At 60.2% G+C, this 48,675-nt stretch carries 29 protein-coding genes; 5 read left to right on the forward strand and 24 right to left on the reverse strand.

Translation table 11 applies throughout. The features are described from left to right. Window positions 1-116: 116 nt before the first annotated feature. The gene (locus EXY20_RS24340; RefSeq protein WP_135554717.1) at window positions 117-1,109 is read left to right on the forward strand and encodes a fatty acid desaturase; all 993 of its coding nucleotides are present in this window, start codon (window positions 117-119) and stop codon (window positions 1,107-1,109) included. Window positions 1,110-1,176: 67 nt separating this feature from the next. Here the strand turns inward: EXY20_RS24340 and EXY20_RS24345 are convergent, their stop codons facing one another. Together EXY20_RS24345 and EXY20_RS24350 are read right to left on the reverse strand one after the other, a co-directional pair. Then, the gene (locus tag EXY20_RS24345) at window positions 1,177-8,322 is read right to left on the reverse strand and encodes an S-layer homology domain-containing protein (protein ID WP_135554718.1); all 7,146 of its coding nucleotides are present in this window, start codon (window positions 8,320-8,322) and stop codon (window positions 1,177-1,179) included. Between the two features lie 18 nt (window positions 8,323-8,340). Next, window positions 8,341-11,667 carry an immunoglobulin-like domain-containing protein gene (locus EXY20_RS24350; RefSeq protein ID WP_167859483.1) on the reverse strand — a complete coding sequence of 1,109 codons (3,327 nt, stop codon included), beginning with the start codon at window positions 11,665-11,667 and terminating at the stop codon, window positions 8,341-8,343. 162 nt (window positions 11,668-11,829) lie between these two features. On the opposite strand from EXY20_RS24350, the gene EXY20_RS24355 reads away from it, so the two are divergent. Both EXY20_RS24355 and EXY20_RS24360 read left to right on the forward strand, forming a co-directional pair. Then, the gene (locus EXY20_RS24355) at window positions 11,830-12,516 is read left to right on the forward strand and encodes a response regulator transcription factor (protein ID WP_135554720.1); all 687 of its coding nucleotides are present in this window, start codon (window positions 11,830-11,832) and stop codon (window positions 12,514-12,516) included. Between the two features lie 97 nt (window positions 12,517-12,613). Beyond that, complete coding sequence (locus EXY20_RS24360) at window positions 12,614-15,757, forward strand: ATP-binding protein (protein WP_135554721.1); 3,144 nt, start codon at window positions 12,614-12,616, stop codon at window positions 15,755-15,757. Between the two features lie 332 nt (window positions 15,758-16,089). Here EXY20_RS24360 and EXY20_RS24365 read toward each other — a convergent pair whose 3' ends face one another. The 5 genes from EXY20_RS24365 to EXY20_RS24385 all read right to left on the reverse strand — a co-directional run bounded on the left by EXY20_RS24365 (window position 16,090) and on the right by EXY20_RS24385 (window position 22,878). After that, on the reverse strand, window positions 16,090-18,078 hold the full coding sequence (locus EXY20_RS24365; protein WP_135554722.1) for an alpha/beta hydrolase family protein: 1,989 nt from the start codon (window positions 18,076-18,078) through the stop codon (window positions 16,090-16,092). Continuing rightward, window positions 18,075-19,346 (reverse strand): Gfo/Idh/MocA family protein, encoded by a 1,272-nt coding sequence (locus EXY20_RS24370; protein WP_135554723.1) that lies wholly within the window; start codon window positions 19,344-19,346, stop codon window positions 18,075-18,077. The genes EXY20_RS24365 and EXY20_RS24370 overlap by 4 nt, the downstream gene beginning before the upstream one ends. A 39-nt stretch (window positions 19,347-19,385) precedes the next feature. After that, window positions 19,386-20,258 (reverse strand): carbohydrate ABC transporter permease, encoded by an 873-nt coding sequence (locus EXY20_RS24375; protein ID WP_135554724.1) that lies wholly within the window; start codon window positions 20,256-20,258, stop codon window positions 19,386-19,388. 61 nt (window positions 20,259-20,319) lie between these two features. Then, window positions 20,320-21,240 carry an ABC transporter permease gene (locus EXY20_RS24380; RefSeq protein ID WP_207671332.1) on the reverse strand — a complete coding sequence of 307 codons (921 nt, stop codon included), beginning with the start codon at window positions 21,238-21,240 and terminating at the stop codon, window positions 20,320-20,322. Between the two features lie 105 nt (window positions 21,241-21,345). Then, window positions 21,346-22,878, reverse strand: a complete 1,533-nt coding sequence (locus EXY20_RS24385) for an extracellular solute-binding protein (protein WP_167859484.1) — start codon at window positions 22,876-22,878, stop codon at window positions 21,346-21,348. Between the two features lie 299 nt (window positions 22,879-23,177). Here EXY20_RS24385 and EXY20_RS24390 point away from each other — a divergent pair, with 299 nt between their 5' ends. Both EXY20_RS24390 and EXY20_RS24395 read left to right on the forward strand, forming a co-directional pair. Continuing rightward, on the forward strand, window positions 23,178-24,959 hold the full coding sequence (locus EXY20_RS24390) for a sensor histidine kinase (RefSeq protein ID WP_135554726.1): 1,782 nt from the start codon (window positions 23,178-23,180) through the stop codon (window positions 24,957-24,959). Between the two features lie 8 nt (window positions 24,960-24,967). After that, window positions 24,968-26,632, forward strand: coding sequence for a response regulator (locus EXY20_RS24395; protein ID WP_135554727.1), 1,665 nt, complete (start codon window positions 24,968-24,970; stop codon window positions 26,630-26,632). Here EXY20_RS24395 and EXY20_RS24400 read toward each other — a convergent pair. The 17 genes from EXY20_RS24400 to EXY20_RS24480 all read right to left on the reverse strand — a co-directional run bounded on the left by EXY20_RS24400 (window position 26,629) and on the right by EXY20_RS24480 (window position 48,237). Beyond that, window positions 26,629-27,798 carry an acyltransferase domain-containing protein gene (locus tag EXY20_RS24400; RefSeq protein ID WP_135554728.1) on the reverse strand — a complete coding sequence of 390 codons (1,170 nt, stop codon included), beginning with the start codon at window positions 27,796-27,798 and terminating at the stop codon, window positions 26,629-26,631. The two genes, EXY20_RS24395 and EXY20_RS24400, sit on opposite strands and share 4 nt — an antisense overlap. A gap of 34 nt (window positions 27,799-27,832) precedes the next feature. Next, window positions 27,833-29,203 carry a polysaccharide deacetylase family protein gene (locus EXY20_RS24405; protein ID WP_135554729.1) on the reverse strand — a complete coding sequence of 457 codons (1,371 nt, stop codon included), beginning with the start codon at window positions 29,201-29,203 and terminating at the stop codon, window positions 27,833-27,835. A 32-nt stretch (window positions 29,204-29,235) separates the two neighbouring features. Next, complete coding sequence (locus EXY20_RS24410) at window positions 29,236-32,160, reverse strand: beta-galactosidase (protein WP_135554730.1); 2,925 nt, start codon at window positions 32,158-32,160, stop codon at window positions 29,236-29,238. Window positions 32,161-32,265: 105 nt separating this feature from the next. Further along, a complete protein-coding gene (locus tag EXY20_RS24415) occupies window positions 32,266-33,477 on the reverse strand; it encodes an MFS transporter (RefSeq protein WP_135554731.1) in 1,212 nt (403 codons plus the stop codon). Between the two features lie 61 nt (window positions 33,478-33,538). Beyond that, entirely contained in the window at window positions 33,539-34,144 is a 606-nt protein-coding gene (locus tag EXY20_RS24420) for a TetR/AcrR family transcriptional regulator (RefSeq protein WP_135554757.1), read from the reverse strand. Between the two features lie 361 nt (window positions 34,145-34,505). Next, window positions 34,506-35,375 carry a phytanoyl-CoA dioxygenase family protein gene (locus EXY20_RS24425; RefSeq protein WP_135554732.1) on the reverse strand — a complete coding sequence of 290 codons (870 nt, stop codon included), beginning with the start codon at window positions 35,373-35,375 and terminating at the stop codon, window positions 34,506-34,508. Between the two features lie 126 nt (window positions 35,376-35,501). Continuing rightward, entirely contained in the window at window positions 35,502-36,413 is a 912-nt protein-coding gene (locus EXY20_RS24430; RefSeq protein WP_135554733.1) for a helix-turn-helix domain-containing protein, read from the reverse strand. 48 nt (window positions 36,414-36,461) lie between these two features. Next, window positions 36,462-38,627, reverse strand: coding sequence for a DUF4838 domain-containing protein (locus EXY20_RS24435; RefSeq protein ID WP_135554734.1), 2,166 nt, complete (start codon window positions 38,625-38,627; stop codon window positions 36,462-36,464). A 35-nt stretch (window positions 38,628-38,662) separates the two neighbouring features. Then, entirely contained in the window at window positions 38,663-39,523 is an 861-nt protein-coding gene (locus EXY20_RS24440) for a carbohydrate ABC transporter permease (protein ID WP_235886177.1), read from the reverse strand. Window positions 39,524-39,535: 12 nt separating this feature from the next. Beyond that, the gene (locus tag EXY20_RS24445) at window positions 39,536-40,462 is read right to left on the reverse strand and encodes an ABC transporter permease (RefSeq protein WP_135554735.1); all 927 of its coding nucleotides are present in this window, start codon (window positions 40,460-40,462) and stop codon (window positions 39,536-39,538) included. A gap of 77 nt (window positions 40,463-40,539) precedes the next feature. Continuing rightward, window positions 40,540-42,096 (reverse strand): extracellular solute-binding protein, encoded by a 1,557-nt coding sequence (locus EXY20_RS24450; protein WP_135554736.1) that lies wholly within the window; start codon window positions 42,094-42,096, stop codon window positions 40,540-40,542. 226 nt (window positions 42,097-42,322) lie between these two features. Next, window positions 42,323-43,096 carry an SDR family NAD(P)-dependent oxidoreductase gene (locus tag EXY20_RS24455; RefSeq protein ID WP_167859485.1) on the reverse strand — a complete coding sequence of 258 codons (774 nt, stop codon included), beginning with the start codon at window positions 43,094-43,096 and terminating at the stop codon, window positions 42,323-42,325. Then, the gene (locus EXY20_RS24460; protein WP_135554738.1) at window positions 43,080-43,778 is read right to left on the reverse strand and encodes a GntR family transcriptional regulator; all 699 of its coding nucleotides are present in this window, start codon (window positions 43,776-43,778) and stop codon (window positions 43,080-43,082) included. Before EXY20_RS24460 ends, EXY20_RS24455 begins: the two co-directional genes overlap by 17 nt. Before the next feature lie 2 nt (window positions 43,779-43,780). Continuing rightward, window positions 43,781-44,710, reverse strand: a complete 930-nt coding sequence (locus EXY20_RS24465; RefSeq protein ID WP_135554739.1) for a dihydrodipicolinate synthase family protein — start codon at window positions 44,708-44,710, stop codon at window positions 43,781-43,783. Between the two features lie 50 nt (window positions 44,711-44,760). Next, window positions 44,761-46,287 (reverse strand): aldehyde dehydrogenase family protein, encoded by a 1,527-nt coding sequence (locus tag EXY20_RS24470; RefSeq protein ID WP_235886178.1) that lies wholly within the window; start codon window positions 46,285-46,287, stop codon window positions 44,761-44,763. A 30-nt stretch (window positions 46,288-46,317) separates the two neighbouring features. Further along, a complete protein-coding gene (locus tag EXY20_RS24475; protein ID WP_135554740.1) occupies window positions 46,318-47,457 on the reverse strand; it encodes a mandelate racemase/muconate lactonizing enzyme family protein in 1,140 nt (379 codons plus the stop codon). 12 nt (window positions 47,458-47,469) lie between these two features. Beyond that, a complete protein-coding gene (locus EXY20_RS24480) occupies window positions 47,470-48,237 on the reverse strand; it encodes a creatininase family protein (protein WP_135554741.1) in 768 nt (255 codons plus the stop codon). Window positions 48,238-48,675: the final 438 nt, after the last annotated feature.

Genomic DNA, 48,675 nt, shown 5'->3' on the forward strand with positions numbered 1-48,675 from the left:
TGCCTTCTGTTGGGCTGCCTCCTTTACATGGCCTTTTCGAATCGGAAAGACAGAAATTTCTTGGCAAGCTCCGGAAATTCATTGCTGCGAGCGTTTTCCAATAAAAGGGGATTGCGATGAAATCACTTCAAGAATACACCCGCTGGAAAAAAGACATGGCTCCTCACGGCAAATCGGATTGGAGGAAGAGCGTCTGGCAGTTGTTCAACAGCATCGTTCCTTTCCTCTTGCTGTGGGGTCTTGCCTATGTAACGTTGTCTGTCTCCATCTGGATCACACTGGCGCTTGCCATTCCGGCAGCCGGATTCATGATCCGAATCTTCATTATATTCCATGATTGCTGCCATCAATCGTTCTTCGCCGGGAGAAGAGCGAATACGGTCATCGGGACGATGACGGGAATCCTCACTTTCTTCCCTTATGAGCAATGGAAAAATGAGCACTCCATTCACCATGCGACAAGCGGCAATTTAGGCCGTAGAGGCACAGGCGATATTTGGACGCTGACTACGAAGGAATACGCGGCGCTCTCCCCATGGAAGCGTCTGGGATACCGCTTATACCGCAACCCCTTCGTCATGTTCGGGCTTGGACCGGTATTTATATTCTTGTATGAATACCGGTTGAACCGAAAGAGTGCCAAACGCAAAGAGCGCATGAACACGTACCTGACGAACGCAGCGTTAGCAGGCTTGATGGGACTGCTCTGTTGGTTGTTGGGCTGGAAGGAGGTCCTGCTTGTAGAGGGAACGATCCTCTACTTGTCCGGCGTTGCCGGCATATGGCTCTTCTACGTGCAGCATCAATTTGAGGACAGCTATTATGAGCGTACGGACAAGTGGGATTTCTTCAGCGCGGCTATTAACGGCAGCTCCTATTATAAGCTGCCCAAAATCCTGCAATGGATGACGGGGAATATCGGATTCCACCATATTCATCATCTCGATCCTCAGGTGACGAATTATAATTTGCAGTATATACACGAGAGCAACGCCGCCATGCATGACGTTCCTGCCATCGGCATTCGTTCGAGCCTGCAGGCGCTTCGATACCGACTATGGGACGAGAGCAGCAAACGATTTGTGGGGTTTCGAGGCCTGAAAGGATAAACAATAGGCAGATCGCAGTTTCTTGCGATCTGCCTATTTCATTGCCTGTTCCAGTAAGGCTCGCTCGTCAAGGCGTGACGGAACGGGTAAACAAGGCGATCGCCCGTGTCAGCACTTCGACGGTTTCCGCTCGGGTTGCTCGGGCGAGCGGACGGATCGTGCCGTCCTCGTAGCCGACGAACAACCCGCGCTCTGCCGCGGCCGTCATGGCGGGAAGCGCCCAGGCGGCGATGTCCCCGCTGTCGGCGAACGCGGCGCCGGACCGGGCGGCGGGAAGCTTCAGCGCCCGTACGAGCATCGCCGCCATCTGCTGGCGCGTAATCGGATCGTCCGGCCCGAATGTCCCATCGTCGTAGCCGTCGACGATGCCGCTTGCGGCGGCCGCGGCGATGGCGTCATGCGCCCAATGGTTCGCCGTATCGGCGAACGTGCGGCCTGTTCCGCTCTTGCCGGCGATGCCGACGGTACGCATGAGCAATTGCACAAACTCCGCTCGCGTCACTTCCCGATCCGGCCGGAACGTGCCGTCGGGATACCCGTCGATGCCGCCGCGTCCGGCCATGGCCCGGATGCCCGTTTCCGCCCAGTGCCCGGCGATGTCGGCAAAGTCCGGCAGCGGCTTTCCGTTGCCGGAAGGCGCCTTGCCCGGCGGCGTCAGGACGGCAAACTTCGTAAAGTGGATCGTCTGCCCGCTGACCGTGCCGCTCTCCCAATCGACCGTTGCTCCGTCCAGCGGCACCCACTCGCCGGTTACCTCGTTGTACCAATAAACGGCTACGGTGTCCGCAGCGGGATCGAGCTTGGAGCGGTCGAACGGCAGCGTGAGCGTCACCGGCTTGAGGAAAATGCCGGCGGTCGACTTCGCGATCTCGTATACTTGGCTGACGCGGCGTTCGCCGGCCGGCAGCCGCTTGACGTCGTCCTCCGACATCGTCCCGATGGACACGCGGAACGCGCCCGGGAAGGAGCCCGCCGGGAAACGGATGGCAACGCCATCCCCGGCCACCGTGCCGCCGGAAGCAGGGTCGATGCGCCATCCGGCATCGGTTGGCGGCTGCGTCGACCCGCTGTTGCCGCCACCGTCGGCTGTGCCGCTTCCTCCGCCGTAACCGCCATCGCCGCCGGTATTGCCTCCCCCGGTGTTCCCGCCGGGTCCCTCCCCATCGTCTCCACCGTTTCCGCCGCCGCTGCCATTGCCGCCCGGATGGCCGCCGCCGTTCGTCTGCTCCAACTGCTTCACATTCAGTTGGAATGCCTTCGTTTGGCGCGTATCCCCTTTAACGACGGTCGCCGTCAGCGTCGCCGCGATGTCGCCTTCGCCAAACGCTGGCCGGGTCACCTGCCCCGTCGCCGCGTCGATGACGGTCGGACGGCTCGACGACCATTCGATTGCCGACCCGTTTGCGCCTTCGACCGGCAAATAAACGGTTTTCGTCACGCTGGTCGGGTCGTCCCCTTCGGTATACCGGATGGCAAGCGCCGCCAGATCCGTCGTCACCGCTTCGAGATCGGTCATCGAAACGGTGCTGATCTGATCGATGTCGAACACCCCGTAATCGGTCCAAGCGTATTGTTCATTGGCGCGGAAGCTGGCCTCCACTACCGCCTGCCCTTGCCGCAGCCCTTTCAACTCGCCGCCGGTCAGCTCGGCGTACGTTTGGCCGGACAGGACGGTCCACTCCACCGCTTCGTTCGGGATTTCCACCGCAGCGCCATCCCTGTCGTAAGCGTACAGCCGCAGCGGCTGCTTGTCGCCCGACTTCATTTCCCGCTGCATGCCGATCACGACTTTGTCGATTTCCAGCACGGCGGGATTGACCGCCTGCTGCGTGTAAACGTTTTTGCCGCCATAGGCATCGGCCGCCACAATCTGCAGGTCGAACACTTGCCGGTCCGGAAGCGGGAACCGGTACGTAAACCGGCCATCCTCCTCAACCTCGGCCGGGTAGCCGTTTACGGTCACTGTCGCGCCGACGTCGGTTTGCCCCGTCAGCTCGGCGTTCCCGTCCGCAAAGGCGACGTCGTCGACCGCGAGCAGCGGCGCATTCGTTTTGACCGCGATGCGGTACGTCTTTACGTCGGTGTCGCCGTCTTCACCTGCTGCGGCGATTTCGATTTCGTTGGCGCCTTCCTTGAGCGCAACACCGACGCTCCACCCGGCGCCCGCCATCGTCATCGGTTCGGCGCCCGGATCGTACATCGACGGATTGACGCGGACTTCCGTCCGCACCGCCGTGTCGCTGGCGAACTGGAGCGTCACGTTGGTCGTGTTGGTGCGGAAATACGGCATACCTTCGTCATCCCGCTCGACACGCACTTCCTTTCCTCCGGTCGAATCGACCGGCTGGACGTTCATGTCGAATACGGGCGGGGTAGGCGCGTCGAGCGTCATTTCCACAGGTGTCGACCACAAGCCGAAATACTGCTCCGGCTGCTCGCTTGCCACATTGGCGTACACGTCGATGTCGTAGGCCGTCCCGTCGGCGAACCCGCCGACCTCGATGTCGGCATACCGGCCCGGCTGGCCGGACGGCGGCACCGGGTATTCGAACAGGACCGGCTGTCCTCCCCCTTCCCCTTGCGGTTTGCCATAAATCGTATAGGAGCGGACGTCGGCAAGATCGGACTTGTTCCAACTGATTCGTTTCAAACCGGAACCGATGTCGACCGCCGTCACTCCGCCGGCGCGGTAGTCGGGAGCCACGACGCCTTTGACAACGATATCGAACGTTTTGCCGGGCGGCAGCCCATATAGCTTCGTATCGTAATAGTCGTCATCTGCGCTCTCGCCGTGGTTGTACAGTTCGCTCGAATAAGGGATCGTATACGTCCGGCCCGCTTCGTCTTCCAATTGAATCACATAATCCGCGATCCCTTCGATGCGCGACCAACTCGCCTCGTATTGCCCGGTCGAAAGCGGATCGTCAATGTAGGCCGCGTCAGCCTGCGGATAATCGGCGTACGGATCGTCGACTGCGCCGCCAGGCTTCTGGCTCACCGCCTGCACGACGATCCGGTACGTCGCGCCGGTCGGCCAACCGCGGATGTCCGCGGCATAACGCGTCACGCCGTCCGCGTAAGGGACGAACGTCCAATTCGACCCGTCCGCCGGCTTGCCTAGCTCGTCGACAGTGAAGACGTAATACCCGGCGATGTCGTTCCCGACCGCCGCGTCCCATTCGACTTTGACGCCGCCGCTGCCGATCGCCGTTGCCGTCACATGGCCCGGCGCAGCCGGCACCTTCGGATTGACGACGGCGAACGGCGCCGACTCGCGGAAGCTGTTTTGCAGCAGCCCGCCGGATGCATCGAACTGTTTCAGCACGGCAACGATCTTGTACGAGCCGCTGCCGATGCTGTCCGGCAAGGCGGCTTGCAGCAACGCCGCATTCCCTGTCAGCGGAACGTCGGCGAGCAACCGCGTCAGGATCGGCTGGCTGGTTTCGACGCTTTCCAAATACAGATCGGCCTTCGTCCTTCCGTCCGCAGCCGCCGGCGAAAGCGCGAGTTCGATTCCCGCCTGCTCGCCGTTCTGGGATGCCGCGATCGTCTTGATTTCCGGCAGCGGCGCCGCGCCGAACGCTTCGAACTCGGCGGGGACGCTGCTCCTGATCGTCCATGTGCCCGGCTTGTTCCGCTCGGCAGGCACCGAAACGGCGATGTAGTCCTGCACGCTTCCGGTATCGGGATCCGTGTATTCGCTGCGAATCACATTTTGCCCGTCGCCCGTTTCAACCAGCGGAATTTCGGCGCCGTCCGGATCGGTAAGCTTCAGGCCGATGTCGCTGCCGCGTTCGTATTTGGCCTGCACGAGCAGCGCTTCGCCGCCGCCGGAAACAAACGATTGCAGCGTCGTTGCGTCCAGCGCCGTCACTACGCCCGACAGCGTCTTGACCGGAATCGGCGTCAAATTCGTGCCGACCGCAAGCCGGGTCGATCCCTCCGCCCCCGGTTCGGACAGGGCGAACGTTTTCGTATCCGGATTGATAAACTGCACTTGCTGCGTGCTCCACGTATACCGGACGCCGACCGGAATCGTTCCGAGCGCCTTGGCGTACGCCTGCACGAAATTCGTATTGAGCGCCGCCGAGGCGTCCGCCAGCTTGACGCCAGGCAGAATCGGCGAAAACGTCGGAATTTGCACATAGCCCCGCACATAACCGCCGAAGTAAAACTGCGACGAGTCGTTATTGTAGCTGAGCTCGACGGACGCCTGGCCGACGATGACGTCCAGCAGCGAAATGCGCCCGCCCACCAGCGCGCCGGTGACCGGATAAAACATGATTTTGCCCGTCAGATCGGCAATCGGCACCACATAGATGTTGCCCGTGCCGCTGAGCGACGCTTCCTTGCTGCCGATCGACAGCTTGACATTCGACGCGCTGAACGCTCGCCGCCCGAGCAGCACGGGCGTCACCGTATCGGTGATGCCGAACCAGAAGCTGCCGCTGAAGTCGGGATAAATCCCTTTGGCGATGCTGTCGCGCAGCGTGTGCAGCCCCTTGATTTCACCGCCCAGCTGGTTGATCGTCAGCGGCACGTTCGGGATGCTGATGAAGCCGACGTTGTCGGCATATTCGGCCATAAACTCGTCGGGAAAGACGATCATCCCGTCCGGCGTCGGCACCGTAAAGACCCCGAATTTGCCTTGGATCCGCGAGTTGCGGGCAAACGATCCGCCGCTTCCGGTAGGAACCGTCTCCAGATTCGGCAAGCTCAGCTTCGTGTAAATGCTGTACAAGTTTTGAATCGTATCGATGCGCAGCCGGCCTTCCACACCGCCCGTCTGGTTCGGTCTGACGTCGCCGGCCAGGAACGGCCCGATCTTCATTTGCGGCAGCCCGATGCCCGCCTCCAGCGCGAACTTGATTTTGCCGTCCTCGTAAACCCGGAACTTGTCCACCGCTATTTCGGCATAAAGCAGCTTGCCGAGCACCGCGTTGTCGCTGGCGCCGAAATATTTGTACAACGTCTTGAGAATGGATAGGATGTCGAGCGACCCTTTGAACTCGGCCGCGTATTTCTTTTCGTCCGGGTCGTACACGACGCTCATCTGCTTGATGCCAAGCACATACGGCCCGACGATCGCATTGACGTCGTCGCTGAAGCCGAACACGTTCGGATTGCGAATTTTCATGTCGTTGACGTTGAACGTAAACGCCGACTTCCAGATGAGCGGGGATTGCGGCATATTCGTCAGCTGCTTCAAATAGATCCGGCTTTGGTCGTTGCCGGCAATGACCGCCTGCGTCGCCGTGTCGTAGACGTAACTGTCGCTGTATTCGACCGTTGTCGGTTTGACCACGATTTCGCCCGGCATGTCGGCGTCGTACGCGGAAACCGTCAGCTTCAGCACATTGCCGATTGTCACCGCTTGCGACGGATGCGGCACAACGGAGTAGGTGCCGTCGTTCATGTCCTGGATGTTGCCCTGGATGCGCAGCACTTCCTGTTCGCCCGCGGGAACGGTCGGCACGTTGTCGCCCTTGCCGTAATAAATGCGATTGCTCGTATGCGTATACTGCCCGCCGATGTCCGGGCGAGTCTTCAGCACGTCTTTTTTCGTAATCAGCAAAGTGCCGTAACCGCGTGTCATGACCGCAATGTCGTTCGTGATCGTGATGGCGTCCGGCCGGTACATCCCTTTGCTCAGCTCATGTTCGATCCCGATGCCGTAAATCCCGAGCGGCAGCTCCGGCAGCATGACGGAAAGCTGGTTGTTGCTGTCGACCGCAACATATCGCGGCTCGATCGTCGTTCGTGTGCCGCGGGCGTCCTGCACGTATACGCGCCACCGATCCGGGTCGTCCTTCAGAAAATTCAGGCTGCTGCCGCGAATGACTACCTTGCGGAACGCTTCCTTCACGTACATCTTGTTCGGCGCCACGGCGGTGAACTGGATGTCCGGAGGCTGGCGGAAATTCGGCAGCACGACGACGTGCGCCGTCTCTTCCCGCCGCTTCACTCCCGGAGACTGCGGATCGCCGACCGTAACGCGCACTTTAAAGGCGTATACGTTCACCGTATCGGCGCCCGTTGCGGCGAACCGCCAGCGCAGCGACATCCGCTCCCCCTTGGACAACGAAGGGATGTAGGCGATGTTCGGATCTCCGCCGGTCAACTGGACGCCGGTCGGGTAGCTGATCTCGACGCGCACGTCGCCCTGATCGGCAGACGAAACAAGATCGTTGGCGATGATCGCCGACAGCTCGAACGTCGACGAGCCGTTCGTCTCGGCCGCCACCTTCTGCGGTGCCGCCACGGAAACCGTCATGTTGTCCAGCACCGTCTGCCGCTGCTCCATTTCGCCCATGCCGACAAGTGTCGAGAACGAAGCCGAATCGCCGCCGGCAATCGCCGCCTCATCCCAATAAATCGCCACGGCGCTGTCCGCAACCCCGTACAAGTTGTCCGCCGCCGCGTAATCGGTCCACGGATTGGGCGAATACAGCCATTTGCCCGCCGACAATCCGTTCCAATGGCCGAAGACGACGCGCGACGGTTTTTTCTCCCCGAAGCCGTACAACGTGCCGAAAGCGATCACCGACGGATCGTCGACGTTATCCATCGCCTGCCAGTAGAGCGGCACGTCGTTCGCGCCGAACTCGCGTTCGCCTCTGACCGGCGACAGTTCGCCCGGCGCCATCAGGAGCGGTCCGTCATTGTCGCCTGCGGTCACGTCGAGCAATATACGCGTGCCCAGCTTGACGCTGCGGCCCGACTTGTTGTCCACTCGGTAGGAAAGCTTGGCGTTGCCGACCGGCAGCGATTCGCCCTGCTGCACGAGATCGACGGTTTGGCGGATGTCGACATCCTTGTACCGCCAGGTGGACACGATCTGCTGCCCCACCAACTGCGGCGCTTCGAGGAAATAGCCGAACGGCGTCGCCTCCGGTCCGTATGTATGGCCGTAGATCACTTCTTCGCCGTCGATGCGGAAGCTTGTGTACGACGTGTCCGGCACTTCCTGCTCGTACACGAGCGGCTTGTCGCCGTCGCCCGCGTTCGCCGGATCGCCTCCTGTCGTTCGTGCGGCGAACCGCCCGTTGGCCGCATTGACACTGACGCTCAGCACATCGTCGCCGAGCGTCAGCCGGCCCCCGCCTGCCGCCAGCACCTGCGCCCTGCCGGGCAGGAAGCCGGCCACGCTGCTGATCGTAATCGCTACCGCGGTTGCGGCGGCCACGCGTTTCATCCATCGATTGATGTTCACTTGCCCGTCTCCCCTTCGTTACTGCACGTTGATCTGCCCGACGAATGTCCGCCGTTCCCGGTCCTGGACGAATATCGTATACCAGCCCGCTTCGTTCAACACAACCGTTCGTCCGGCGATCGGGAGCCCGCCGCCCTTGAAGGCGCCGGCCGTCAGCCGGCCGGGGAGATAGCGGAAAACAAGATCGTTGCTCTCCTGCCCGATAATGTCGAACTGCAGCGTCCCTCGCGGCACGACGACATCTCCCCGCAGCCGGATCTGATTGACAAACACATTGATGCCGTTCAAATCCATCACGGATACGCCGCGCACTTGCCGGGCCGTATTGCCCGCGCTGTCGGAAACGGTATACACGATTTCGTAGTAGCCGCCCTTGTACACGTCGACGTTGTTCGATACATGGACCGACGCGGTCAATACGCCGTCGCGGTTGTCGGTCGCCGCAAAGCCCGGTTCGACAAAAGCGAACGGCAGTCCCTGATAGACGGGATACGTCAGCGAACCTTGCAGCGTGATGACCGGCGGCTCCTTGTCGATGTTGGCGACGGTGGCGGTATATTCGCGAATGACGCCGCCCGTGTCCTTGACAATAAACGTAAACTCGCCGTTCGCCGCAAAAGAGTACGTCGTTTTGCCCCCGTTGTTGACCACGGTCAGCCCGCCCGGCAGCTGCAGCGTCGCGGTTACCGGCTGATTGGTCAACGCCGCCATGCTGTACGCGATCGACACGTTCGGCGCGGAGGAGTCGATCCAGGCGACGTCCGCGCGCCGGCTCGTTTCGTTGAGGTACACCCTTAACGGATTGCCGGCCAAATCTTCCGCTTCAAAAACGTGACTGCCGTTGGTTGCAAACGGATACGATAACCAGCCGTTCCGATACGTGATGCCGTCGCCGCTGCCCGGTTTGACGCGTTTGCCGACGTACAGGTGGGCGGTCACTTCTCCGGTCGTCGCCTGGCTCGGCGTGTAGACGATCGTGCCCGCGCCTTGCAGATAGGCGAAGCCGGTTTTGTCGATGTGGCCGACTTTGACATGCAGCGTTTCGGCCGGTCCTCCCTCCTGCTGATACGTAAACGTCGTTTGTGCATTGTCGGCAAAAGATAACATATGGGCCGTCACGTACGTATCGTCGACGCCGGCGATTTTGACCGGTACGCTGCTCGTCAATGCAAGCGTCACATCCTGATTGGTCAGCGCCGTCGTGCTAAACGTTGCTGCCGTGAACAAGGACGGGGCCGCCGTGCCGATCACATACGGCTGCACCAGCTCCGCGCTGCGCCCGCTTCCCTCCAGCTCCGCGGCATACGCGCGCAGCTTGTATTCGCCGTTCGCCCCGGCCAGCACGATTTCGTCGCCGCTCTGCACGGTCGTCCAGTCTTGCACAACCGCGCCGCCGGCCGTTTCGAGCCGGTAGCGAATGTCGCCTTCGGCGGCGAGCAGCCCGGCCGCATGCGCATACAGGCGAATGCGGTGCTGCGGAGCCGCCGCCAGTCGATTCGTTTCGTCCAACCGGCCGACATAACTCATCTTGAGCTCAAGCTTGTTTTCCCCGCGCACGATGTAGTACCCGCGAGATGCGGCGACGATATTGGCGCTGTTGCCGGCCGCGAACGGATTCGATTCGTACGAGGTGCCGGCCGTATGCCGGTATTCGACTGCCCTGACGTAGACGTAAACCGGAATGACGTTTGTCTGGTCTGTCTTGAGCGTTGCCGTGTTCAAGGCAATCGTCGCGGTTTTGCCGTCGGCGGCAAGCGGCGCGTCCGTCCACTGATCGCCGAGCGCGGCGCACAAACCGGGCGACGAAAGGCAGCGATCCGAGCCGCTGACCATGTACTGTGCCGCGCCAAGCCGGAAATTGTCGCTGACCGTCGCATTAATGGTATACTCGCCCCGGCCGAACGGCTGATCGGCATAATGGATCGCCAGCGGCGTTATATCCTTGACCAGCTTGACCGGCGCAAAATTGGTCGCGTTCTTGTCGGCCAGGAACCGGTCGGCGTCATAATACACTTGCTGCCATGTATAACCGCCCGTTACGGCGTCGACAGCTTTAACGTACAAATAATACGTCCCTTCGCCGAGCGCCGCCGTTTCGTCCGAACCGATGACGCTCCAGTGCCCCTCGAGGACGCGGCCGGAGAGCGGATTCGTCTCTTTGGCCGGAATTGTTTGTTTGAACGGCGAGACAGGCAAGTCGTCTTCGGGCAATTTCGGGCTCGTGCTCCATAAATAGCCGCTGCGCTCCAGATTTACATCGGCGAACCCTGTGTATCCGGCCGATTGCTTCTGCATGCTGCCGAACACGAATACCGCCAGCCATGTATACTTGTTCTGCGGCGCTTCGTACCGCTGCCGCAAATATTTGAATTCCGACTTGGCCATTTGCAGCATATTGGCCCGCTCCCACGAATCGTACTCCCTTCCCCCGGACCCTATGTTCAAATACCGGTTCGCGTTGTCGCCGACGTCGCCGCCGAATACGTTGAACGGATCGACGGCCGCCCAGGACTGCACGGGCCCTCCCGGACCGGGGTAGAAGTACGTGTAGGGCCGCCAGTTTCCGCCCTTGTCGCGCACCTCGATCGTCAGATGCGCCCCCTTGTTGCGCGCTTCCGGCGGCACGTCGATCGTATTGCGCTCCGCCATGACCGTCCAATCGATCTTCTTGCGATACGTGCCGGCGGTGAAATCGTATTTGAATTGAAAATCCTGCGGATCGAGCACCGGGTCGTTGACGGATACGATGATCCGGTCCACGGACAAGCCGTTCGCCGGCTGATTGTTTTTGCGCAGGTCGTCCGGGTTCGGGGTGATCGCCAGCGTCGGGTATTCCCGCTTGAACAGGGTGACGGCCATGCCGCCGACGCCGCCCATGTCGATGACGCTCGCCGTTCGGATCGTTGTCTGGCCGTCGCCCGGGTTCGTCGCATAATAACGAATGCCGCCGTCCAGCGCGAGCTGGCGGTCCAGCGTCAACGGACCGCTCGGGCTCGAAGGGCCGGGCTCGAAGCGGAAGACGAGCGTGTGATCGCCCTCCTGCCGTTTGACGACCGCCCGCTTGCGCTCCCAATACGAAACGCTGTCTTTGTCAAAATCGTACGAGCTCCCTTGCGCGAATCCGGCGATCTTCTCCTTCACGGTAATTTTCCATTCGAGCCAGCCGTTCGGCCCGACGACATAACGATTGGCGTACGCTTGGTAAGCGACGCCGGTGTCGCTCGCCGTCACCTGCACGGCGGTAGCCGTCAGCCGCGGTTGTTCGTCCGCTTGCGCCGCCGACGCCATAACGGCCATCGCCATCACCGCCACGACGGCGAACCACATTTTCCACTTGCGTTTCATGACCAGATCCCTCCAGGTTGCAGCATAACCATCCTTCATTGTAACGATCGCCCGCGGAATGACCAGTGACCGGCGTCAATCGTTTGGTCATCGTTTGGTTCTATCGCCGCTGCGTCAGGTGCTGTATAATGGGACAATCGTAATAGATGCGGAGGGTAACGAATGATTCGTGTTGTCATTGCCGACGACCAAACGTTGATGCGGGACGGCTTGCAAACCATCATCGACTTGCAGCAGGATATGGAAGTCGTCGGGGCGGCGGAAGACGGCGAGCAGGCTTGCGAGCTCGTCCGTACGCTTCGTCCCGATCTCGTGCTGATGGATATCCGGATGCCGAAGCTGAGCGGGATCGAAAGCGCCAAACGAATCCGCAAAGAATGCCCCGAAACCGCCGTGCTGATTTTGACCACGTTCGCCGAGGACGAGTATATTATCGAAGCGCTGGCAGGCGGCGCTGTCGGGTACTTGTTGAAGGATTTGCCCGCCCAGAAGATCGTCGAATCGATCCGCGACGCGGTGAAAGGCCAGTTGATGATGCCCGCTTCCATCGCCGCGAAGCTGGCCGCGAGGCTTGCTTTCCTCACCGGCGCTCCGGCGGAGGTGCTCGACCCGGGAAGGCTGCGCCACGAAGGCATTCGATTCACCGATCGGGAGAAAAAAGTGATCCTGCTCCTGCTCGAAGGACTAAGCAACCGCGAAATCGCCGGCACCCTGTTCATGAGCGAAGGCACCGTCAAAAATTACATCAGCGTCATCTACCAAAAAATCGGCACGAACGACCGCGCCAAAGCGCTGCTTCTGCTGCAGGGCATGATGAAAGACGCGCAAGCCGCGGACGCGGACGGATAATCCGTGACCGAAGCGATGACCGGCGTCACTGGTCACGCGGGACGAAAGCGGCGAACATAAAACTGTCGGCCATTTACCCTCAGGGACGGAGAACGTCATGCTTGCAAAAACGAAGCCCCTTACCATTGTGCTGATCGTCCTGGCGATCGCGATACTGCCGCTTGTTCCGTTTGCCTTGATCGGCCAGCATGTCGATCCGCGGTATGAGAACCTTTATTCCATTACGGCGCAAAAAAATTTGCGGATTCATGCGGGGGATTTGTCGCCCGAGCAGCTGCAGACGGCGTCGTGGCGCAGCGCCGATGAAGTGCGGAAGGAATACGGACGCCGCCCGGTGACGGGCTACTTTTGGCTTGCGCTCGAGCTGCCGGCCAATCGCTGGCGGGACCCGAATGTGTTCGTCGAAGGACTTCTTCACTATGAGGCTTATCTGGACGGGGACAAACTGCTGGAGCGCAACATGAAACCGCTCGATCGCAAAGTCGTTTCCCACTCCAATCTTGGGCGCGCTCCGCTGCCGATGGACATGGACGGACATACGCTGTATATCCGGATGTACAAGGACAATGAGCTGTTGTCCATCGGCTGGGTGTATATCCAGCAGTACCAGGATGTGTTCGGCACGCTGTTCTGGCAATCCGCCTACGAGATGGCGCTCGGGTTCACCACGCTGCTGATCGGCGCGGGCGCGCTGCTGTTTTTTTTCTCCAAACGGGAGCGGAACTACCTGATCTTCGCCATGTTCGCCTTGTATATCGCTTATGTTTGCCTCGGGCGCATGTTCCCGTTCGTGCAGCTTTATTTCAACGCGTATGCTTACGTGTACTACGTCAATGCGATGATGCCGCTCGGCGTCATGTGGTTTCTGCTGTTCTACGAGTCCGTCTTCGGACCGGGCTACCGCAACATCATTCGCCGCCTGTGGCAAGGCATGCTTGCCGCATTCGTCCTGGAGTTTGCGGCCGCCTGGTTCGATCCCGGCTTGTACCGTAACGCGGATATCGTCCTGAACTACTTGATGCTGCCAATCATCCTGTTCGTGCTGCTGCAGGCCGTCGTTCATTACCTGCGGCGCAAAACGACGGAATCGCTCTGGTACTTGGCCGGCTTCGCCGTGCTCGGACCGATGGTGGCGATTTACAGCCTCGCTTCCGTGTCCGACCGATGGCCGATGTTGTACCGCCTCGTCATGGATCAAAGCCGGTTCATGCACGCCTTCTTCGTGCTCATCTTCTGCATGGGCATGGTGCTGCGCGAACGTGTGAAGACGGTTTACCGCCAAGTGGGCGAACATGCCGCCGAACTCGAACGGAAAAGCGTGCGTCTGGCCGAGCTCGACAGGCTGAAGGACGACTTTCTCGCCAACACTTCCCATGAGCTGCGCACCCCGCTGAACGGGATTATCGGCATCGCCGATACGCTGGCCCGCGGCGCGGCCGGGCCGGTGGGCGAACGAATCGCCGACCAGCTGCAGATGATTGCGGTCAGCGGCAAACGTCTGGCGCATATGGTGGACGACATTCTCGACATTTCCAAAATCAAACACGGCGACTTGCGGCTAAGCCGGGCGCCGCTGGCGCTCGCCCCGCTGGCGCATGTCGTCGCCACGATCGTCGAGCCGCTTGCCCGCGGGAAACGGCTGCGTCTCGTCATCGATATCCCGGACGACGCGCCGCTGGTTTTCGCCGACGAAAATCGCATCCAGCAGGTGCTGTTCAACCTGCTCGGCAACGCCGTCAAACATACCGAAGCCGGCGACATCCGCCTGTTCGCGAAGTCGACCGACCGGCACTTGTACGTCTCGGTAGCCGACACGGGCCCTGGCATCGATCCGGCTGACATGCCGCGTTTGTTCGAGTCTTTCGAGCAGGGCGAACCCAGCCAAGGCGGCGCCGGACTTGGGCTGCCGATCGCAAAGAAGCTCGTCGAGCTGCACGGCGGCACGCTCACCTGCTCGTCCGCTCCCGGATCGGGCAGCGTCTTCACCTTTTCGCTGCCGATTGCCGACGCTTCCCTTGCGGCAGCCGCAGCCGAACCGGCGCCGCAGCAGACGGCGGCGATTCGCGAGCCTGCTGCGGCAAGCGCGCTCGAGCCGTCCGCTGCGCTCGTTTCGCCGCCGGTGAAGCCGGATGAGCCGAATGCCGGATTGGCGGGCGAGCCGCCGACGATCCTGATCGTCGACGACGACGCAATCAACCGCCAGGTGCTTGCCAACCTGCTGTCCATGCACGGGCTTGCCGCTTCCCCTGCCGAAGACGGCAGGCAGGCGCTGGCGTGGATCGACCGGCACGGCAAGCCGGAAATGGTCATCGCCGACATCATGATGCCGGCCGTAAACGGCTACGAGCTGTGCCGGGAACTGCGCCGGTCGTATTCCGCCAGCGCGCTGCCGGTGCTGCTGCTGACCGCCAAGAGCGGCCCCGCCGACATCGCCGCCGGCTTCGCCGAAGGGGCGAACGACTATTTGACGAAGCCGGTCATCGGCGAAGATTTGCTCGCCCGCGTCCGCGTGCACCTGCAGTTGTCGCGCCTGACCGGTTCGCTGGAGCGGCTCGTGCTGGAGCGTACCGCCGAGCTGGAACACGCGAACCGGCACCTGATCGCTTCGGTCAACGAAACGGCGCTGGCGCTGGCGGAAGTGTCCGTGCTGGAGGAGCGCAGCCGGATCGCGCACGACATGCACGATCAGGTCGGCCATACGCTTACGGCGGCGATGATCCAGATCGAAGCGGCGAAGCTGCTGCTCGCAAGCGACCCCGAGCGCGCCGCCACGAAGCTGGACGCCGCCCGCGAGTCCGTGCACGGCGGTCTCGATCAGGTGCGCGCCACCGTACGCATGCTGCGCACGGCCGAGGAGCACCGCACGCTGCTGCCTGCCCTGCATGCCTTGATCCGCCAGACGGAAGAGCATACGGGCATTGTGGTCGATTACACGATCGAGCCGCTCCCGGATTTGCCCGACGCGCTGAACAAAACGTTGTTCCACGCGCTGCAGGAAGGACTGACGAACGGCATTCGGCACGGCAAGAGCACGGCATTTACGTTCCACTTGAGCTCCGAAGCTTCGCCTTCGACCGTGCGTTTCCGACTCGCCAACGACGGCCGCAAGTTCGAGTCCGCCTCCCTCGGTTTCGGTTTGTCCGCGATGAAGGAGCGCGTGGAGCGGCACGGCGGCACGTTCGCCATTTCGGCGGGTGGCGAAAGCGGCTGCCTGCTGGCGATCGACATCCCTTTGGCATAACAGGCAGCCCACGGAACGTACGCGCAGCTAGCAGACACGTTGCTTCTTGCGCGCCATTCCCCCCTTCCGCCAACTCCCCCTTGCACAATAGGCCACGTTTTCTGACCTATTTGGCCAAAAACGGGCTGTCCATACAAAATAGCCAGTGATTTCACTGGCTATTTTGTATGAAGTGCCTATTTAATGGAGATCCGGGGCAAATAACCAGTGTTTTCACTGGCTATTTCGGGTGTGCCGAGCGATAGGAGGCAAATAGGTCATTTTTCATGGGCTATTTGGGTTGCCGGGCAATCGATCGGATGACTGAGGGCTGTGGACTTGCAACCGTTCGTTCAGAAGCGAACGATGTCGCCAACGTCGGGCATTTCGACGACGCTGATTCGCTTGCTGCTGCCGAACGCCGCGATCAATTCGGGCAAATCGAAGTGCGCAAGCACGTTATACCAATGATACCGGACATCGTAACGGTAAAAACGGCTGTCGACGATATCGGCGAACGACCGCGGCATGTTGATCAGCTCGATTTCGTCGACCCGGTCGTCGAGCACGCCGGCAAGCAGCGCATAGATGGCGGCAAACCCTTTGCCGGCTACCGCCAGCTTCGCCTGCGGGTCTCGCTGCGCCGCATAATCGAGCGCCCGCAGCACGTCGAACACGCGCATGCCCGGCAGCGGCGTCCCCAGCATCCGCGCATCGCAGCTCAGCTTGTATTCGGTGCCGAACATCTGATCGAACGCCCGGGCGCTGACCGCCCGGCAACGAAACGCCCCCATCCCCCGGGTGTCGAACGCAAAAACGGCGGCGGTTTCCGTCAGCTGCTCGATCCACTCGTTCTCCAGCTCGATCGCGCCTGCGCCCGCGTCCAATACGAGCACGGCCGTCCGGTGCCGGGCAGCTCCTTCCCGCGCGACGAACGTGCCGCCGACAGCGATGTCCGGCTCGCTGAAGAAAAACACCTGCTCGCGCAGCAGCGCTTGCTCCATATTGCGGCCCGCGCGGTCAAGCCGCTCCGTGTGGACGACCCGCGGCCGAATGCGGTCGCGGCCCGCCGGCAAACGCAGCCACGCCAAGGCGGCGGCTTTCAGCCGCAGCGGCTCCGCCGCAAGCTCCCGCAGCCGCTCGCGAAGCGCCGGCAGCACGCGCGCGTTGTCCGCCTGCACGGAGACGGCGTCTGCGTATTCGCCGATCACTTGCCCGCTCGCCGTGCAGCGCAGTGCCGCCACCGGCTCCGGCAACAAGCTGCTTTCCAGCCGCACCGGGCAGTCCGGTCCGCGGAACTGCAAGACGAACCAGGCGACCACGGCGCGCCGCAGCTCGTCGTTGAACGAATGCGTGCCTTTCGCCAGCGCGATGGACAACGCCTCTTCCCGGCCGAACAGCCGGTACACCCGCTTGGCCGCGTCGAAGCTGGCTTCCGTGCCTTCCACGCAGAAAAAGTCGGACTCCACCGCGCCAACAAGCACCGGCTTCGGTGCAAACAAGGTCAAATAATCGTCGTAATCCATCCCTTCGGCGATCGCTTCGTCCCAGATTTGTTCGCCGTCTTGCGGCTGACCGGTTTTCATGTACGATTCGCGCGACGTGATGTACGTGCAAGGCGCCGCAGCCGCAATCCGTTCGTCGGCGATCATCGCCATGAGCGTCTGAATGCCGCCGCCGGAATTGCCGGTGACGCCGATGCGCGATGCGTCCACTTCCGGCAGCCCGCTCAAGTAGTCGACGGCGCGAATCAAATCCCAGACAAAATACCGCACGATATGCCGACCCGCCAATTCGCATTGCAGCCCGAGATACGTGTGCTCGGCATGCCAACGGACGTGCGTGCGGCCAAGCGCCGGATCGTGGCCCTGCATCCGTTCGCCCTGGGACACCGGGTCGACGGCAAGCACAACAAAACCGTTGTTCGCGAGCTCGATGCACACCTTCTGGTAAATCGGCGCGGCTTTGCCCGCTTCGATATGGCCGCAGGTGAACAGCACGGCCGGGTAAGGACCGCCGTCCCCTTTCGGCACATACAAGTTCGCGGTTACGTAAATGCCCGGCAAGCTTTGGAACACGATGTTGCGAATCGTATAGGCGTCCCGTTCCAGCTCCCCCGTGCAAACGGGGGCAAGCGGCGTTTTGACGTCCGGCAAGCCGCCGATCATCCGCCGAAAATAGGCGCGCAGCCGCTCCCGGCGCAGCTCGAACTGCTCAGCTGTGACGATCGCCGCTTTTTCCGCCGCCGTACGGGCGACGGCTTCCTGCGTTTTGCGCAGCAAATAATCCGGCAACTGGGCGCCAACGTCATAGTAGCCGTTTACATAAGGACCGAAGCTCATGGCCGTGCTCCTCCTTCCTGCTCCTGCTGCAGCTCGCGCACATAGTCGCTCATGACGACCGTTTGGCCGCTCAGCCGCGACCGTTCGGCCGCAAACGCGATCAAATGGCTGCGCGCCGACACGAGCCCCGGCGACTTGCCAAGCGTGTCGCCGCTCGCCAGCTGCTGGACGAAGTCGGCCATGATCATCGTATCCGCCCCGGCATGGCCGCCTTCCACCCGTTCCGGCGCCACTTTCCAGCGTTCGCCGGAGAAGCGGATGACCTCAAGCTCGTTCAGTGCGTCGTAACCGCGAATTTCGCCGTTCGTGCCCATAATTTTCAGGCTGCGCGTGTTGTCGGTCGTAAACGCCGTCATCGTAAACGCAACCGTCACCTCGTTGTCGAACAGCAGGTTGACTACCTGATGGTCGACCACATCGTTGTCGCAGCGGAAGACGCAGCGGCCGTACGGCCCTTCCTGCAGCGCCTTCCATCTCGCCTCAAGCGTCGGCGTCAGCGAGACGACATTTTGCGGCCATTGGTCTTTTTCGTTGTAATACCACTTGATCGCCGAGAACGGGCACGTCCGTTCGACTTGGCAGCCGTCGGTGCACCGTTCGGTCGATCCTTCCGGCGCCTGGTCCCGCCGAAAATACGACAGGCTGCCGAACGAAGAAACGCGCACGCATTCGCCGCCGACGATATGCTGCAGCATGTCCATGTCGTGGCAGCATTTGGCCAAAATCATCGGGCTCGTTTCGTCCGCGCGCCGCCAGTTGCCGCGGACGAAGCTGTGCGCCTGGTGCCAATAGCCGACGTTCTCCGTCCACTGGATCGACAGGATGCGGCCGATCGCGCCGCTGTCCGTCAATTCCTTCAATTTGCGGAAAAACGTCGAATAGCGCATCGTATGGCACACCGTCAGCGTCCGGCCGAGCCGGTCCGCCCTCTCGGCAATGCGCAGCGCCTGCAGCGGATCGTTCGCCATCGGCTTTTCCAGCAGCAGGTCGTAACCGGCTTCGAGCGCTTTCATCGCCGGTTCGTAATGGTCGTTGTCCTGCGTGCATACGAGCAGCGCCCGGCACAGCTGCGGCTGGGCCAACAGCTCCTGCCAACTGGCAAACGTGCGTTCGGCCGGAATCCGGTGCAGCCGGGCGAACATGGCGCGCCGCTCCTCGTTCGGTTCCGCCACCGCTACGAATTGAATGTCATCGGGCCGTTTCAGCGCATAGGAAGCATAAGCGAACATGCCTCTGCCTCCGGCGCCGAGCAATGCCGCTTCGATCATGACGTACTCCACTCCTTGTCTCTTTTTTGCCGACCGCGCTTATCCTTTGACAGAGCCGATCAGCACGCCTTTGACGAAATATTTTTGCAGGAACGGGTACAGCAGCAGAATCGGCAGCGTGCTGACGATAATTGTGGCGTATTTGATCGACACCACCACGTTCGTTTCCCCGCGCGTGGCCGAACGCGACACGGCTTCGTTCGCCAGCGAGCCGGAGATGACGAGATCGCGCAGCACCGACTGCAGCGGGAACAAGTTCGCATCGCGCAAATAAATCAGCGCATTGTAGAAATTGTTCCAGATGCCGACGGCCACGAACAGCCCGATCGCCGCGTACACCGGCTTCGACAGCGGCACAACGATGCGCGCGAACAGCGACATGTCGTGCAGGCCGTCGATTTGGCCGGCGTCGAACAGCTCCTCCGGCAGCCCTTCGAAAAAGGCGCGGAAAATAAGCAAATTGTAGGCGCTCACCGCCCCCGGCAGTACCATCGCCCAGATCGAATTGAGAATGCCGAGTTCTTTGGCGACCAGATAGGAAGGAATCATGCCGCCGCTGAACAGGATCGTGAACACGATGGCCAGCGTAAGCGATTTGCGCAGCACCATGCGGCGGCGGGACAACGCATACGCCCCCATTGACGTGGCGGCCAGCGAGATGAACGTGCCAAGCGCCGTATACACGATCGTATTGCGGTAGCCGATGCCGAGCCGGGAGTCGTGCAGGACGATGCGATACCACGACCACGTCCATCCTTTTGGCCAAAACGACACCTGGTTCTTCATGACGTACAGCTCGCTGCTGAGCGAAACGTTAATCATGTAAACAAACGGGTACAGCATGACGAACACCAGCACGAGCATAAACAAGCTGTTGACAACGGTAAACGCGTCCCACTGTCGGGTTGCCATCCGTCCCCCTCCTCCCTCGCATGCCAAAATCCGTTTGCACCGCTGCCCGAAGGAACCGGCTTCACCACAAGCTCGTTTGCCGCAGCTTGCGCGCGCCGTAGTTGGCGGCGATGATCAGCAGGAAGCTGGTGATGCCGTTGAACATGCCGATCGCCGTCGCATAGCTGAAATTTCCTTGCTGCAAACCGCTGCGATACGTATACGTGGAGAAAATGTCGGCCGTCGAATACGTCAGCGGGTTGTACAGCAGCAGCACTTTTTCGAATCCGGTCGACAGCAGACCGCCGATGTTCAGGATCAGCAGCACGATAACGACCGGTAGGATTCCGGGCAGCGTGACGTGCCGCATTTTGCGCCACCTTCCCGCTCCGTCAAGCTCGGCCGCTTCGTACAGCTGCGGATCGATCGCCGTCATCGCCGCCAAATAAATGATCGTGCCCCAGCCGATGCCTTGCCAGATGCCGGAGGAAACGTAGATCGAACGGAACAGCTCCGGTTTGGACATAAAATAAATCGGCTCCAGACCGAACTGCTGCAGAAAAACGTTGATCATCCCGCCGTCCGGCGACAGGAACATCAGAATCATGCTGGAAACGATGACGTTGGAAATGAAATGCGGCAAATAGCTGACCGTTTGCACGAATCGTTTGAACACCGAATGGCGAATTTCGTTGAGCAGCAGCGCCAGCAGAATCGGCGCCGGGAATCCCCACAGGATCGAATAAAGCCCAAGCAGAAACGTATTGCGCAGCAGCGGCACAAAGTCGGGATTGTCGAACAGGAAGCGGAAATATTTGAGCCCGACCCAATCGCTCGCCCATACGCCCTTGAACACGCTGTAATCTTTAAAAGCGACAATCAATCCGAACATCGGCGCGTACTCGAACAGCGCGAAGTACACGAGCGCGGGAGCGAACAGGAGCAGCAGCCATTTGCTTTCACCCAGCCGCTTGGCGATCCGGTGCGACATACTTCCCGTCATCTGCGCCACCCCCTCTTCCCTTCGTAGTCCATAACAGCCGCCGCCCCGCAAGGCGGCCGGACAGGAGGCGTTTCCGCGACTCCTGCCGGCCATGCGGCGAACGGCTTATTTTTTCTTGTCCAGTCGGGCCTGCGCATCGTTGTACACTTTAAGCACGTCGTCGACGCCGAGCTTCTTCACGCCTTCCACATAGCTGTTCCAGTCGCTGAGCGGCTTTTCACCGAGCACGAATTTGCTGATGTTTTCGTCGACGTATTTGCCGATCGCCTGCGACTTGAGCTTGATCGCGTCGTCCTCGCTTTTGGTGACCGAAGGCAGCGCGGACATCGGTCCGACGTATTTTTCGGCCTCCGTATACGCTTTTTTCGATTCTTCCGACATGAGCGCCAGATTGGCGTCGTTGTCGAAGTACGCCATGTTGCCCGACGTCTTCAAGCCGTATTCGACCGAAGCGGTTTTCTGGTCCTTGATCGCCGGCAGGAACTTCTTCTTGCCGCCGGCTACTTCGTACGTGACGCCTTCCTTGCCCCAGCTTACCGTGTCGCGCCCGAGATCGGAGAACAAGTAGTCGACGTATTTGAGCGCCGCCTCCTTGTTCTTGGATTTGCTCGATACCGTCAGCCCTTCGCCGAGCAGGAACTGCCTGGCGTCGTATTGTTTGCCGTTCGGCCCTTTGGGCGGAATCATGTGCGCCAGCTTGAAGCTCGGGTTGGACGCTCTCATCTTCGTGTTGTAGGAGTCGATCTGCGGAATATAACCGTAGTAGATGAACGCTTTGTCCGTCGTTATCAGCTTGTCGGTTTTTTCGCTGTTCATATTGCCGAATTCGATCGGGATCAGCTTCTCCTTGTACGCTTTGGCGGCAAATTCCAGCAGCTTGCGGTAATTGTCCTCAATCGGCCCGTACTTCACGACTTTGTCGTCGGGGTTGTAGTAGAAGCCGTGTTCGGTATTGAAGCTGTAGCCGAAGTTCGTAAAGCCGACCAGTCCGCTGAACAGAAGCGGCGTGCTGTCGGGGTACAGCTTCTTCAGCTCGACCAGCGTCGTGTACAATTCGTCGAACGTTTGCGGCACCTTCAGGTTATGCTTCTGGAAAATATCTTCGCGGTACAGGTACAACCCGTCGTACGTGCCGTACGCTCCGCGGGACGGATGCACATACAGCTTGCCGTCCGTGGACAGCAGCGGTTTCACTTCTTCCGGATATTTTTCGATAAACGCTTTCAAATTCGGCATTTTGTCGAGATTGTCGAGGTAATTGACGATTGCGCCTTCCGCGCCGTAGCGGTGAATCATTTCGTTGCCTGCCATCCACATCAGATCGGGCATATCGCCGGAAGCGACAACGAGCGGAATGGCGTCCCACCAGTTGCCCTGGTAGCCGGAAACGGTAAGCTTGACGTTGGCGTTCGTTTCGTGCTGTTTCCACACGAGCCAATCGTTTTTGAGCGGCCAGGCGGGATGGTTCTGCACCATCATCGTAAGCGAGGCCGGCGAACTTTTTTTCGTTTCGCTCGGTTTGGCGCTGCCTGCGGGCGACTGCGACGGCTGATCCGTACCCGAATTCGATTTTGTGCATCCGGCGATCAACGCTAATGCGAAGATGGCGGCGAACATCACAACAACAACCTTTTTCATGGACAACTCCCCCTGCATCAATTTGCTCGATCGATTTCGTGCCGCTTAAGCTTGATTCGATTATAGCATTGGCGTTTTTGCCGCCGATACCAACCGCTGTTTACATTCGTGCACCGCGCTTTACCACTTCCGTCTGTGCCGTCCGGCTGTCCCGGGCGTCCCGGATGTAAACGTCGGTTAAGGAAAGTAAACGTCGGTTAAGCCGCATCGCAAGCGGCCCTGCGCGCCCGCGGCGAAAGCGTTGACAGCATGGCGGGGAGTGATTACCATGGAGAAAAAAAGCGGCGGGGGCGAGCGCAATGAGATGGTTGGCGCGTGCGGGCGAAACGTTTCGCGGATTGTCGATCTTGACCAAGCTGCTCCTCAGCTTCTTTATCATCGTTTCCCCGCTGTATGCGTTCAACTTCTACGTCAACAACGTCGGCGCCGCCAAAAACCGCAACGAAATATCCGCCTCCTTGCTCGGCACCGTCCATTCGTACAACAAATTGCTGGAAACCGAGTTCGTCCGGATCAAACAAGCGCTCGACCAGAGCGCCGTGGAAATCGCGCTGCAATACGTCAAGTCGCAACAGACCGGCATGACCGACGTCGAAAAGGCGGGGCTCATCCTGGACATTCAGCGGCTGCTGGTCAACCTGCAAACGACGAGCCGCCACATCGAAAATACGCTTGCCTTCCTGCCGGCGCTCGGGGACACGCTGTTCAGCTACGGTTCCTCCAGCGGCTCGATCGACCGGGGGGCATTCGAGTCGCTGCAGACGATGCCGACAGGCGGCTTCTTCCATTCGTGGAACGGCAGCGTGTATATCAGCGCCCCGTATATTTTCCAACCGGGCAGCGGCGGCGCCGGGCAAGACGGACTGTTCGTGCTCGCCGCCAGGATGTACGACGTTTCCGTGAAAAGTTTGCTTCAGGGCATGAACGGATATGCCGGCGGCGGCGCGACCTTCTACGAGCCGAACCAGAAGTGGCAAATGTCCACCTCCGCGTCGCCCGCGATCGATACGCGGCTGCAGCGGCTGTTCGAGGAGCGGGTAACATCCGCCGCCGCCGGGCAGGTCCGGTCCGTCGAGATGGCCGGCCAGAAGTATTTGGTCGCCTACGAACGATCGGACGTGCTGAATACGGTGCTGGCCGTTTACGCCCGCGAAGACGTCGTCTTCGGCTCGCTGCGCACCTACAGCATCTTCTTCTGGATCATGTCCGCGCTTTCCAGCCTGGTCATCATCCTGTTCTCGCTCTGGCTGTACAAACTCATTCATCAACCGCTGAAGACGCTGGTCAACGGCTTCCGCAAAGTCGAGCGCGGCAGCCTGCAATTTGCCTTGCAGCATCCGCACAAGGACGAGTTCGGCTATATGTACGAAAAATTCAACGACATGGTCAGCCGGCTGCACGTGCTCATCCAGGACGGTTATGTCCAGCAGCTGCGCAACCAGCGCTCCGAGCTGAAGCGGCTGCAATCGCAAATCAACCCGCATTTTTTGTACAACAGCTTCTTCGTGCTGTCGCGGCTCATTCATTCGGGCGATGCGGGCAAAGCGTCGACGTTCGCCGAATACCTCGGCCGTTATTTCCAATTCATTACCCGCGACGCGTCGGACGATATCCGGCTCGAACACGAAATCCAGCATGCTCGTGCCTATACCGACATTCAGACCGTCTGCTTCGACAAACGGATCGCCGTCGCCTTCGAGCCGCTGCCCGAGGCATACCGCGATGTGGCGGTGCCCCGGCTGATCGTGCAGCCGCTGCTCGAAAACGCCTACAAGTACGCGTTCGAGCATATGCTGCGGGACGGCCGGCTGATCGTCCGTTTCGAGGAAATCCGCGAGGATGGCCGTCCCCCTTGCCTGATGATCGTCATTGAAGACAATGGCAGCCAATTGGACGACCGCCAGCTCGGCCAACTGCAGCTCAGCCTCGAAAGCTTCAACACCGACGTCGGCGAAAGCACCGGCCTGTACAACATCCACAAGCGCATTCAGCTGAAATTCGGCGCGAAGAGCGGCATCCGGCTGTCGCGGAGCGCGCTCGGCGGCTTATTGGCCGCCATCGTATTATTTCCCGGGGAGTGAAGACAACGATGTTTCGCCTGCTGATCGTGGACGACATGCCCGTCATTGTCGACGGCTTGATGGAATTGTTCGCCGACAACATGGAAGCGGAGCTGGAATTGCACAAGGCGTATTCCGTGTTCGAGGCGCTTGATATTTTGCATGCGGTCAAAATCGATATCGTGCTGTCCGACGTCAAAATGCCGGTAAAAACCGGCGTTGACCTGCTCAAGGACATTCGCGAACAGTGGCCGCGCTGCAAAGTGATTTTTTTGACCAGCTACCACGATTTCCATTACGCGCGGGAAGCGGCGGCGCACGGCGTGTTCGATTTTATTATGAAAACGGAAGGCGACGCCCGCATCGTCGGCGCGGTGCGCAAAGCGGCGCGCGCCTTGCTCGACGAAGTCGAAGCGGAAGAAATGATCGCCCGTGCGAACGCGCAGTTTCAGGCGGCCAAACCGTTTCTGCAGCGGGAATACGGGATGGAGCTGCTGGAAGGGCGCGCGTTGGCGGCGGAAACGCGCCGCGACCGGTTCCGCCGGCTGGACATTCCGCTTGTTGCGGAAGAGCCGGTCTATTTGCTGCTCGGAAGGCTGGACGAATGGAAAGCGAACATGCACGATTCCGACCGCATCCTGCTGGTGTACAGCTTGCAGAACATCCTTGGCGAATACATGGCCGGCTCGACGAACGTGCTTTCGGTCCATTACGGCAAGTCGCACCTTGCCTGGTTTCTGCAGCCGCAAACGGCCGAACCCGCGGACAAGGAGCGCGGCCGCCAGTTTCGTTTCCTGTACGGGACGCTGGAAACGGTGCAAAATACGTGCCGGGAGCTGCTGCAGCTGAAGGTGTCGTTCATCATCGGCGCCAGGCCGGTCGGTTGGGAGGAAGTGCCGAACCACTTTCAACAGCTCGAGCAGCTGCTGAAAAGCGGGCTTGGGCTGAACAGCGAACTGCTGACGACCGATGTCGAATTGCAGCAGAACAACGACCGCCAGAGCGCCGCCGTCCCGCGCGGCAAAGCGGACAAACCGCGGCTGCGGTTTCGCCACTTTGCCCGGCTGGCCGACTATATCGGGAATGGTCAGAAGGAAGATTTTTACGAATTGTTAATGGAGTTAAGCAAGGCGATCGAGGAGCACGGGGACGATGCCGCAAGCCGGCTGGAGGCGTATCATTACTTGTGTTACGTACTGCTGTCCAACATGAACCGTCCCGACGCTGCCGCCGGAGCGGACGAACCGGACGGCGCCCAATCGCTTCTCCGCTATGACGAACACGTCCCCTGGTCGGCGTATGCCGATTCGTTCCGGCGGCTGGCCGAGCAAGTGTTCCGCCGCCGGGAGTCGAACCGCAACGAACAATCGAACCACGTCGTCAGCAAGCTGCAGACGTACATCGACACCCATCTGCGCGACGATTTGTCGCTGACGCGGCTGGGCGAACGCGTTCACCTGAACCCATCCTACCTTTCCCGACTGTACAAGCAAATGACCGGCGTCGGGTTGTCCGAATACATTCTCGACCTGCGCATCCGCACCGCCAAACAATTGCTGCGCCAGGGCGAGCTGAAAATTCATGAAATCGCCGAAGCGGTTGGCTACCAATCCGGCATCGCCTTCACCCGTTTCTTCAAAAAAGCAATGCACATGACTCCGCAGGAATACCGCGACATGCGGCAGGAGCCTTAATACGCCGGCTTCACCCCGGCGTCGCCGTCCTCCGCCAGCAGCAAGCCGCCGGCTCCATGCAGCCGGTTGCCCGCCGCCGCATAGTCGGCGACTGCCCGCCGCAGCGTGCTGCCGCGATCGGCTGTAGCCGGATCGATCTTGCGCGAGCCGAACACCCGCAAGTACGTTTCGCTTTCGTCCGACAACAGCGGGAACAAATAAAACAGCCGCTGGAACGCAACGATGTTGGACGATGGCGGCAGGATCGCGCCAAATTGCGGATCGAGCAGCCAGGAAGCGCAGACGAAAGCGCGAAACGGCTGCGGCGGATCAAACGCCTGGTAGAACGCCGCCGCTTGCCGCAGCGATTCCCGGCACGCCTCCGGCGTCAGCTTGCTGCCTTCGGCGATATGGACGTCGAGCACGGGATCGCCCCGGCGCAGCGCGATACGCCAGTCGGCCGCCGGCAGCCGGATCGTTTCGCTTGACGCCACGCCGGCGGACAAGATCGGGTTGCCGACGTAGCTGTCGGCGTTCGCCTTGTAACGCGCTGTCCACTTGTTCGCGGCGTCGTAGATGCCGTTTGTGCCGTTGATCTTGCCGTCCGAGCGGTACACGACGCCCGCCTCGGACAACGCGGCGGTTTCGCCGCTGCGGCGATGGCGCAGCACGATGACGGAGTGGCGGAACGTGTCCCGCACGAATTGCAGCCGCCCGAGCCGGAACAGCTCGCCTCGCAAGTGACGCAGCAGCCAGCCGATCTGGCCGAGCCCCCAAACGCCGTGTTCGCCGTAGTAGTGAGTCATCCATACAGTTACGTCGCTCATCGTATCGACCAGCACTATGTCCGGCAGCCGCTGCTCTTGGTAGCGGCGTATCGTCCATGGAAGCAGCAGCGGCACGAGCAAAGCGGGGAACATCCCTCCCCGCTCGACCATCGCCGCGTCGATCGTATGGCTGTTAAGCCGAAGCGTCGCTTCGAGCGTTTCGGCGACCCGCGGCGTGTCGCCGCCGCTTGCGCCGATAACGATGTCCCGGCAGTCGGCAGCGAGCTGCCGCAGTTCGGCATCGGCGCGAACGATAGCGGCCGCTTCGCGGAACGCGTTCAGCAGCGGCGGTTCCAGCCGCAGCACCCGGTTCGCTTGGTCGAACTGCCAGTCGGACAACATTTCTGTGATATCGCTCAACAGTCGTTCCCCCTTTCGCTGCGTTTCGCTTCGGTTAGAACAAGGCGGGCTTCAACGTCCACGCCTGCAGCTTCGACATGGCGACGATGTTCGGCACTTGCAGGTCGTCCGGGAAAATGATCCAATGCTTCGCCCAGGCGCCGTCCGATCCGGCGTGCTCCGCCGCTTTCAGTTTCCTGTCCGCGAGAAGAACCGCATCGTCGTCATTGGTGCGTCCGCCACGGACGATGGCGGCCAGCGCGCCTGTCATCGCGGCGGGGCTGATGCGTTTTCCCTCCACGACAAAAGCGTCAGGCAGTTGCTTGAATCCGCATACTTCCGGCAGCAGCGCCCGCAGCGCGTCGACAATCGCCGCCTTCCGCGCATAAAACGGCGGATCGCCCGGATCGTCCCGCTCCGGGCCGTAGATCGTTTCGATGATCGGCTCTTCCCCCAGCACGTGCCGGCGGAACACGCCGAACAGTTCCGCAGCGGACAAGCTCCAGCCATCGTATACTTGGTAGTTCAGTTCATGCTCCGTTCGTGCTGCCAATTCGACGAGTTCGCTTTCCGTCAGCGAGCGTTTGGTTTGCGACGATCGTTCCAGCGCAAGCACATCCGCGGTTCCGACATACGACACGCCCGGCCGCGTCAGCGTATAGTCGACGAATTCGCCGACCATGTCGAGAAACTTGCGCATGTGCCCTTCCGGCCGGAACGCCGGTTTGACCCATGCGGAGGCGGGAGGGTTGTTGCCTTTGGCAAAATTGACGGCGTCCCAGAACTCGGCAAATACAAATTCGGTCGGATGGTAGAAAATGCTGATAAACCCGACCGACTCTTGCTCCTGCTCGGCACACAGCCGGTCGAACGTTCGCTTGGCCGGCTCCAGCGCTCCGTTCTCAAGCGGCAAACTCATAATACCATGCAGCGACGTCAAGTTCAGCAGCCCGCCATACCAGAACGGCCGCCCTTCCAACGCGATCTGGTCGTGGCTGTCCAAATACGCGCGTACGCCCCACCGGTTCAGCGCCGCATAAGGCTGAGGCGCCCAGGCGAGACCGGGCTGGCCGTAACATACGGCAGCGCGGCCGGTAATGCGCTGCACGTCGCGGAAGCCGCCGCCTTCGATTCGTTCGAATACTTCCGCCCCTTCGCGGAAACCAAGCGGCTCCATATATTCGGTGACGACCGGATGCACGCTGTGCCAATCGGTGTGATAGCCGATTTCGTGCCGCTTCAGCCTGTCGAGAATATCGCTGCGGCCATGCCGGGCAAGGGCGCGCGCCTTTTCCCCGACGAGCTTGAAAATGCCGGTAATGCCGCGCTTGTCGAGCAGCTCCAGAATGCCGAGCAGCCCTTCTTCGGACTCGGGATTGATGTAATCTTCGACATCGAACCAAAACAGCACTTTGATGTCCGCCATCGTTCGTCCCCCCTCTTCGATATTTAACCTCACTAAATAACGTGCTGGCCGAACCGGATCGCCGGATCTTCCATCAACGACAGCAGCAGCGTTTCCCCATTCCGGATGTCGCCTTCGGGCTGCTGCCAGAATTGCAAGGAACGCAGCTCGCGAATGCGGTGAACGGGGCGGTTGGTATGCAGGACGAACCGAACCGGCCGACCGCTTTCGTTGGCGACGTACACCAGATCGTCGTGCTGCCGTCTGACCAGACGCGCCTCGAGCCCTTCGATCCGCTTGCCGAGCGGATCGGTTATTTTCAGCGGCCGCAACACGCCCGTTTCGGCGAACAGCACGTCCAGGATGCCGCCAAGCGAGGAGCGCTGCAGCGATCCGGCGGCATACCAGATCGTGCCGGCTTCTTGCCGCCGCTTCAGCAGCAGCGGGCAACCAGCGCTGTCCGCAGCCAGTACCTCCGCATCCGGCGCGAATACGTGTTGCCATAACCCGGACACGCATATGCGAACGGATGCCAAGTCCGGATGCACCCTTGCCGCTTCGCGGCTTACACCCGGTTCGTAGCGCACCTCCTGCGCCAGACTTTGGTCGTAGCGCTGCACCGCTTCGCCGAGTCCCGCCACTTGCGGAACGATCGTGTTGTCGACGCGGAATCCCCATTGCGCCAAATACGGCTGCGGCCGGTTATATTCGTCATGCGTGAGCGATTCCGGCAACACGAGCACATGGCCGCCGTTTCGCACGTACCGGTCAAGCGCGGCAAAAACCGCCGGCGGCATATGTTTCGCCGCCGGCAGCACGATCAGCTTGAAGGTGAAGGCAACGTCCCGGCACAGCTGCTTTTCGCTGATAAACGTGATGCCGGCGTCCAGGCAGCGCGCCGCTTCGTACGCTTCGCGCAGCGAGTTCAGATAAGGCGTCGAATCGCCTTTCATCAGCTCCGGCGGCACTTGCACGACGTTCGTTTTCGAATATAGAATTGCGACTTCGCGCGATACCGTCCAGAAGGCGGTTATTTCCTTGTTCAACCGGCGAACGTCGAGCGCCGTATACAAATACCCGGCCACTTCGGCAATCGGCGCGTTGCCGTGTGCCGGAGCCATCAGCGTGCTGGACGGAAATTGCCGCGAAGGCTGCTTCGGCCACCAAAACTTCGAAATCGTGCTTTTGCCGTGCAAATAATTCAGCAGCCAGCGCGAGTTGTCTCCGCCCTGCTCCGGGTCGACGATCGGCTTCGGCGTCTCCGCCAGCGCGCGGAACAGATCGATGCCGAGCAGGTCGTTGCCTTCATGCAAGATCACGTCATCCACTTCGTTGATCATCAGCTCTTCGTCGATGCCGGTCGTGCCGTTCGCCGCGCTCAGCATGCTGGACGTGCCTCCGGCGCAAAGCGGCAACCGGGGCTCCAATCGGCGAACGTTGCGTTTGACCCGCAGCAGATGGTCGGTGAACCGCCGCGTATTCCAGTCCGCCCAATCGAACCAGGCGGCACGATTCGCGTCTGCGGCCGGCGCCCCTCCGTCCGCCGGCGGCGGAACCGCTTCCGCAAACGAGGCGTACGACGTGCCCCAGACGGCGTTGAGCGCTTCGATGCTGCCGTGACGTTCCGCCAGCCAGTTGCGGAACCGCGAGAGCGACTTGTCGCAGTAGCACATGTACGACAGCTCGTAGCCGAGAATCGCGTACATCAAGTGCGGCAAGTGGCGCCAGTCGTCGAGATGCTCCTCGTTGTAGCGATCGATCGCTTCCAGGATGTGTTCGTTTTCGAGACAGATGACAACGTTCTCCTTGCGTCCGCCCATCGCCCATTGATCTTTGATCAGGTGGCCGCACCAGCCTTGCCAGCCTGCCCGCGCCGTGCCCGGATGGCGGTGGAACGCTTCGTACACCGGCGACCATTCGATATCGTAACGCGAACCGCCGCCGACGGCATAAATTTCCACCTTGTGCTGCTCCGGCGCAAAATAGTCGAGCAACGCGCCTTCGTTGTGGTAGCTCATCGCGCAAACTAGCTGCGGCGTACCGGCCGCGTCGACGAACGCATCTCCGCGCACGGTCAAGGAGCGCAGCTGCGGAAGCGGCTTCACTGCGGACGGCGAAGCATGGTTGGAGTCGTCTTCGTCGTCCTCATGCTGGCGCGAGGAAAGCAGCGCCGCCAGTTCGCCGCGATGGCGCTCCAGCTCGCGCAAGGCGCCGGTCAGGTTGCGCCGCTTCGCCGCCGGCCCGAAATGCCAGGCAAGCAGCGGCCTTCCTTTCAGCGCGATATCCGCCGCAAGCAGCGCCGCCTGCGCGTAACGGGCCGCCTTGCCGTTCGTGTTTGCGACCGCTATCGTGTCGGTCAAACGCGCCTTCTCCCGCACGACCGCCTGCTCCAGGTCCGCTACATCGTCCGGCTCGCGGTATTGTTCGGGGAGATACGTATAGCAGGAAATATCCAAATGATGGATGATCAAAATCGTGTCTCCCGGCTGCGGCTGAAACGAATCGTCCGGCTCCTCCGCTTGCTCCGACAGGAGCAGCGAGGATACCGCCAGCGCTTCGCCGTCCGGCCGCCGCGCCGGCATCCGCAGCGCCACGCGTTTAACATTCGCCAGGTCGAGCATCCGATCGCCGCGCGCCGTACGGATCGGATCGATGCGGATGACGACGAACGTGACGCCTTCTCCGAGCAGCAGCGACCTGCGCAGATCGACGCAGTCGCCGAATTCCCGGTTCGGGCTTGCCAGCGCCGCCGTGTCGTAAAGTTCGATGCCGCCGACAACCGCTTCGGACAGCGGATTGTACACCATGAATTGCAGCGAACGGGCGCCGCGCCAATCGGCAGGCAACCGTTCGCTGGCAGCAGTGCCGGCGATTCGCGCGCCGAGGCGTCCGCCGGGAAACGGTCCTTGGCCGTATGCCACGTCGCCGGACCAGAGCGATTCGCCGCCGGCGAAGGTGTCGAGTATCATGCTGGACATGTCATCCCCCCTGCAGGTTTCAAGTTCGTCTTCATTATAGCGCCGCGAACTTGGGCCACCTACAAACCGATGATGACATTGCCATACGTCTGTTTACTTGTTCGTTTAGCGAACGCCTTCGTAACGGCTGCTTCTTCTCTCTTTTCCGGCAAAAACGGTCATTGCGTAGCCGGCCAGCAGCACAACGGCAGCCAGCGAATACGGCGCGTTTACGTTCACGTCGAACAACACGCCCCCGGCGATCGGCCCGACGATGTTGCCGAGGCTGGTGAACGCCGAATTCAGCCCGGCCACGTACCCTTGCCGGTCTTCGCCCATTCGCGACATCTGCACGCCGATGGCCGGCCGCAAAATGTCGATGCTCAGAAACAGGAACAACGTCACCGCAAAGATCGACCAGAAGCCGTTAACCAGCAGCGATAGCAATACGAACACACCACCGGCCAGCAAACAAAGCGATATTACCCGCTGTTCACCGAACCGGTTCAGGATCGAACCGAACACTGTCGCTTGCACAACCGCGCCGGCGATCGAGCCGAACGTGATGACAAAAGCGATATCTTTGGGCGTAAACCCGAATTTATGATCGACAAACAGACCAAACAGGGTTTCATAGTTGGCAAGGCCGAACGTCAGCACAAACACAAGCAGCAGCGCCGGGAAAAACGGTTCCCGGTACGATAGCCGCAGCTGCTTGAGCAGACTGTCCTGCCCGCGCTCCGTTTCCGGTTCGCGAACGGCAGGCTGCGGGGCGCGCGAAGGCTCCGCAAGCAGCAGCGCCGTTACCGCGGCGGCGACCAGACCCGCAGCTGCCGCCGCATAGAACGGTACCCGGATGCCGAAAGCCGCCAAATACCCGCCGATGCCCGGACCGATAATAAACCCCGTCGTGATCGCGGCATTGACGAAGCCCATTCCTTTGGCCCGTTCTTCGTTTGTAGTGACGTCCGCCACGTAGGCCATAACCGCCGGCATGATCAGCGCGGCGCCAATTCCGCCGAGGAAACGGGCGGCGAAGAGCAGCACAACCGAATGCGCGGCGCCGAACATCCACTCCGACAAAGCAAAAACGAGCATGCCGGCGATGACGATTTTTTTGCGGCCGATCGAATCGGACAACTTGCCCGCATAAGGGGAGAAAAGAAACTGGGTCAGCGAAAACGCGGCAACAAGCAGGCCCACGACACTGCCGCCGATGCCCAGTTCCGTCATAAAAGTCGGCATGACCGGAATAACGAGACCGATTCCGGTGAAAATTAAGAACAGGTTCACAATCAGGAGCAGAATCGCCCCTCTTTCCCGAAGCAGCAAGTTCATGACGAGCCCTCCAACAATAATACTGAATGTTCATTCTATATTAAGCCAAAAAAATGCCGGCCTACGATTGGGCCGAAGGCCGGGCGATGCCGTACAAAAACAGGTCGATCGCCGATCGGTACAAAACCAGCGCCTCTTCCTGCGACTTTTTGCGCGAATGCTGGCTTACTCCGAAGATCAGGCTGTCGAGCAGAATCGCCTGCCGCTCGACGTCGATCGCTCCAAACTCGCCGCTGTCTACCCCTTGCTGCAGCAATTTGCGGTTGAACTTCAAATACCCCGCCACCATCTCGGCCAAACGCTCTTCGATATCGCCCGACTTCTCGGACTGGGTAAAAAATTCGTCCGCCGCTTTCGTCAGCGGATGGTTCAGGTTGTCGCGCACGAGCTGCTCCGCCATGCCGTACAGCTTTTCGACGGCCGACGGATAAAGATGCTCCCTTTCCCGCCATTTCTGCTCCCACTCCCTGTCCCATTCGTCGATCAGGTAAAGGAACAACCCTTCCTTGCTTTTGAAGTGATAATAAATATTGCCCGCGCTGCTGCCCGTCGCCTGCACGATGTCATCAATCGACGTCGCTTTGAAGCCTTTCTGGACGAACAGCGCTTTGGCCGCGTCCGCGACTCGTTTTTTCGTTTGTTCGCTTTGCTGCTTTTTTTTGTTCAACACTCGTCCGCCCCCTTCACGACATCGCTTATCGAATCATACTGAACGTTCATTCAGTATTCTACCTGAAAATGTTGCTCCCGGCAAGTCACCCGGGCCCGAATTCGTTTGCGTCTCCCAAAATAGCCCATATAAAATGGCTTTTTCGTCCATTTTTACCCGGCTCGCCCGAAATAGCCAGCGAAAACACGGGTTATTTCGCACCAGCAGCCCCAAAATTGGGATTGCAGAACGAATAGCCAGTGAAATCACTGGCTATTTTGATGCTGCCCGCTATTTTCGGCGGAATAAGCCACAAAACATGGCCTATTACCAACGAGTTGCCCGAGAAGAGGCGAGCCCGCCCACTCCTCCGTCTTGCTCAGAAGCTGTACGGGTTCATGTCGGCCAACGCTTTGCGGCAGCTGACCAGCCGGTACATCTCGTGCAGGTCCTCCAGCATCATATGCTCGAAGCCGAGAAGCCGGCGCTGGTCTTCGGTCAGCTTGCTCGCTTCCACGTAGCTCATCATCCGCGGATAGTTGAACTCCGACTTCATGTAGGACCGGCAATAATAGTTGATGATGATCGGGCGTTCCTTCTCCGTTTGGTTGGCCGATCCGGAGTGGATCAAATACGGGTTGAACAGCACGATGTCGCCCTTCTTCACATCGATGTACTTCGCTTCGCGTGTCGCCGCTTCGGCGAGCGGGATGAATTCCTTGTGCGTGCCGGGGATGTAGCGCGTCGCTCCGTTCTCTTTGGTCGAATCGCACAAATAATGCAGGCTGTTCATCGTCAGGTAGTAGTCCGGAATTCGCGCATAACCGTCATAGTGCCAGTTGCCGTCGCCGGTGCCGGGCGGCGTGACGCGCCCCTCGCAGCTGTACAGCGTCATGCTGTCGCCGAGAAAACGGCGGAAATAATCGATAACGGGGCGGTAAGCAATCTGCGCCATAAACTTCGGATGACGCGCCTGCATGTTATACACGGTTGGACCGGTTTGTCGGATCCGGCGTTGGTTGGCCATCCGTTCGATCGGGCTGGCGCTGCGAATTTCGCCGGCAATCAGCTCGATAAACTCGTCGCATAAGTCATGCGGGATCGCTTCGGCCAGGACGACGACCCCGACGGCGTCCATTTCCTCGTCGCAAGCAGCAAAAAAATCGGTTTTCTCCGCCTCGGGCAATCGCTCCCAGGAAGCGAAGTCGAATGCCATCCTTTTCGGTGCTCTGTTGGTCCATTCGCTCATAAACGTTCACTCCTTGATCTGTTCGGCATCGTTGCTACTCCATCAGGGTAACACGGGCGCAAAGCCGATCAAATGCCGCCAGCCGTCAAAATTTATCCTTTGCCCGCCCTGCCCGCAACACCGGCGTTACTTGCTTCCGCTCCCGGGCGCAGCCTTCCCCTTGACCAGGCTTTGGCGATAATAGGACGGCGAAATGCCGTAGCGCAGCTTGAACATTTTGCTGAAATTGTAAATGTCGGAATAGCCGAGCCGGTCGGAAATGTCGGAAATGCGCAGCGACGAGTCCTTGAGCATCGCCAGCGCATGCTCGAGCTTCGTCCGGGCGACGAACGTCTTTAAGGATTCGCCGGTATACTGCTTGAACAGTCGGCTGAAATAAGGCGGCGACATATGGGCGCCGGCCGCAAGATCGCGAAAGTCGACAGCGGTGCCGATCTGTTCGCGTATGCGCGCGATCGCGTTGCGGATCATGCTCGCATGGTGCCAGGAGAGCGCTTCCTCCGAACGCAGCTTCTCGTGAATGCGGCAAAGCTGGATAAGCAGCCGCTTGACCACATTGTCGAACTCCTCGTCGGCAAACGCTTCTTCGCCGTTCTGCAAGGCAAGCAAATGATTCAACTCGTTCTCGAACAGGAAGTGATTGTCGGTCTGCGTAAACCGTGGCAGGATGTCAAGATCGATCCCGGATCGCAGGTCGGCGGCATAAAAATGCGTAAAAATAACCGACAGCGGCTGCCGTTCGGTCTGCGTCGCGTACAGCCGGTCGTTCGGGCGAAGCAGGACAAACGTGCCGCGACGGAGATCGGTCTCTTCATCCAACACGCGGATATGGCCTTGGCCGCCGCTGACGTACCACAGCGTATAGTCGCCAAAAGGCAACGAGTGGCGCCATTGCCACCCCGGGTGGCATAACGCCTTGCCGAAACGCCGCGCGCTCGCAAACCTGGTGTCCCGCAACGCGGCAACGAACGCTCCGAAAGCGCTTGTCCGGGGCCCCGCGCCGGCCGTACTTGCCGCTCCTGTCGTCTCCTGCTCCATTTCGTCTCCCCCTTCACCGATCGACCTGCACGAGCGCCTAACCCGCAATCAGCCGCCGAACCGTTCGGCCAACCGCCGGTAGGCCGGCTCCACCCAACTGGCTTTCAGCCCGTTGGCCAGATCGGGATAATAATGGCAGTCCAGCAGCGGTTCGGTCATTCGCTCCAGCGCTTCGCCGTACATGCGCGCCCGATCGAACGTTTGCCCGGCCAAATGTTCCTCTCCCCGCTCCAGTAAACGGGTGACGCGAATCAAGGCGTCGTAAAACTCCATCATCGCGCAGCCGTATGCCAGCCGCATGTCGTCGTCCGCCAGTCGCCGCAGCAAAGCGTCATCCGCTCCGCTGTCGGCCGCCTCCGCCAACGTGCGGTCGAGTATTGCCCTGCATTCGCGGAACAGCCGCAGCGTCTCCAGAAAGCTGATGCCTTCGTTCGGATCGGCAGGCCGGCCGTCCTCGTCGCCGTAAGGCGTGTGAACGAGCGGGAAAAAGCCGTTTCCTTTTTCGAGATAGCCAAAGGACAAAGCGTAGCGGGCATCTCCTTTTTCCTGGTAATGTTTGATGTATTTCATACCCGCCGACGCCGACTCCAGCTTGTCGTACAAGCCGGCCATCGCATCCGCCGCCGGGCCGTAATAGTTTTGCAGATAACGCCTAGTCCATGCCGCCGCATCCAGCTGCGGCTCCCACAGCAAACGCAGGTGAAGGCTGTTGATCTGCGCAAGCATGCCCCAGCGTTTGACCGGAATGTGCATATAGTAGAAATGCCGCGCGCCCGTTTCGTAATAATAAGGAATGTCGGCGGCGATCCGATCTCCGAACAACAGCGGCATGTTCGCAAAGCTGCTGACATTGTAATATTCGCCGATGAACAACTCGCCGCGATACGTCCGCTCTTCGCCTTTCGTCCACGATTCGTATTGCCGCACCAGCTTGGCATTCGTTTCGGTACAGCACGAGTCGGCGAAATCGTGCACGTAACAGCGCTCGATCGGGAAGAAGGTGACCAGGCATCGGCTGTAATCGAAGTCGTCCGGCAGCGGCCGGTCGGGCGCGTCGAGGCACTCGTGATAAGCCGCAAAAATCAGCTTGACGTTGCGCTTCAGCCTGCCCGCTTCCCTCGCCTTCGCGATATGACTGCTAAGCTCATGAACAAGCAGCGCCATCCGGCGCGTGTAATTGCCTTGGGCGGCACACGCCTCGCATTCGCACCAGACTCCGTTGTCGTACAGCCACACGTCGAGATAATCGAGCCGGCTCCAGGCGCCGCCGATCAAATCGTCCACGACCCGGCTGCACAGCTCTTCTGTCGCGTCCCGATTGGATGTGCAATAGTTGTCGCCCCAATAGTAGCCTTCTACCTCCGGATTGTTTCCGGTGCGGAAGCTGCGCTGCCCGCCGATCAGCGCAAACCATTCCGGGTGCGCCTCCGCCGTCGTCGGGCCGCCTTTGCTGGAGGCGTCGCCCGCTTGATACGGGTACGGCGCCTTTGGGTTCATGAACCGATGCAGCAAATTATGTCCGCCGCCGCCGAGCCGAATCCCCCGTTTCTTCAACCGATGCGGGCGATCGATTCGGTGAAACAGCGCATAGTTGCACCGATTGCGCGCCGCCCAGGCGATAAGCCGCTCATCCGCGTCGTCGGCGAATTCGGTATAAATGCCGCGCGTCGTATAGGCGGGCGCGCTTGTTTCGTCGCCTTCCTCAGGGACGAACGGCGTCTCCGCCGGCGGAAATACGGTGCCGCATTCGTCCGGCGCATACCAGCGAATGCCCAGTTTCTCCAGCAGCGCGTAGGCGGCGTACAACGTGCCGGTCCGATCGCGGCCGGACAACACCGTGTACCGCACGCCTTCGTGCAGCGCCGTGCAAATGCGGTAGCTCTCTTCAGGAGCATCCTCGCCGGCACTCACGACGCGGCCGAGCCGCTGCTCGAGCGCCGCCGTCGCCGGATTCGCCGCAGCGCCGCCAACGAGCAGCAGCCAGTCGCCGGAGGCGGCCTCCGCGATTTCAGTCAGCACGACTTCGCAGTCTGTCCGGCTGACAATCGAGGGCAACCGCAGCAAGTGATCGTAAAGCTCCACCGCGGCAAAACAGGTCGTACAGACGGCGCTTTCGGGATTGGCGTCGTCCCACCAGTCGATCGTTTCCTCTGCGCCTGCGGCACTGCGAATACCTGCGAAGCTTCCTTTATCGGCTACAATAACGATACGCATATAGTAATCCGTTCTCCTCTCCGAATGCGAAGCGCCTACCCTTTGACCGAGCCGATCAGCGCGCCCTTGACGAAATACTTTTGCAGAAACGGGTAGACGAGCAGAATCGGCAGCGTCGAAACGAGAATCGTCGCGTACTTGAGCGACTCCTCGATCACAAGCTCGCTTCCCATCCCCTGGCTGACGATGTTGTCCGGCACAACGACCATGTTGCGCAAAATCAGCTGCAGCGGATACAGCTCGGAATCGCGCAAATACAGCAGCGCCGAATAAAAATTGTTCCAGATGCCCACCGCATAGAACAGCCCGATCGTCGCCAGAATCGGCTTCGACACCGGCAGCACGATGCGGACGAACAGGCTCAAGTCGTGCAGGCCGTCGATTTTGCCCGCTTCGATCATCTCGACCGGCAGCTGCTCGAAAAACGTCCGCATAATGATCAAGTTCCACGTACTGACCGCTCCCGGCAGGATCATCGCCCACATCGTATTGACGAGGCCAAGCTCGTTGACGACGAGAAACGTCGGGATCATGCCGCCGCTGAACAAGATCGTGAAAATGATGATCAGCATGAATCCTCGGCGGAACAGAAACGTCCGGCGCGAAAGCGCATAAGCGCCCAGCGCGGTGACCAGCAGCGAAATTGTTGTCCCGAGCGTAACATAAATCAGCGTGTTCCGGTAACCGGACGCGATGCGCGGATCGTTTAACACGATCCGGTACATGTCGACCTGGAATCCTTTTGGTATCAGGGAAACGGAACCTTTCATCACGGCCGTATTCGCGCTGAGCGAGACGGCAATCATATGCAGGAACGGGTACAAGGTGACAACGACGACGAACAACAGCACGATCGTATTAAACACGGCGAACGGCGACCATTTGCGTACAGACACGGGTCCACCTCCTTACCATAAACTCGTTTCGCCGTATTTGCGCGCGAACCGGTTGGTGACGAACAGAAAGATACAGCTGACGACGCCGAGAAAGACGCCGATTGCCGAAGCATAGCTGTAGTTGCCTCCGGCGATGCCGGTCCGGTATACGTAGGTTTGGATAATGTCCGCCGTTTCGTACGTGGCCGGGTTGTAGAGCAGAAACACTTTTTCGAATCCGATCTCGAGTATTTTGCCGGTATTCAGGATGACGATAATCACAATAACAGGCAGAATGCCGGGCAAGGTTACATGCCGCATTTTCGCCCAGCGGCCGGCGCCGTCGATTTCCGCCGCTTCGTACAGCTGGGGATCGATTGCGGTCAGGGCGGCCAAATAAATGATCGTCGCCCAGCCGGTATGCTGCCATATTTCCGATGCGACGTATACGGGCCGGAACAGGGCCGGCAAGCTCATGAAATTGATCGGCTCGAAACCCAGTGCTTCAATGAGCCGGTTCACTTCGCCGGTTGTCGGCGACAGGAACATGAGCAGCATGCTGGCCACCACAACGTTGGAAATAAAGTGCGGCAAGTAGCTGACGGTTTGCACGAACCGTTTGAACATCCGGCTGCGCACCTCGTTGAGCAGCAGCGCGAGCGCGATTGGCGCCGGAAACTCGAACACCAGCTTGAACACGCCGAGCAGGAACGTATTGCGCAGCACCGGCCAGAAGTCCGGGCTTTCGAGAAACAGCCGGTAGTAGCGCAGTCCCACCCATTCGCTGGCGAATATGCCGCGGAACATGTTGTAGTTTTTGAACGAAATGACGATGCCCGCAATCGGCAAGTAGTGAAACAGCACGTAGAAGACGAAACAAGGCGCAAACATCATCAGCAGCCAGCCGTTCGCCTTCAGCCGCTTGCGCAGGGAGCCGCCGCTCTCCGCCAGGTTGTTCATGGATAATCCCCTCTCGGAAAAGAAAGATTAGCCTGCCGCCCGCAAGCGGGCGACGAGACTAATCGTTCGGGTTCCTGCTATTTGCCGAGCTTGACGGTTTTCGAACGGTCGTCGGCTTTTTTGTAAATGTCAAGCAGTTTGTCGGTACCGAGCTTCTTCATTTCCTGCACATAAGCGTCCCACTCCGCCATCGGGCGGGTGCCGAGAATGAATTTGGCGATGTTTTCGTCCTTCGCTTTTTTGATCGACTGGCCGGTGAGCGCAAGCGTATCGAGTTCTTCCTTCGTCATCGCGGGAGCAGGCTGCATCTTTTCCAAATACGGCTGCTGGTCGGCGAACATCTTTTTGCTGGCGTCGGTCAGCATGCTGTTGACGGCCGCCGGGTCCGTCCACTGGTACGAGCCGAGCGTGTTCAGCCCCGACGTTTTGCGCATCTCCAGCAGGTTGGCATATTTCATCTTCTTGGCACCGTTCGTTTCGGTGTAGTCGACATCCTTTTTGCCCCAGCTGACCAGGTCGCGGCCCGCTTCGCTGTACATGAAGTCGAGGAAGGCGAGCGCGGCGTCCAGGTTTTTCGTATTGGAAGCTATGCCGTAGCCGTTCTTGAGCACCGGGTTGCGGTAATACGTTTTCCCTCCGGTCACGCCCGCAAGCGGCGGCAGCCAATTAAGCTTGTACGCCGGGTTCTCCTTCTGCATCGGTTCGTTGAACAGATCGATCCGGCCGATATAATCGTACGTGATGAACCCTTTGTCGGTCGACATCAGCTTCTGCCACGCGTTCGTATCGAGCGTTAGCCAGTCGGGCGGCATCAGCTTCTCGTCATACATTTTTTTGAAAAACTCGACCATCTTCTTGTAATTGTCTTCAATCGGCCCGTAGCGCCATTCGTTGTTCGTATAACTGTAATAAACGTCGCCTTTCGTGTCGAAATTGAGCGCGAAGAAAATATCGAGTCCGGTCATACCGTTGCGGTTGGAGAACGGGTAACTGTCCGGGTACAGCTTCTTCAGTTCTTTGGCCACGTTGTAAATGTCGTCGTAAGTTTTGGGCGGGGTCAAATTGTGCTTCTTGAACAAATCCTCGCGGTACATCATAACGGCCATGCTGCCGTCCGTATTGCCTTGGTTCGGCATAATATACAACTTGCCGTCAGCCGACAGCGCCGAGCGGGTCAGTTCGGGATATTTCTCGGACCATTTCTTGAAGTTCGGCATTTTGTCGATATAGTCGAGCACGTTCATCAGCGCGCCCTGCGAGCCGTACCGGTTCGCCATGTCGTAATCGGTCAGGTACATGACGTCGGGCAAATCTTTCGAGGCGACGATCGTGTTGTACGCTTCCTTCGGATCGTTCGTCGCCACCGACTTCGGCGTGATCGTCACGCCGCTTGCGTCCGAGATATACTTCCACACCGGCCAATCCTTGTTGAACTGGGTGTCGGAATACTCGAACGTGGCGAGGTTCAACTTTAGATCCTTTTTCGGTTCCGCCGTTTTCGCCGGCTCTGTCGCCTTCGGCGAACCGCTTGCGGGAGCGTTAGTCGCTCCCCCGCTTTCCTTGTTGCCGCTGCATGCCGCGACGAGCGATAGCGTCAGCATCGTCGTAGCCGCCAACATCAAACCCCTTTTCATCTTCCCGGTTCCTCCCTTCGGAATCGTGTTGCCTGATGCGGATCGGTCCGCTGCGACCGGCGCACCGTTTGTCGAGCGCTTTCATGATATCTGATATATCATAAAACAGCGACACCTGCATCATATCATGCGGTTCCGCCCGTTAACATGCATTGATCCGCCACAATTTATCCTGTAACGCATCACTTTTATGCGGTTGTCAAAGAACTGGTTGCCGGACACCGGACTAAATGATGCCGACCGGATTCAGAATCGGCAGCGATACGCCGCGCCCGCCGTCGACATCGAAAATTTGCCCCGTGACATACCCCGCCTCGGGCAAACAAAGGAACAACACAACTTCGGCGATTTCGCGGTTCGTTCCCATGCGCTTCATTGGAATAATGTTGCGCCGGGCGTTGTTGGCCGGGGTGTCGGTCTCATACTCCGGGCTGTTCGCAATCGCGCCGGGGCGAATCGCATTCGCGCGAATGCCGCTTGCCGCCAGTTCGACGGCGAGCGAGCGGGTGAACGCTTCCAGCGCGCCCTTGACGGAGTCGTACACGATCTTGTTATGGTGCGCCTGCACCGTGCCGCACGTGCTGATGTTTACGATCGCCCCCCGGCCCCGGGCGGCCATCTGCGGCGTCAGCAGCTGCGTTAGCCGGAAAGCGGAGACGAAATTGACGTGCAGCTGCGCGTCGAACGTCGCCCGAGTGACGCTGCCGTACGACTCGGATATGCTCATGCCGGCGTTGTTGATCAACAGGTCAATCCCGCCGCACAAACGGGACAGCTGCGTATGGACGGCATCCGGCGCTTCCGGATCGGCCAGGTCGGCGGCAACGCCGAAAGCGCTTCCGCCGGAGGCGCGGATGTCGTCCACGACCGCCGCTACGTCGGCTTCCTGGCGGCCGTGAATGCCGACCGTGGCGCCTTCGCGCGCGAACACGGCGGCGATTTCGCGGCCGATGCCGCGGGTGGAGCCGGTGATGAACGCCGTTTTATCGCGAAGTCTCATGGCCGGCCTCCCCCGCAAGCACATCCCGGATCGTGCGCACGATATGCTGCTTCATCTTCTGCTCCGCCAGCTCCGGATCGCGGCTGACGATCGCTTCAATAATGGCGCGGTGTTCCTGGAAGCCAAGCGCCATCTCGCTGTCGAATTCGAGCGCGCGCTTGCGGAAGCCCGAGCCGAATGCGCTGATTGTCGTCAGGATGTTGACGATCAGCGGATTGCCGCAAGTTTCGCGCACCAGCGCGTGAAACCGCTCGTTGGCGGCCGCCAGCCCGTCGCGGTTTTTGTTCGCCGCCTTGTCGGACATGTCCGCCAGTACCGATCGAAACCGTTCGCACTCCTCGTCAGTCACCTTGCTGGCCGCAAGCCGGGCCGCCAAGCTTTCCACCGCTGCGCGCAAATGAAGAATTTCGTTCAGCAGCGTATCGATCGACTCGTTGACGAACGTGCCTTTGCGCGGATGCGTCTTGACCAGTCCTTCGTACTCGAGAATACGGAACGCCTCTTTGATCGGCGTCGTGCTGATGCCCATTCGCTCCGACAACTCGCGTTCCTTCAAATGATCGCCGGCCTTCAGATAGCCGGTCGTAATCGCCACCCTTAGCGAATCGAGCACTATGTCGCGAAGCGACTGCACCTTCATCGCAGGGATGGCGAGATGGTCTTCGGATGGCGCTTTTTCCATCGTTACTTCATTCCTTTGCTTGCGATTGGTTTGTTCCACCCTTGAAGCACGGCGACAAGCGCCGCCTTGTCCTCGTCGTTCAGCTCGTCTGCCGGCGGACGGACTACCCCACCATTATAGCCCAAAAGCTTCATCGCTTCCTTCACTACCGATACGTTGATGCCGCTGTCGTATTTGGCCCGCAAGTCCTCGAACGGCTTGATCGTCTCCCAGATGCGGCGGACCGCCTGCGAATCGTCCTCGCGGAGCGCCTGCAGCATCGCCAGCGACAGCTCAGGCGCCACGTTGACCAGCCCGGACGTAAAGCCGCGGCTGCCCGCCCGCTGGAAGAACGGCGCCCAGTTTTCGGCAAGCCCGCACACCCAGATGAAATCTTCGCGCGGAAACGAACGGACGGTTTCGGCGAACAGCAGCACGTCCGGGATCGCATATTTGACGCCGACTACCCACGGACAGTTTTGCAAGTAGGCAAACGTTTTTTTGCCGACGCTGCGCGAGCGAATATATGGAATAACGGGCATATCGAGCGCTGCAATAATGTCGTCGTAATAACGAACGAGGCCGTCGTCGGTGACGAACGGATGCACCGGCTGGTGGATCATCACCGCATCGGCGCCGGCCTGACGGGCGTGGCGTCCAAGCTCGATCGCCGACATGACGTCTTGGCCGATGCCAACGACAATGCTTGCCTCCCCATGCGCTTCGCCAGCCACGGTTTCAGTCACGCGAATGCGCTCCTCCTGCGACAGGGCGTAATATTCGCCGGTATTGCCGCACGGCACGATCAATTCCATCCCCTGCTCCAGCAAAAAGCGAACATTGCGCCGCAGCGCGGTTTCGTCGATCCGGCCCGTCTCCGTTTGGAATGGCGTCACATTGATCGCCGAAATGCCTGCGAGCCGTTCAGTCAGTTTGTTCGTAGCTTGGATCATGGTCGATTCCTCCCGCTTCTTTCAGGTGCTGCGTGAATGACATTTCTTCCTCATCCCTTGATGAAAATCGTTTTTGTCGACGTGTAAAAATGCGCCGCCGCCTGTCCTTGCTCCCGCGAGAACGAGCTGGAGCGCTTCATTCCCCCGAACGGCGCTTGCAGCTCCACTCCGGACGTCTCCGCATTAATGCGGATCATCCCTGCTTCCAGCTCGCGGGCGAAACGCAGCGCAGCGCCGATGTCGCGCGTATAAATCGAAGCGCTCAGCCCGTATTCGGAATCGCCCGCCGCCGCGATCGCCTCCTCCAGCGATTCGGCACGGATCAGCGCCAGCACCGGGCCGAAAATTTCCTCGCGGGCGATCGTCATCGTTCCGTCGACGCGTGCGAAAATCGTCGGCTCGACAAAATAACCGTTTTCGTGCGTTTCGTCAGGCGGACGACCGCCGCCGCACAGCAGCTCCGCTCCCTCTGCCTGCCCCAGGCGGATATAGCCGAGCACAGTATCCAGCTGCTTTGCGCTTGCGCACGGCCCCATCCAAACGCCGTCCTCCAAACCGTCGCCGACGACGATCGCTTTCGTTTTGGCCAGCAGCTTCAATTTGAACGCGTCATACACGCCGCTTTCGACGATGACGCGGCTGGTGGCCGTACATTTTTGCCCGGTCGAGCGAAAAGCGCCATTAACGGCCGCTTCGGCGGCCAGTTCGAGATCGGCGTCGGCGGCGACAATCAGCGGGTTTTTGCCGCCCATCTCCAGCTGGCATTTGGCGCCGCGCTGCGCGGCGGCGACGGCGATGCAGCGGCCGACCCGCTCCGAGCCGGTGAACGATACGGCCGCCACGCCGGGGTGGCCGACCAGACTTGCTCCGGCCGCACCGGCGCCGGCGGTCATGTTGACGACGCCGGGCGGCAAACCGGCGGCGGCGAAACACGCCATCAGCTTGGCGGCGGTGATGGTAGCTTCCTCCGCCGGCTTGAGCACGGCGGTATTGCCGTAGACGAGCGCCGGCGCCAGCTTCCAGAGCGGAATCGCGACGGGAAAATTCCACGGCGTAATGAGGGCGACGACACCGAGCGGCGCCTGCACAGTGTACAACAAACCGTCGGCATCCGTCGACGGGATGACGTCGCCTTCCTTGCGCCAGCCTTCGCCGGCGTAATAGCGCAGAATGGCGATGCCGCGGTCGGTTTCGCCAAGGCTTTCCGCCAGCGTCTTGCCCATCTCTCGCGTCATCGTTTCGGCGATTTCGTCGCGCCGCGCCGCGATTTCGTCGGCGGCGCGCTCCAGATAACGCGCCCGCTGCGGGCCGGCCAGCCGCCTCCAGGCGGGGAACGCCGCCTGGGCGGCCTGGACGGCGGCTTCGACGTCGCGCGGGCCGGACATCGGCGCATAGCCGACGATTTCGCCGGTGCGGGCCGGGTTGCGCCGCTCCTGCAGCAAGCCGGCCGTTATGGCGCGGCTTGTCGCTACCGGGCTGCATGCCTGATTCCCGCCTGCTTCCATCGGTTCGCTGTCCGGGATGACTGGCTGCCATTGACCATTAATATAATTGCGATATACCTTCCCCAGCTCCACCGGTTCGTGTTTCCCCCCTTCAGTTACCGGCTACGCGCCGGCCAATTTGCTTCTGTCGACGGTGACGCCCCATCCGGGTCCGTCGGGAATGCGCAGCCAACCATTGCTGTAAGAAAACGTCTCATTAATGTAATCGTTTACGTATAACTGCGGCCCGACCAGGTCGGATGGCCACGACAACGGCTCGGCGCCGGCGGCGAGCTGCAGCTGTGCAGCCGTGCCGAGACCGGCTTCCACCGTGCTGCCGAGCAGGCACGGGATGCCTTCCGCGCGCGCCAAATCGAGAATGCGCCTCGCCTTCAACAAACCGCCGCTGCCGGCCGGGCACAAATTGAACACATCGACCGCCCGCTGCGCAACAAGCGCTTCGCCGAAGGCGAGCGTATGCACATGCTCGATGACCGGCGTGCCGATTTTGCGCTTGAGCCGGGCTTTGCCTTCGACGTCAAGATACGGAATCGGCGTTTCGATGCCCGACGGATTGTATTTTTCCAGCCGCCGCATGTTGTCGACCGCCTCGTCGAACGACCAGCCCGAGTTGGCGTCGATTTTGATATGCGCGCCGTCGCCGGCCATACGCCGAACGATGCGCAGCCGCTCTTCGTCGTCCTTTGCATTGATGCCGACCTTGAGCTTAAAAGCGCTGAAGCCTTCGCGCACTTTCTGCTCCACTTCCGCTTCAATCAGCTCCGGGTCGCGGATAAAGATCACCCACGATACGTTCACCTCGTTGCGGAGCCGGGGGCCGAACCGGGCGGATATCGGCGATCCTTCCCGATTGGCAAGCAAATCGAGCAGCGCCATGTCGACGCCGCAGCCGAGGATGTCGTACACGGTGCCGTCTGTGCGCAAGTCGACCAGCGCCGGATCGGGGTAGGCGGCAAGCAGTGATTCGAATTGGGCCGCATCCCGGCCGATCAGTTGTTCGCGCAAATAGGCTTGCAAATATGCGGCATTCGCCTGCACCCCGGCCGGCGACAGCATCGTATCGGGGATGTCGGAAATTTCGCCGTAGCCTACCGATCCGTCGTCACCCCTCAGCTCCACGATGGCAAAATCCGATGCGGTCACGCCGCCGGCGCGATGCTCCTTGCCGCCAAGCGCGGCAGCCTGCGTCGTATGTACCCGCTGCGTATGAAAATCATAGACATTCACGTTAACGATGTTCATGTTCTCCTCCTTCTACTCTTGGGCGAAACGCGCCTGCGCGGCGAATGAACGAATGGCCGCCGCCGTTTCGCGGGCGATCGTTTGCAAACAAGCTTCGCCCAGCCGGCGATCGGCCCGCGACGCGTCGTCCGAATAGCCGTCCCGCCCGACTTGCCGACCGGGATGCTGGACGAACAGCCGCCGGGCCATCTCCTCGCGGGGCGTTTCGTCTTCGCGGCGCGGCGGGAAACGCTCCTCGCGCACGAGGTCGGGACGGATCGCCAGCATCAGCGACGTCTCGAAGCCTCCCGCGTGACCCGGCACCCGGCCGACTTGTTGCGCCTTGTTTGCCTCCGTCAAAGCCTGCCAGGCGATCGACCAATACGACGCCGCGGCGATCGAAATGCCGCATTCGCTCGTCATGTCCCGCGCCGCCGCGCGGATCATTTCGTCGTTGCCGCCGTGCCCGTTCAGCACGAACACTGCACGAAACCCCGTTCGCGCAAGCGAACGGAGCAAATCCTTCAGCACGAGCAGCAGCGTTTCGCTGCTCAGCGACATGGCCGGGAACGGAAAATGGTGGTGCGAGCTGCCGTAAACGAGCACCGGCGCGCAATAAACCGCAAGCTCGCCTTGAAGCTGCTTGCAGCTCCTTTCGGCGATCGCTTCGATCGCCATGGCGTCGACGCCGAGCGGCAGATGCGGGCCATGCTGTTCGATCGCTCCTATGGGCAGAACGACCACCGCCTGTCCCGCGACTGCGGCAACCTCGTCCCGAGTTAAATGCGCCAATTGTTCCATGCGGTAACCTCCCTTGCCCGCTTGAGTCGAACGGCATCAAATGTTGATATATGATATATCACAAATTATAATCGTCGATCCCGATCCCGTCAACCTGCATTCTTCCCGGAGTTAGAAGCCGGATGCCGTTTTCCAAGCCGGATGCGCGGTTCGAAACATTCCCCTCGTCAAAATAGGCCATAAAAAATGGCCTATTTGCCCATTTTTACGCGGCTCGCCCGAAATAGCCAGCGAAAACGCTGGTTATTTCGCACCAGCAGCCCCAAAATCGGGCTTTCAGCACGAATAACCGGTGAATTCACTGGCTATTATGATGACGTACAATAGTGTGTGTAACCAAGATTTGGAGCCTAGCCAGGCAACAAAAAAGTAGGGTATTCTCGGGATGGTCAAAGTCACCAAGAAAGGAACCCTACTCGATGACTACTATAGCGGAAA

It is taken from the genome of Paenibacillus cymbidii (assembly GCF_004764705.1).
Classification (GTDB): Bacteria; Bacillota; Bacilli; order Paenibacillales; family NBRC-103111; genus Paenibacillus_AN; species Paenibacillus_AN cymbidii.

Excerpts from the sequence above, each read along its gene's own strand:
- EXY20_RS24375 (WP_135554724.1), bottom strand. The coding sequence starts at position 20,258 with ATGGCAACCCGACAGTGGGACGCGTTTACCGTTGTCAACAGCTTGTTT.
- EXY20_RS24380 (WP_207671332.1), bottom strand. The coding sequence starts at position 21,240 with ATGACGGGAAGTATGTCGCACCGGATCGCCAAGCGGCTGGGTGAAAGC.
- EXY20_RS24370 (WP_135554723.1), bottom strand. The coding sequence starts at position 19,346 with ATGATCGAAGCGGCATTGCTCGGCGCCGGAGGCAGAGGCATGTTCGCT.
- EXY20_RS24410 (WP_135554730.1), bottom strand. The coding sequence starts at position 32,160 with ATGTCCAGCATGATACTCGACACCTTCGCCGGCGGCGAATCGCTCTGG.
- EXY20_RS24350 (WP_167859483.1), bottom strand. The coding sequence starts at position 11,667 with ATGAAACGCAAGTGGAAAATGTGGTTCGCCGTCGTGGCGGTGATGGCG.
- EXY20_RS24385 (WP_167859484.1), bottom strand. The coding sequence starts at position 22,878 with ATGAAAAAGGTTGTTGTTGTGATGTTCGCCGCCATCTTCGCATTAGCG.
- EXY20_RS24445 (WP_135554735.1), bottom strand. The coding sequence starts at position 40,462 with ATGAACAACCTGGCGGAGAGCGGCGGCTCCCTGCGCAAGCGGCTGAAG.
- EXY20_RS24415 (WP_135554731.1), bottom strand. The coding sequence starts at position 33,477 with ATGAACTTGCTGCTTCGGGAAAGAGGGGCGATTCTGCTCCTGATTGTG.
- EXY20_RS24480 (WP_135554741.1), bottom strand. The coding sequence starts at position 48,237 with ATGGAACAATTGGCGCATTTAACTCGGGACGAGGTTGCCGCAGTCGCG.
- EXY20_RS24360 (WP_135554721.1), top strand. The coding sequence starts at position 12,614 with ATGCTTGCAAAAACGAAGCCCCTTACCATTGTGCTGATCGTCCTGGCG.
- EXY20_RS24365 (WP_135554722.1), bottom strand. The coding sequence starts at position 18,078 with ATGAGCTTCGGTCCTTATGTAAACGGCTACTATGACGTTGGCGCCCAG.
- EXY20_RS24465 (WP_135554739.1), bottom strand. The coding sequence starts at position 44,710 with ATGATCCAAGCTACGAACAAACTGACTGAACGGCTCGCAGGCATTTCG.
- EXY20_RS24395 (WP_135554727.1), top strand. The coding sequence starts at position 24,968 with ATGTTTCGCCTGCTGATCGTGGACGACATGCCCGTCATTGTCGACGGC.
- EXY20_RS24430 (WP_135554733.1), bottom strand. The coding sequence starts at position 36,413 with ATGGAGCAGGAGACGACAGGAGCGGCAAGTACGGCCGGCGCGGGGCCC.
- EXY20_RS24435 (WP_135554734.1), bottom strand. The coding sequence starts at position 38,627 with ATGCGTATCGTTATTGTAGCCGATAAAGGAAGCTTCGCAGGTATTCGC.
- EXY20_RS24475 (WP_135554740.1), bottom strand. The coding sequence starts at position 47,457 with ATGAACATCGTTAACGTGAATGTCTATGATTTTCATACGCAGCGGGTA.
- EXY20_RS24425 (WP_135554732.1), bottom strand. The coding sequence starts at position 35,375 with ATGAGCGAATGGACCAACAGAGCACCGAAAAGGATGGCATTCGACTTC.
- EXY20_RS24405 (WP_135554729.1), bottom strand. The coding sequence starts at position 29,203 with ATGGCGGACATCAAAGTGCTGTTTTGGTTCGATGTCGAAGATTACATC.
- EXY20_RS24460 (WP_135554738.1), bottom strand. The coding sequence starts at position 43,778 with ATGGAAAAAGCGCCATCCGAAGACCATCTCGCCATCCCTGCGATGAAG.
- EXY20_RS24340 (WP_135554717.1), top strand. The coding sequence starts at position 117 with ATGAAATCACTTCAAGAATACACCCGCTGGAAAAAAGACATGGCTCCT.
- EXY20_RS24455 (WP_167859485.1), bottom strand. The coding sequence starts at position 43,096 with ATGAGACTTCGCGATAAAACGGCGTTCATCACCGGCTCCACCCGCGGC.
- EXY20_RS24450 (WP_135554736.1), bottom strand. The coding sequence starts at position 42,096 with ATGAAAAGGGGTTTGATGTTGGCGGCTACGACGATGCTGACGCTATCG.
- EXY20_RS24355 (WP_135554720.1), top strand. The coding sequence starts at position 11,830 with ATGATTCGTGTTGTCATTGCCGACGACCAAACGTTGATGCGGGACGGC.
- EXY20_RS24390 (WP_135554726.1), top strand. The coding sequence starts at position 23,178 with ATGAGATGGTTGGCGCGTGCGGGCGAAACGTTTCGCGGATTGTCGATC.